Here is a 41,260-nt window from a genome sequence, read left to right on the forward strand (position 1 = left end):
ATCACACTGGTCAAGGAAGAACCGACCACCACCCCCGCACCCTCACCGGCGACCGACCCTCCCCGACTCGGCCCGCGCCGCGTGCGATTGGTCTTCTCCGCCCTCGTGCTCGCACTGCTCCTCGCCGCACTGGAGCAGATGGTCGTGGCCGTCGCGCTGCCGCGGATCGCCGGTGAACTGCAGGGACTCGACCGGATGTCCTGGGCGGTCACCGCGTATCTGCTCACCGCCACCGTCGCACTGCCGGTGTACGGCCGACTCGGCGAACTGTGCGGCCGCAAGGGCGTGTTCCAGTTCGCGCTCGTGGTCTTCGTGGCCGGCTCCGCGCTGGCCGGCTTCTCCCGGACCATGGACCAGCTCATCGCGTTCCGCGCGCTCCAGGGCGTCGGCGCGGGCGGCCTCATGATCGGTGTACAGGCGATCATCGCCGACATCGTGCCGCCCCGGGTGCGCGGCCGTTTCCTGGGCCTGGTCGGCGCCGCGTTCGGGCTCGCCTCGATCACGGGCCCACTCCTCGGGGGCTACCTCACCGACCACCTCTCCTGGCGGTGGTGCTTCCACCTCAACGTGCCCTTCGGCCTCGTCACCCTGGCCGTCGTCGCCTTCGCCCTGAAGCTGCCGAAGCCCACCGCCAAGGGGCGACTCGACGTCCTCGGCACACTGCTGCTGACCGTCGCGTCCACCTGCCTGGTACTGCTGGCCGGCTGGGGCGGCACCGCGTACGCCTGGGACTCGCGTGTCGTCCTCGGGCTCGCCGCCGGCGCGGTCGTGGCGACCGTCCTCTTCCTCGTCGTCGAACGCTTCGCGACCCAACCCCTCGCCCCCCTGCGGCTGTTCAAGGACCCGGTCTTCGTCGTGACCGGGCTCGTCGGCCTCGCCATCGGCGTCGCGCTGTTCGGTGCCGCCACCTATCTGCCGACCTATCCGCAGATGGTGGACGGGGCCACCGCGACCCAGGCCGGGCTGCTGATGCTGCCGCTGACGGGCGGGATCGTCGGCGCGTCCGTCATCTCCGGCCAACTCGTCAGCCGTACCGGGCACTACAAGACGTACCCGATCCTCGGCAGCGCCCTCTGCGTCGTCGGCCTGTGGCTCCTCGCCCACCTGGACACCGACACACCCCGGCTGCACTTCGGCCTCTGGACGGCCCTCCTCGGCGCGGGCATCGGCATGGTGATGCCGGTCCTGATCCTCGCCGTACAGCACTCGGTACACACCGACGACATCGGCAGCGCCACCAACGCGGGCAACTGTCTGCGGCAGCTCGGCGGCGGTGTCGGGGTGGCCCTCCTCGGCGCGCTGCTGACGCGACGGCTCGCCGAGCGCCTTCCCGCCCCCGCGGACGGCGTCCTTCCCGGCATCGACTCCCTCACACCCGGGCTCGTGCACGCCCTGCCCGCCCCGGTGCGCGACCTCTACGCCGAGGCGTACGCCGACGCGATGCCGCGGCTCTTCCTGTACCTCGTGCCGGTGCTCGTCCTCGGGCTCGTCATCGCCTTCTTCCTCAAGGAGCAACCACTGGTGTCCCACGACGAGGTTCCCGCCGAGCCCCCGCCGCCGGTCCAGATCCCGCAGGCGCGCTCGCCGTACACCTCCGGCACCACCGTCAGCCCCGGCGTCCCCGTCTGCGGCACGGTGCAGCATCCCGACGGCACCGTCGTGCCCCGGGCCGCGCTCACCCTCATCGACGCCACCGGGCGGCAGACCGGGCGCGGCGGCAGCCGCGAGGACGGGCGGTACGCGCTGTCCACGCCCGGTCCCGGGGCGTACGTGCTGATCGCCGCCGCGGGCGGACACCAGCCGCAGGCGGTGACCGTGACCGTCGGCGAGTGTCCCGTCGAGGTCGACATCGTGCTCGGCGGTGCCGGGCGCCTGGTCGGCACCGTGCGTACGCCGGACGGCAGGGCGGTGCCCGACGCGACGGTCACGCTCACCGACGTGCACGGCGAGGTCGTCGTCACCACGCGCAGCGGCGAGGAGGGCGGGTACCTCATCACCGAGCTGGTCGCCGGGGAGTACACCCTCGCCGCCGGCGCCCACTCCTACCGCCCGGCCGCGCTGCCCGTCACCGTCCAGGCCGGTCGCGAGACCCGCCAGGACGTCGAACTCGCCGGGGGCGCCGTCCTGAGGGGCACCGTCCGCGCCGGTGGCGGCCGTCCCGTCGAGGACGCCCGCGTCACCCTGCTCGACGCCGCGGGCAACGTTGTCGACACCCTCACCACCGGCATCGACGGAACGTTCCGGTTCGTCGACATCGCCACCGGCGAGTACACGGTGATCGCCATGGGGTATCCGCCGGTCGCGACGGTGCTCCAGATGGCCGGCGGGGGCAGGACGGAACGGGACCTGCAACTGGGGTACGCGGACTGATGCCACGCGGGGGCGGGGCGTGCGGGTCGGTTGTGCGCCGTCTGTATATCGGGGCGTGCGCCGGAGGCTCCCGGTGGTCAATTCGCGCATTGCCACACATCGCAACGCTACGCGGCCGTACGGTAGTGGGGGCGGCGCAGATCTTGCGAGCCGTGGGGAGAAAGGGCCTTGGCCATGGACCGTGGCACCGACACGGGCGCGAACACCGGCCACGGAGCCGGTGACGGCACGGCGGAGCACGCCGTGGCCGGTCGTATCCCCCTGGCCGTGGTCGTCGTCGACCGCGGTGGCCTGGTGTCGCACTGGAGCACCGGCGCCCGGCGGCTCTTCGGCACCGCCAAGGAGGACGCGGTGGGCCGCCCCGCCCTGGATCTGCTGCCGGTGTCCGGAGCGCTCCCGGAGGAGGACGACACCCCGCCGCCGTACGGGGCGTACCACGCGTACGACGGACTCGGCCACGACCTGGAGTCCTCCCTCGACGGACAGCTCTCCTACCCGGCCGCCGGGCGCGCCAGGCTGACCGTGCCCGAGCGAAGCGAGATGGGGGTCCCCCCGCCCGTAGGGCGGGGGAGCGACCGCATCGACATCCTGTGGTGGGCCTATCCACTCGTCGGCCCCGGCCGCGAGCGTCTGCTCGTGCTGGCCGCCGACGCCGAGGCGCTGCGCCGGCCGGACAGCGAGACGGTCGTCGCCGTGGAGCGCATCGCACCCGGCTTCGCCCTGCACACCGACTTCCCCGGCGCCGAGGAACTAGCCCGCAGGCTCCCCGAGATCCTGCCCAGCATGAGCGTCGGCGAGAGTGCCCGCATCGTCGCTCAGGTCCTCGAACTGGGCTATCCGGTGTTGGAGTTCAGCCAGAACGACCGGGTGCCCGTCACCCCAGACTGGGGCGTACCCCGGCGCGCGGAACGGCGTGCCCGCCGCGAACGCGCCGCGCGCGCCGTCGCCGAAGGGCTGCCGGTCCCGGAGGACCTGGAGGAGGAGAGCGAGGACCTCGAACACGCGGCCGTACGCGAACGCCTGGAGTTCCTCAACGAGGTCAGCGGACGCATCGGCACCTCCCTCGACCTGTCCCAGACCATCATCGAGGTCAGCAAGGCGGTCGTACCCCGCTTCACGGATGTCGCCGGCACGTATCTGCGTGAACAGGTCGTCGCCGGTGAGGGCTTTCCCGACGGTGTGCCCGACACCACCACCATGTGGCACCGGGTGGCCGTCGAGCACACGGACGAACCCGGCCGCTGGGACGACGTCGTGCCGGTCGGCGAGGCCATGCCGTTCCCCGCGCACACCCCGTTCTTCCAGTGCATGACCACCGGCGAACCCGTACTCGTGCCGCGCATCAGCGAGCAGATGGGGCACGCGATCGCCGCGCAGTTCGAAAAGCGCGACATCCGGCCGCTGATCACGGGCCGCTCCATGCTGGTCGTGCCGCTCAAGGCCCGCAACGTGGTGCTCGGCTTCATGATCCTGCTGCGCCATCCGGAGCGCGAGGTCTTCAACGACATGGACCGCGTCACCGGCGCCGAACTCGCCGCCCGCGCGGGCCTCGTCCTCGACAACGCGCGCATGTACACCTACCAGGAGAACGTCGCCGAGACGCTCCAGGACAGCATGTTGCCGAACATCGCGGCCCATATGGCGGGCTGCGACATCGCCACCCGCTATCTGCCGGGCACGCTCCTCGGACGCGTCGGCGGCGACTGGTTCGACTCGGTCAAACTGCCCGGCGCCCGCACCGCCCTCGTCGTCGGCGACGTCATGGGCCACGGCCTCAACTCCGCCGCGATGATGGGCCAGTTGCGCACGGCCGTGCAGACCATGGCCGCGCTCGACCTGCCACCCGCGCAACTCCTGCGCAACCTCGACGACCTCGCCCAACGCCTCGGCGAGCACTACCTCGCGACCTGTCTGTACGCCGTCTACGACCCGATCGTGAGCGAGCTGCACATCGCCAACGCGGGCCATATCCCACCCGTGCTGGTCCGTGCCGAGGACGGCCGCAGCGAACTGCTCGACCTGCCCACGGGCGCCCCCATCGGCGTCGGCGGGGTGCCCTTCGAGGCCGTACGCGTGCGTGTGGAGCCCGGCGACCGGCTCGTCATGTGCACCGACGGCCTCGTCGAGGTGCGCGGCGCGGACATCGGCGTGGGCCTCGCGACGCTCTGCGAGTCCGCGGCCCACCCGGCCGCCTCCATGGACGACGCCTGCGACACCGTCATCCGCGCTCTCGCCGCGACCTTCGCCAAGGCGGGCCGGGGCGGACGCAAGGACGACGTGGCCCTGCTGATGGCCCGCCTCAACGGCATCGAACCGGAGGACGTCGCCGAATGGCGGCTCGCCCTCGATCCGATCGAGGTCGGCCGCGCCCGCGCCGTCGTCCGCGAACAGCTGTACGTCTGGGGCCTGGACGCCCTCACCGACACCACCGAACTGCTCGTCGGCGAACTGGTCACCAACGCCGTACGCCACGCACGCGGCCGTCACATCGAGCTCCGGCTCGTACGCGGCGACACCCTGCTCTGCGAGGTCTACGACGAGGACCACACCCTCCCCACCCTCCTCAGCACCGGCCCCACCGACGAGTACGGGCGAGGGCTCCGTGTCCTCAGCACCCTCGCCCGTGAGTGGGGGACCAGCCGCACGGGCGCGGGCAAGACGGTGTGGTTCGAACTGACGCTGCCGCGACGGCGATGACGATCACGTGGTAGGGCGTGAGGTGTGCCGGCGGGCGTGACGAGTACCGGTCGGGCGTGACGAGTACCGGTTGCGTGCGAGGCGTGCCGTGGGGCGCGAAGGGTGTGCGGCGGCGCGCGTGTTCGGGACGAGGGGTGAAGGTACGCGCGCGGTGCTTGAACCCGTATCCGGCGCGCGGTAGACCGATCTGGGCCGTCACGACCGGCGGACCGGCGTCTCTACCTGGGGAGTTGGGCATGAGCGTGACCAGTCGGTACAGGGAGGCCTGGGAGGGCTTCTGGCGCGAGGCCTCCGGGGAACCGGGCGCCGTCTTCTGGGACGCCGACCCCGCACAGACCGCGGCCGTCCATCTCGCCCGTTTCGAACCGTACATGACGGCCGCCGACCTGCCCCTGGTGGACCTGGGCTGCGGCAACGGCACCCAGACCCGCTTCCTCGCCGCCCGCTTCGCCCAGGTGATCGGCGCGGACCTGTCGGCCGCCGCCCTGGACCACGCCCGACGCGCGGACCCCGACGGCCACGCCGCCTACCGCCTCCTCGACGCGGCCGAGAAGACAGAGGCCGAGGCCCTGCGCGAGGACCTCGGCGACGCCAACGTGTACATGCGGGGCGTGCTCCACCAGTGCGAGCCCGACGACCGCGGGCGCGTCGTCGAGAACATCGCCACGCTGCTGGGAGAACGCGGCCGAGCCTGTCTCGTCGAACTCTCCGAGTCCGCGAAGTCCGTCCTCATGGCCCTGGCCCAGAGCCCATCGGGCCCCCCGGCCAAACTCGCCCCGATCTTCCGCCACGGCATCGCCCCCGGCGAGGTCACCGACGCCGCGATCCCGGAGTATCTGCGCGCGGCCGGGCTGACCGTCATCGCCGGCGGCGAACTCCCGCTGCTCACCACCGAGCACACGGCCGAGGGCGTCCGGATCGAGCTGCCGTCCAGGTGGTATGTGGCGGGGCGCACGGTGTAGCCGTCGGCCGTACCGGTGGACGGGCGCACGGTGTAGCCGTCAGCCGTACCGGTGGACGTCGGTGGGCCGGGACGGTGAGGTTGTCCCCAGGCCTGACGGGGATCGGCGCGGGTGCGTACGACGGGCTCGGAGGGGCACGACACAGACACGGAGGGCAACCAGATCTTGTGAAGTGAGGCACGCACGGCACTCCGCCGACTGCCTGGCGCTCTCGCGCCGCCGCCCTCCTCCGTTTCCAGCGACGGCAGGCCGGTTCCGAGACATCCCGCGCTGACCACATCGCTCCGCACGGAGCCCGGTCGACCCATGGGCCGTACGGCGAAAAGGGGGATTGGCGGGCGGTTGGGACTGCTGCCCGGAGACCGAGAGAAAGCCTGCGCCATCGTGAAGCCGTCCGGGCGTGACGCGAGCGCGACACCGGAGCCGACCATCACCCGACGGTGACCGAGGGACCGGATCGGGTCGGCGCCGGGCTGCTGGAGCGCGAGGAGGAGCTGCGGCGTCTCGAAGGGGCGATCGCCGGAGCGAAGGCGGGCACGGGCACGGTTGTAGCGGTGGAGGGCTCGGCAGGGATCGGCAGGACCCGGCTGCTGCGTGCGGCGATGGAGCGTGCGGCGATGAGCGGCATGGCCGTGGTCAGCGCTCGCGGCGGGCAGATGGAGACCGAGTTCGCGTTCGGTATCGCCAGGCAGTTGTTCGGGCCGGTGCTGACCGCTGCGGAGACCGGCGAGCGTGAGGTGCTGCTGGAGGGAGCCACCGCTCCTGCGATGTTGCTGCCGTCGGCGGCACCTCACATCGGGGCGACAGGCTGTTTGTCCTCCTGGACGGGACGCTGTTGCCGATCGACCGGTCACCGCCGACACCCCGTACTACTCAGAGAAGAGGTCCTGCTCGTCGAGGCGGACCCCCACATGTGAAACAGACGCGGGCCAGTAGCCGTGATCGGTGGGTGGTATGGGAGGTACTCGGCGATGTTCGGCGGCCGGGCGACGATCCGCGCGTGCGTCTCCTCGGACAGCGGGAGCATGTCCTCCTCCGGCCAGGCCCTCCATGTGACCAGCCTGAGTCCCGCCCGCCTCTTCACACGTCGCGGTCCCTTGCCGGTGGCTCCGCGCCGAGGCGGAAGAGCACGGCGGTGTCGGGCCGGGGCAGGGAGACGATGAGCTGTCCCTCGGCGGCGGACCGGTCAGCGGTGGCGTCGGAGGTGACGGGGGAGACCAGCGCGGGACGAAGGCGGGCGCCGCGCAGGTGGGGGATCGTGACGGTGCGGGTGCTGTCGCCGACTCCGTGCCGGCGCCGCGGGACTCCCCCCTTGCTCGTCGGCAGCCGACTGCCGTCGCCACAGTGTCAGACCCTTGACATGTAAGGTGTAATATAGTATAATATATTATACTTGTTCGGTCCTGCCCCGGAGTGATTCGATCGGCTCCGGTCCCAGGTGGCCGCGGCCGATCCCGGAGCGCGGCAACCGAACGCCCGGCACGCGGCTGTCCGTGTTCAGGGCTCCCCTCGGAAGTGGGTCGAGCTCCGGGCTGATCAGCGCGACACCGTGCACGAACGGCCGCCGGGTGGGAGCGTCGGTGTCCTCGATGGCCAGGAGCAGCTGAGCGGTCTCCGCCGGGCATCCGGTCCAGGTGGGGGCCGGCCACCGCTGGTGCGGTCGGCGTCAGACGGCCGACCAGCCGTTGTCGATGGGGAGGACGACACCGTTGATGCTGCTCGCGGCGTCCGAGGCCAGGAATACGATGGCGTCGGCGATTTCGTCCGCCGACGCCGTGCGGCCGGTGTTCGCCTCGTACCGGCGGAGGATCGTCGCCCCGTCCGTGTCGACGGTGATGGAGTCCATGACGTTGGTCAGGGTGCCGCCGGGGGCGACGGCGTTGACGCGGACGCCCCGGTCCCGGTACATGACCGCGGTCGATTTCGTCAGTCCGGCCAGTCCGTGTTTGGAGACGGTGTAGGCGGTGCCGGCGGCGCTGCCGCGCAGGGCGGCCTCGGAGGTCGTGTTGACGATGGCGCCCTTGCCGTCGGCCGGCAGGTGGGGGAGGACGGCGCGGGTCAGGAGGAACGGGCGGTGAGGTTGATGCGGATGAGCCGTTCCCATTCCGCGTCGCTCACGTCGGCGGTGGCGTTGACGTCGGTGACGAGGACCTTCGCACCGAGGTGCGCGAACCGCAGCGCGGTGGCGCGGCCGATGCCGGATTCGGCTCCGGTGACGATGAGCCGCGTCCTTCGCGGCCGGTGGTGCTGTTCATACGGTGGCACCTTCAGGTAGGGCTATGGCCTGGCGCCAGGGGGTGCGGGTGGCGATGGCCCGTTGCCAGGGACGGATGGCCTTGGGTGGCATGCCGACGGTCAGGACGCCGGTGAGGTGGTCGCCGGTGCGGTAGACGGCGGTGAACTTCCGTTCCGCCAGGCTTCCTTCGGCGATCTGCACCTCGTCGTGGCCGCGGAGGTGGCCGTATGCGCGGATCTTCATGTCGTACTGGTCGGACCAGAAGTAGGGGACGGGCGCGAACGGCCGCCGCGCGCCGAGGAGGTTGCGGGCGGCGGCCATGCCCTGCTCGGTGGCGTTGGTGCGGTGCTCGATGCGCATCGAGGTGTCGAAGAGCGGGTTGTGCCAGCGCGCCACGTCGCCTGCGCCGTACACCCCGGGCGCGGCGGCGCAGAACTCGTCGCAGACCAGCCCGTCGTCGACGGACAGCCCGCTGCCGGCCAGCCACTCGGTGTTGGGCCGCGAGCCGATGGCCACCAGCACCGTCTCGGCCTCGGCCACGGTGCCGTCGGCCAGCCGTACGCCGCCCGGGACGACCTCGGACACACCAGTGCCGGTGCGCAGGTCCACGCCGTGGTCGAGGTGGGTCTGGGCGAGGACGCGGCCGACGTCCTCGCCGACCGCGTGGGCCAGCGGGACCGGGGCGGGTTCGAGGAGGGTCACGTGGGTGCCCAGGCCGGCCGCGACCGCGGCGGCCTCTGCGCCGAGGAACCCGGCGCCGACGACGGCCAGGGTGCGGCCGGGGCCGAGGCGGTCCTTGAGGGCGAGGGCGTCGTCGAGGGTGCGCAGGGTGTGGGCCGGGGTGCCGGGCAGGTGGCGGGGCCGTACGCCGGTGGCCACGATCAGGCCGTCGTACGGCACCTCCGTGTCGTCGGACAGCAGCACCGTCCGGGCCGCGATGTCCGCTCCGATGGCCTTGTGGCCGTATCGGGTGTCGAGGTCGAGGGCGTCGAGGTCGGACGGGGTGCGCAGGGGGAGCCGTTCGGGGGACCAGGCGCCGGAGAGGATCTCCTTGGACAGGGGCGGCCGGTCGTAGGGGGCGGTGGGTTCGTCGCCGATGAGGGTGAGGGGGCCGGTGTGGCCGCTGCGACGGAGGGTTTCGGCGGCGGCCAGGCCGGCCGCGGAGGCTCCGACGATGACGACGCGGCCCGTCGCGCCGGTCGTGGTCGCGTTCACGACTCCACCAGCCGGATCGCCGCCGCGGGGCACACCGTGGCGGACTCGCGGACGGCGTCGTGGAGTTCGTTCGATGGGGCCTCGTCGAGGAGGACGACCGTGCCGTCCTCCTCTCGCTGGTCGAAGACGTCCGGGGCGAGCATCACGCACTGGCCCGAGGCGACACACTTGGGGACGTCGACTTCTACACGCATGGCGGTTCTTCCCTGCTCTTCGTGGGGGGATCGGTGGGGTCTGGTCACCAGGTGACGGGCAGTTCGCGGACGCCGTAGACGGCGGTGTCCTGCTTGAAGGCGATCTTCTCCGGCGGTACGGCGATCTTCAACCCGGGAAGCTTGCGGAAGAGTTCGGGCAGGACGATCTGGAGTTCGGCGCGGGCCAGGGGCTGGCCGAGGCACTGGTGGATGCCGTAGCCGAAGGCGAGGTGCCGGCGGGCGTTGGCGCGGGCCAGGTCGAGGTCGTCGGGGGCGGTGAAGAAGTCCGGGTCACGGTTGGCGACGTTGATGGAGATGATCACGCCCTCACCCGCGCGGATGGTGACGCCGCCGACGGTGACGTCCTCAAGGGCGGTGCGACGCAGCCCGAAGTGCACGATGGTGAGGTAGCGCAGGAGTTCCTCCACCGCGACCGCCACCTGGTCCGGTCCGCCCAACAGGTACGGGATCTGGTCGGGGTTCTCCAGCAGGGTGATGGTGCTCAGGGCGATCATGTTCGCGGTCGTCTCGTGCCCGGCGAACAGCAGGAAGGCGCTCAGGTCGGCGGCGTCCTGGTCGGTGATGACGCCCTCGTCCGCCTGAGCGGTGAGCCGGGTGATCACGTCGTCGCCGGGCGTGGCGCGCTTGGCCCGCACGAGTCCCAGCAGATACTCGCCGAGTTCGGCGAAGGCCCGGGTGGACTCCTGCGCGGTGGTAGTCCTGTCGACGAGGACCTTCGACTGTTCCTGGAAGAACGCGTGGTCCTCGTAGGGCACGCCCAGCAGTTCGCAGATCACCAGGGACGGCAGCGGCAGCGAGAAGTGCTCCACGAGGTCGACGGGGCCCCGCGACTCGGTGAGGTCACTGAGGAGTTCGCCGGTCAGGCGGGCGATGCCCGGGCGCAGCGCGTCGATCCGTTTGACCATGAACTCCCGGGTCAGGGTGCGCCGCATCGTCGCGTGGATGGGGTCGTCGTACTGCTGGAAGAAGCCGCGCGGGCCCTGCGACTGGCCTTCCCTGTCGTTGGGGGCGCCGGGGTGGGTCGGATCGGTGCTGAAAGCCGGGCTGCCCAGCACGGTCCGGGCGTCCTCCCAGCGGGTCACCAGCCATGGGCTGACCCGCCCTCCCAGAGAGACCCGGGTTACGGGCTGCTCCTCCCGCAGCCGGGCGTACACGGGCGGTGGGTCCAGGGGCGCGTCCTTCGGGCGGGCGAGTACGAACGCGGGGCTGGACGAAGTGGGGGGCATGACTGCTCCTTTCCGCCTTCTGCTAACGGCGTTAGGTGATCTCGCGTCGTTAGATTAACGGCGTTAGGCGAAGAGTGGAGCACGAAATTCCGGCCAGTCGGGCGGGTAATGTGCGGGCGGTGAGGAGGCGACATGGAAGCGCACGCCAAGCGGGTGCCCAACGCTCGGGGTGAAGGGGATCGCTACGCAAGAGATTTTGGACGCGGCCACCCACATCCTGGAGGAGACGGGCCGCGAGAGCGCGCTCTCCCTGCGCGGAGTCGCCCGCGAGGTCGGCATCGCCGCCCCCAGCATCTACCTGCACTTCAAGGACAAGACCGAACTGGTCTCGACGGTGCTCGATGCCGTCTACCGCACACTGGCCGTGGCGATGGGCGAGGCCGGCGAGAAGGCCGTCGCGGCCGGCGCGGACCCGTACGGGCGGATCCGCGCCACTGTCGCCGCCTACCGCCGGTTCGCCCTCGACAAGCCCCGCCGTTACCGGCTGATGTTCAGCCTCGAATACGAGCCCCGGCGCAGGCCCGATCCCGACGAACCCCTCAGCACCGTGCTCGGGGCGTGGACCGAGGCCGTGGAGGTGTACCTGGCGGCGGTGCGTCCCGAACTCCGTGCGGACGCACAGGTTCTGGGCATCCATCTGTGGACCGCTCTGCACGGCCAGTTGGTGCTGTGGCGCACTCTTCCCGCCGCGCACACCCACAGCGAGGACATTCTGGTCGAGCTGGAGGAGTCCCTGCTGAGGCGGCTGCTCCCCGGCCCGGAAGGGCACGGAACGCGGTAGTAACCGGTGTCGCGGGTGGGCCCCGCTCCGGAAGGCGGTCCTGCTGTCCGATCCTTGATGCCGTGGTCACTGCCCGCGGACAGCGGCTGGTCATGGGGCTGTGCGCCGTCGCGGCTTTCAGCCGGGGGAGTCAGCAGATGATGTCGCCCGGGCTGACGCCGGTTCCGGGGTCGAGCAGGTGGATGGTGCCGTCGCCGTCCTGCGCGCCCAGCACAAGGAACTCGCTCTTGAAACCGGCGATGCGCTTGGACCCGAGGTTGACCGTGCCGACGACGAGGCGGTCCTGGAGCTCTTCCCGGCTGTAGTCGGTGACCTGGGCGCTCGTGCGCAGGGTGCCGATCTCGCCGCCGAAGTCGACGGTGAGTTTCCACGCCGGCCGGCGGGCCTCGGGGAACGCCTCGACGTCGGTGACGCGGCCCACGCGGATGTCGACCGCGAAGAACCGGTCCGGGGAGGTGTGGGGCTTGGCGGCGGGCTGAGTGGTCGGTGCGGGGGAGGTGTTCGACATGTGCTGGTCCTTGGTGTGTGAGAGGGGGAGCTGGTCAGCGGCCGTCGAGGAAGTGGCGGTCCGCGTCGGTGAGGGCCTGGCCCAGCAGGTCGACGATGTGGTCGAGTTCCTCCTGGGTGGCGATCAGGGGCGGAGCGATCTGCACGACCGGGTCGCCTCGGTCGTCCGCGCGGGCCAGGAGTCCGAGGTCGCGCATGCGCGCGGGGAGGAACTTCTTGACGAGTTCGTTCTTGCGGTCGGTGTCGAAGCGTCGGCCGTCCGGGCCGTCGACGAGTTCGAGGGCCCGGAAGAAGCCGTCGCCGCGTAGGTCTCCGACGATGCTCAGTTCGGTCAGTTCTGTGAGCCGCTTCTGCAGGTGTCCGGTCAGGGACCGGACGTTGTCCAGGACACCGTCGCGTTCGAAGATGTCGAGGTTGGTCAGGGCGGTGGCGGCGGCGACCGGGTGTCCGGCGAAGGTCAGCCCGTGCAGAAGGGTCACGCCGTCCTCGTAGAAGGGCTCGGCCACCTTGTCGGACACCAGGACCGCGCCGAGCGTGGCGTAGGACGAGGTGAGCCCCTTGGCCGTGGTGATCATGTCGGGGACGGCGCCGTACTTGGACACCGCGAAGTACTCGCCGATCCGGCCGAAGCCGGTGATGACCTCGGCGGCGACCAGGAGGAAGCCGTACCGGTCCGCCATCGCCCGCAGGCCCGCCCAGTAACCCGCCGGGGGAGTGAAGCAGCCGCCGGCGTTCTGTACGGGCTCGGCGATCAGCATGGCCACCCGCTCCGGGCCGGCCTCCAGCACCGCCGCCTCGGTCTCGGCCAGCAGCCGCCGGGTGAAGGCGTCCTCATCGGCGTCGGTGGTGCGGTAGCGGTTGGTGTTGGGTACGTGGGTCACCTCGAAGGCCGGGGCGCCGAAGGGCTCCTTGAGCGCCGGGATACCCGTCAGCGCGAGGGCGCCCATGGTCTGGCCGTGGTACGCGGTGCGGCGGGCGATGGCCTTGGTGCGTTGCGGCCGGCCCTGCGCCACGTGGTACATGCGGGCGAGCTTCCACGCGGACTCCACCGACTCCGAACCGCCGGACGTGAAGAAGACGCGGTTGATGCCGTCGGGGGCCAGGGCGGCGAGTCGTTCGGCCAGCTCGATGGCGGCGGGGTGCGCGGTGTTCCACAGGGTGCTGAACGGCAGGCGGTTCAGTTGCCGTTCGGCCGTTTTGGCGAACTCCGGTCCGTAGGAGTAGCCGAGTTGTGCGCAGAACAGGGCCGAGAGGCCGTCGATGTAGCGCTTGCCGACCGCGTCGTGGACGTAGACGCCTTCAGCCCGGTCGGGCAGGAACACTCCTTGGCCGTTGCGCAGGTTCGCGTGCCGGCCGAAGTGCAGGAGGAGGTGGTCGCGGGCGGCTGACTGGAGCCGGGCAGCCGGGGGCTGGTCGGTCATGAGGGGTCCTTAAGAATGTTGGGCGGTCCGGGAGGACCGGGTGTGGCTGATGAGGTGGTTGCCGTGGATGGCTCCCGGAGAATGGCCGCCCGGTCCTCCGGGACGCTCCGACTGCTGATTGAGAGCTGCGGGCATCGCTGGTTAAGGACCTGTCGGCGGAGTGTTCCTCGGGCCACGGAAGTGCGGGTCATGGCGGAACGGAGCGACGGGCTTGAGTACGGCTCACGGGCGGATATGGGTCGGCATCGACGCCGGCAAGGGGCACCACTGGGCGGTGGCGGTCAACACCGACGGCGAGACGGTGTTCTCGACGAAGGTGGTCAACGACGAGTCGCAGATCCTGACGCTCATAGCGGCAGCCCGGGAGAAGGCCGGCGAGGTGCGGTGGGCGGTGGACATCTCCGGCCGGGCCTCCGCCCTGTTGCTGGCCCTGCTCGTCGCGCACGGTCAGCAGGTCGTCTACGTGCCCGGCCGCACCGTCAACCGGATGACCGGCGCCTACCGGGGCGAGGGCAAGACCGATGCCAAGGACGCGCTCGTCATCGCCGATCAGGCCCGCGTGCGACGGGACTTTGCTCCGATCGAGACCCCGCCGGAGCTGGTCTCCACGCTCCAGCTGCTGACCGGCTACCGGCGCGACCTGATCGCCGACCGGGTCCGGCTCATCAACCGGCTGCGTGACCTGCTGGTGGGCATCTGCCCGGCTCTGGAGCGGGCTTTCGACTACTCCGCCGTCAAAGGCCCAGTGGTCATGCTGACCGAGTACCAGACGCCGGCCGCCCTGCGGCGGATTGGCGTCAAGCGACTGACGACCTGGCTGGAGCGCCGAAAGGTCCGCGGAGCTGACACGATCGCGGCCAAGGCAGTCGAGGCCGCCCAGTCCCAGATGACCGCACTGCCCGGCGAGAGCCGGGCCGCGAAGCTGGTGCGCGACCTGGCCCACCAGCTCCTGGCACTGGACGAGCGGATCAAGGACAACGACCGGGAGATCCACGAGACCTTCCGCACCGACGACCGCGCCGAGATCATCGAGTCGATGCCCGGCATGGGTCCCATCCTGGGCGCCGAGTTCGTCGCCATCGTCGGTGACCTGTCCGGCTACCGCGACGCCGACCGGCTGGCCTCCCACGCCGGCCTGGCCCCAGTGCCCCGCGACTCCGGCCGCCGCACCGGCAACTACCACCGGCCCAAGCACTACAGCCGGCGCCTGCGCTGGCTGTTCTATATGTCCGCGCAGTCCGCGATGATGCGGCCCGGCCCCTCGCGGGACTACTACCTCAAGAAACGCGCGGAGGGGATGGTCCACACCCAGGCGTTCCTCTCGCTCGCCCGACGGCGCGTGAACGTGCTGTGGGCGATGCCGCGTGACAAGAGGCTGTTCACCCCCGTCCCGCCGGTCACGCAGGCGGCTTGACACGATCATTGAGATTCTCCCCCTCCGCGGTCGGCCCGAACACCGCGTCAAGGACCGTGCGGGTGCCGCAGGACACCAGCACCAGCAGCCGCAGTGCGGGATACCCCGAACCGCCGTTGTTGCAGCGGTGCTTGGTGTATTCGGCCAGGTTCGCCGGACTGTCGGGCACCGTCATCGTCGTGCCGTCGATCGCGCAGACCAGCAGCCCCGCCACCAGGCGGATTCAAGGGGTCGTTGCAACATCGCTGATCATGCGGCTGTGGCGAGGAGTTTAGCGAGGCGCTGGGCTGGGGTTTCCCAGTCCAGCGTTTTGCGTGGGCGGCCAATGCCGCGAAGTTAGGCGTTATCAGTGCACGTCAAGAGTGTGGCCGGGATCGTTGATTCCTCCTTCGCAGACGGTTCCCTCGGGTTAGTCAGGGACGGTTCGTGATGGCCTGCCCGAGTCCGAGGTCGTGTTGCGCAGTCGCTCTGTCTCCAGCGTTGTTGTACCCGCTGTCCCTGCCGCTGGCGAGGTGTTCGCCCCGGGACATCTGGGCGAGTTGACACGGTACGTTCCCGTCGAGTTGGTGGATGCGGTGCTGGAGGAGACAGGGACGGTCCAGCAGCGATTACGGTGCCTTCCATCGCGGGTGGGGATTTACTTCGTGCTCGCGCTGGGGCTGTTCCCGCACCTGGGCTATGCCAGGGTCTGGGACAAGCTGGTCGCGGGTCTGGCCGGGCTCCGCGTTCCGGTCCCGTCGGAGAAGGCGCTGCGTGACCTGCGTCGCCGCCTGGGGCCCGCGCCGTTGAAGGCGTTGTTCGAGGTGGTCGCCGGGCCGCTGGCCCAGCCACGGACCCCAGGGGTGTGCTACCGGCGCTGGCGCACCGTCGCGTTCGACGGCTGCAACTCGCTCAAAGTGCCTGACGCAGACCGCAACCGGGGCTGGCTGGGCCGGGCCAAGCTCCATCTGGGCTGGGCCAGCTACCCCACGCTGCGGTTGATGACCTTGGTGGAGACCGGAAGCCGGGGTGTGCTCGGCGCCTGCTTCGGGCCCAAGCGGCACGGGGAGAACCACTACGCCCGCCGCCTGCTGCACCTGCTGGGCCCCGACCAGCTGGTGCTGGCCGACCGCGGCTTCGACGACGGCAGGTTCCTGGCCCAGATCGCCGGGACAGGCGCGCAGTTCTTGGTGCGCCTGACCTCGCTGTGGCGCCTGCCGACTGGAGACCGCCTGCCGGACGGCTCCGGGGGTGCCGATTCCAGCGGCAGGGCCGCGCAGCAGGCCGAACAGCCAGCGCAGGGGCACAGGCCCCCACCCGTCTGCGGGCCTGTGCCAAGGCACCGCCGGTCGGATCCGCGACCGGCAGGCCGTCCAGGCCGGCGGTCAGCCGCTGCCACACCTGCCGCCAGCCCTGCCCGGGGAACAGACACCCGGCCAGCAGCAGATACACCACAACCCGGGACGGCAGGTCCCGCACCCGGGCCTGCACCCTGCCGGTCTGTGCCAGCGCCTCGTCGACCATCTCGAACGGGACAACACGCGTCAACTCGCCGAGATGGCCGGGCGCGAACGCCCCTGCAGCAACAGCAACCTCACGAGAGATGACAGACTGAGCACCCACGGAGCTCCTAGCCGAACAGTGATCTTGGTCGACACGGTTCTAGCAGGAGTTCCGTCCCCTTTCACGCGACTTGACGCAGCCGCCCAAGGCCCTATCTACACGGCGTTGGAGCTAGACCAGCGCAAACTCCTGGCCCACCGGATCGAGGAACTCCTGGAGGCCCACCCTCTTTCCAAGACACCTCATGGTGTTAACTCGTCAAGGTGTCGGCTCTGGTGTTCGAACAGCGATCGCTCGTGGGGCGTCTCACTCCAGGTAGAGAGCAGCCAGACGCGGCAGGCGGCGAGCCATCTCGTCCGAGTCGTCGAGGTCGAAGGCCCAGGCAGGGTCCAGCTCCGGATAGCGGATGGTGGGTGCGCCCGCGGGAAGCTGATCGCCGGTCGCCGTGATGTGCGCGTTCCAGGCGATGCCCAGCATGTCCTCACCCTCCAGGTCGACGCCGTCGGCCGCGGCAGCTTGAACGATGGACAGTTCCGCGAGGGCATCAGGATCAGCGACTGCGCGCTCGAAGACCTCACGCCCCTGAGCGATCAGCCGGCCGCGGGAGTAGTCGAAGCCGTCATCAGAGCATCCACCGTTGGCGATGTAGGCAGCGGCCCACAGAGGGTTGGTGTAGGACTCAACCATCAGGTCCCACAGCACCTGCTCAGCGGCGACGATCTCCTCGACCGGCCGGTCGGCCAGCAGCGAGGTCGCCTCGCGAGCGACCGCTTCGCCGTCGTGCGGGGCGATCACCCGGTCACGGGCCGCCGCGATGAGCTCCCAGAACTGCTCCTTGTTCATGGTGGCAGAGCATGCCACCTGGTACTGACAGAGCAGGTCTCGACGGTGGGAGATCACGCTGCGGCCTTCTCTGCCTCCAGCGCTGGGGCCGGAAAGGCGACCAGTTCATCGAAGAGCGTGTGCTCCTGGAGGCAGCAGTAGAGCTGGCCGAGCATCCGGTTGAAGAGGTTGCGTAGGGCGGCCGCGTGCCAGTCTCCGTGGACGTCGCGTCGGCGCCGGTAGTGGGCCTTGGCTCCGGGTGATCCGTTGGGGGCTGCGAAGGCCCAGAGATACCCGGCGTGGTTGAGCCGGTCGTTCTTCACCCTTCGCCGGGTGATGCTCGATTTCTTCCCGGAGGCTCTGGTGATCGGTGAGGCGCCGGCGTAAGCCTTCAGGCCGCGGGCGTCGGCGAAGCGGCTTCGGTCGTCGCCGATCTCTGCCAGCACCCGGGCGCCGAGCTGGACGCCGAGGCCGGGGAAGCTGAGGATGACTTCAGCGTCCGGGTGCTGAGGGAAAGCCTCCTCCACCGCCTTTGCGAGGTCGTCGGCGGCCGTGCAGGCGGCCTCTAACTGAATCAGGAGGGCGAGCATCTGCTTGCCGAGCGCGTTCTCGACCAGCGGCGGCTGGTGGGCCCACTCGGCGCGGAAGACGTCGCGGATCCGGTCGGCTTCGGCCTCGATGCCACGCTTGCGGCCGGCCCGCTTGAGGGCGGCCTGGATCTGTGTGCGGCTCAGCCGCGCGGCCTGGGAGGGTGTGGGGGCGAGCCTGAGCAGTTCGCGTGCTTCGCGACGGCAGAGGCCGTTCTGCCAGGTAGCGAAGGCGTCCAGGGCGGACGGGTAGTACTCGCGCAGGAGGGAATGGAGCTGGTTGGAGTTCTGCTGCCGGTTCCAGGTGGCGTCCTGCTGAGCTCGGGCCAGGACGGCGATGGCGCGGGCCAGGTCGCTGTCCTGCGGCAGAGGCCGGTGAGCATGCATGTCGGTGCGCAGGATGTTCGCCAGGACCAGGGCGTCGCCGGGGTCGGACTTCTTGCGGGAGACGGAGTGGCGGTCGCGGTAGCGGGCGGCGGCCATCGGGTTGATCGCGAAGACCTGGCGCTTGCCGGTCCGCAGAACGGCGACCAGCAGACCGCGAGAGGTCTCGATCGCGATCGGGATCGGGGCGTCTTCCGTGTCGCCGTACTCGGCAAGCAGGTCCATCAGCAGCTGATAGCCGGCAGCGTCGTCGGTGATGCGGCGCTTGGCGAGCAGTTCGCCGGTGTTGTTGACGAGAGCGACGTCATGGTGGCGTTCGGCCCAGTCGATTCCGCAGTAGATCAAGTTGTTCCCTCCCCATGGCGCGGGTGATTGCGCTGGTCACGAGCGCATGCGGGCCACGCAGCGACCTAATTCCAGGACTCAGCCGGGGGGCTGGTCCGACACCTCATCAACCGTGTTCGTGGCACCAGCTCACCTCACGGGCCTCGGTCTACTCGGGAGCTCGAACTGGCTCGGGAGCTTCAAGAGGTCACCGTGTGGAGGGCTCGCACCACCCACTCCAACGAGTGATCAAGCCGACGGTGTTGACGAGCCTGTGGCCGTAGGTGCTGCCGATCTTGGAAGAGGCATTCTGCTGCCCGGTCCTGACGAGGCATCCAGCAACAGTCCACGGGCCCGCCAACGTTTGATGCGGTGGCGGTCGTGAAGACGCCGAGCGCCGCCGCTCTCTGGGGAGGTCTCGTACCGACCAAGTCGCGTGAAGACATCCGCTCGACGCCCACACCACCGCCACCACTACAAACACCAGGGCCGTGCACTGGTCTATCCGGAGGCTTCCATCAGCCGGAGTGGCAACAGATGTCACGGCCCCAGTGTTCGAACGGGCCCAGCAAGACCACATGCGTGGTGGGTGGTGCTGGATCCGTCAGCAACGAATTAGGTCCTGACGTCGCTGCCCGGCATCGGCATCAGGACCGGAGCCCGCATCCTCATCGACGTCGGCGACGCCGCCGCCTTCCCGTCCGCCGCCCACCTGGCCGCCTACGCCGGCCTCGCCCCGGCAACCCGAAGCTCCGGGTCCTCCATCCGCGGCGAACAGCCCTCACGGAGAGGAAACAAGCAGCTCAAACGGGCCTTCTTCCTCTCCGCGTTCGCCGCACTGGCCGACCCCGCCTCCCGCACCTACTACGACAAGAAGATCGCCCAGGGCAAGCACCACACCCAAGCCCTCCTCTGCCTCGCCCGACGCCGAGCAGACGTGCCCTTCGCGATGCTCCGCGACGGCACCTTCTACCAACCACCAACCCCGATCACCCCTTGACCAAAGTCATAGGGGCCCCCGCGGGCAGGTCGAGGGCGTCGGCGACCGCGCGCAGGCAGTCGTCCAGCGTCTTGTTCCGGCAGGACAGCGCGAGATCGACCGAACCCAGCGGCGGCAGCTCGGAGTTGGGCGTGTCGTTCAACGCGCCCTCCGCCTCGGCCACCGTCCGCAGATCCGGTACCGAGAGCGTGGCGATCCGGCCGAGCAGGGCCGACTTCCCCGTGCCGGGTGACCCGGTGACCACGAACAGGCCCCGATCCGCCTCGGCCAGCCACGTGATGAGGCGGCGCATCAGCCGCCGTCGGCCGCAGAAGTACCAGCCGGTCTCGCCGACCTCGATCCCGCGGGCGGACAGCACGAGATGCCGGTCCACCTCCACCGCCCGCAGCCGCTTGGTCTCCACGTCCTCGTCCGGCACGGTGGCCGAGGGATGCAGGGGGCTGCGCAGTGCGGGAACGGGTGCGCCGAGCGCGACGTAGGCGGTTCCGGCGTCGCTGTCCGCCAAGATCTGGCCGATCACATCGGCGAGTTCGTCGGAGCGGATCGTCTCGTCGTGCTCCGTCCACCGACGGTCCTCGGGGCCGTGCTGCACCACCCGCTCCAGGTTCTCGGCGAACACCCTGTCCTCGGCGCTTTCGTAGCCGCGGGTCGAGGCGATCACCGCGTACCGCCGCTCCGGTCCCGAGGCGCTGGTGTGGTCCAGCACTTCGCAGATCTGGCCGGCGACCCGCGAGGCCGCGACGCCGCTCGCGCAGCAGTCGAGGAGGATCAGGACCTCGCGGAACTTCTGGTGGGCGAGGAAGCGGGCGAGGTTTCTGGTGGTGATCGCCTGCAGACCGTGCAGGCGGGTGGCGGGGGAGTCGGACGTGATCAGAAAGTGCTCGCCCGCGTCGACACAGCGGTGGCCGGTCCAGTACAGCACCAGCCGGGAACCGGCGCTCCGCCAGGCCCTGAGCCGGTCGGTGATCGTCGCCCAGTCGCCGCCCGTGGTCAGCTCCGGGAGGTCATGACCATAGCCCAGCGCACGGAACAGCCTGAAGAGCCGGTTCACGCTGGCCGGAACATGACGCAGCCGCGGCCAGCTCGCGTCCCGGTAGTCGCCGACCCCGACCAGGACGAACCGACCGTCGTCCGTCATGCACGCCACCGCATCGTGGTGCCCCCGCTTCCCTACCCCGTCGACTTCGGCGCCGTACCATGTGGCGACCGTCAACCAGGCGCATAATATGGCGAATTGAACACCAGGGGGCACGGTGCGCAGCACTGCGGTGAAGGATCTGGTCGTGGTGCTGCCGGGCATCATGGGCAGCGTCCTGGCGCGGGACGGGCGCGAGGTGTGGAACCACACCCTCGCGGTCGCCGGACGGCACGCGCTGGGCGGTCTGGACGAGATACGGCGGCTCGCTCTTCCCGCCGACCTCGGGGACTCGGATCCGGGCGACGGCATCGAGGCTGTGGACCTGATCAAGGGCCTGCACATCCTGCCAGGGGTCTCGGCGATCGACGGCTACGCGACCCTGCTCACTTTCCTGGAACGGCGGTTGGGCCTGTCCGAGCGGTCCAGCAACCTCCTGCCCTTTCCGTACGACTGGCGGCTCTCGGTGCGGCTGACGGCCCGTCGGCTCGCGGCCCGGGTGGAACCCGCGCTGGACGCCTGGCGCAGGCGGAGCGGAAATCCCGAGGCCAGGGCCGTGTTCGTGGCCCATTCGATGGGCGGGCTCGTCGCCCGGTATTACCTGGACGTCCTTGGCGGAAGCGCGTATGCGCGCGGGCTGATCACGATCGGGACGCCCTATCGGGGATCGGTCAACGCCCTTGTCTGGCTGCACGAGGGAGTGGCGCCGAGCCTGGGGCGGATGTCGGAGCCGTTCACCCGGCTGGCGCGCTCGATGCCCTCGCTCTACCAGCTCCTGCCGACCTGGCGCTGTGTCGTCGACGGCGACGGTGCCCGGTCGGATCTGGGCGGTGCCCGGGTGCCGGGGGTGGACGGGGGACCGGCGGCCGAAGCCCTGTGCTTCCACGACGAGTTGGACCGGGCCGACGGTGACGGGTACGCCCTGCATGTGTTCGGCGGATGCAGGCAGCCCACCCGCCAGTCCGCGCTGCTCGCGTCCGACGGGCTGGACGGCCGACGGGATCTCGACGGCATCGATCACCTCGGCGACGGCACGGTGCCCCGGTTCTCCTGTTTCCCGGCGCAGTTGACGGACGACTCGACGGTCCGCTTCTTAGCCCAGAAGCACGGAGCGCTCCAGAACGAGAGGGCCCTACTGAACCAGCTCGAAGCCGTACTGACCGCCCGCGATCCACGGCAGTTCCTCGACGGTGGGCAGGAGTTGGGCGTGGACCTGCCCGAGGTCTTGGGCGGCGGTGACTGTCCCGTGGAGGTCGTGGCCGACGATGACCGCCTGGGTCCTGTCCGCCACGGCCGTGGACGTCGAGACGGGTCAGGTGTGCGCGCCGCACCCTGCGCAAGCACGGCGAGAGCGCCTACACCACCCGCCTCCGCCTGCCCGCCCCCGGCGCCTGGCGCGTCACCGTGGGCGACCCCGTGAACCCGGGCCGCGTGCACGAAGTGAGCGGCATCGTGCTGGTGGCGGCGTAGTGAAATCCGGGATCGTTCTCACGCCTTGACGTGAGTCGACAAGGTCTCGGCGATCTCCGTCATGATCGTGTGGGCTGAAGCGTGGACGAAGAAGTGGCCGCCGGGCAGCGTCCGCAGCCGGGAGCCGGCCGAGGACTGGCGGCGCCGGCCGTGGAGGCGGGCCGGACCGACCAGGGCGTCGGCTGTGCCGCCGAACACCGTCAGGGGGACCGGCAGCGGAGATTCGTCCTGGTGGTCGTAGCTCTCCAGCGCCGTGAAGTCGGCGCGCAGCGTGGGCAGCATCAGCTCCATCAACTCGGGGTTTTCCAGGACCTCCTGGGGATGCCGCCGAGCTCGCGCAGCCGCTGAAGGACGTGGTCGTCCGGGGCGTCGTGGGCCCGGGGTCACCCACCGGATCAGCGGACTGCCGGTGGTCGATGAGGACGACAAGGTCATCGGCGTCATCTCCCAAACGGACCTGATCGCACGCCAGGCCGCCACCCCCGGACCATACGAACCGCGCCGCCGCTTCACGTTCTCCAGTCTGACGCGCGGTGCCCGACGGCAGGCGGCGAAGGCGAACGCCCGCACCGCCGGCCGACTCATGACCGAGCCGCCCGTCACCGCCCACGCCGACGACACCATCGTCGAGGCCGCCCGCACCATGGCCCAGCACCAGGTGGAACGGCTGCCGGTGCTCGACGAGGAGGACCAGCCCCTTCGGCATCGTCACCCGCCGGGACCTGCTCCAGATTCCTGCGCCCCGACAAGGAGATCCGCGAGGAGGTGATCGAGGACGTGCTGGTGGGCGCCCTGTGGCTGGCGCCCCGCGGCATCGACGTGTCCGTGGTGGAGGGCGTTGTCACGCTCACCGGTCACATGGAACGCAAGAGCGAGACGGAGATCGCCCTGTCGATGACCCGCCGGATCGACGGCGTGGTCGGCGTGGTCGACCAGCTCACCTACCGGCTGGACGACGCGCGCCTGCCCACCCCGGAACAGGCGCTGCACGGCGTGGCCGACGACTGGCTGCGCCGATTGTGAGAGGAGGCGTATTCCCATGACCGGCACCGTGTTGGTCACCTACGGAACCACGAACGGATCGACGGCACAGATCGCCGAAACCATCGCTGACGTCCTGCGCAAGGAAGGGCTGACGGTGGAGGCCCTTCCAGCCCGGTCCGTCGCGAGTGTGGCGTCGTACGACGCAGTGATGGCCGGCGGTGGACTGTACGCCTGACGCTGGCACAAGCACGCCCGTCGGTTCCTCCGCCGGCACCGCCGCGACCTGGCCGAATGCCCGTTGTGGCTGTTCAGCAGCGGCCCGCTCGACGCCTCGGCCTCGGAGCGGGACATCCCCCTCCGGGGGTGACCGAGGATCGCAACTCGTCATGCTCGAACACCGTCCAGCCGGTGTGGGCGATGGCGGTCGCCCTCCAGAGTGACCGAGGATCGCAACATCGACACCGACAAGGGCTTCAAGCCCGACACCGTGTGGCGGTCGTCCTCTGGGGCGATCGAGGATCGCAACACCAGTCCGTGCTCCATCTCCAGCTCGCGGATGTGCTTGTCCTTCTTCCCGCTCGGGGTGAGCCCGGCGGTGACCGCGTCGAAGTCCTGCCGCAGGCCGCAGGCCGCGGGCCAAGCCGAGCCGATGATGCGTCAACTCGCTCGTCGGAGTGGTTGAGGTGGGCGGCGAGCCCTGACCGACGCGTGGTCCACCGGAACCCGTCTGGTCAAGGGCACAGGAGGAGTTTGCCGCGCGAGTGGCCGGACTCGCTCAGCTCTTGGGCCCCGGCGGCGTCGGCGAGTGGGAAGCTCTGGGCGATGCGGACGCTCAGACGTCCGTCGGCGGCGAGGCGGGCGTAGGCGGCGAGCCCGATCCCGAACGGGCCGTCGGCGTTGACGACGATGGCGCCCAGTTCGGGGGCCCGGAAGCCGGCGATGGTGAGACGTCAGCGCAGTTGCCTTGTCGCCCGCAACGCGCGCGGGCATGTCGCCTTCGGCATCGGCGTTCACCAGTGCCTCGGACGGAAGCTCGCCCGTGCCGAACGACAGGTCGCGCTCCTCACCCTGCTGCGTCGCCTACCCCGTCCCTACAGGTCGGACAGGGTCGCCTTGAGGATGGGGAGTTCGTGGGCGCGGGCCATGATCTCGTCCATGCCGCCGACCAGACCGGTGATGTTGGCGAGCACCATGTGCTCCATGCCGGCCTTGGCGTACTCCCCGAACTGGCGGCCCAGTTCATCGGCGTTGCCGATGCACAGCACCCGCTGGACCATCTCGAACGGGATGGTGGGTGCCAGATCGCGCAGGTCGTCGGCGTCGAGGTCGTGGATGACAACGTCGATGAAGCCCTTCGACGTCTCACCGAGGGGATGGACGAGGCCCTCGGCCTCCCACATCGGCCCCGTCGCGAACAACCCGAACAGCTTCGCGAGCGGCGCGGCCTCGAACATCTCGGCCGCCCGCTCGACGCTCTCGGCGAACAGCGTAAACCGCAGCATCGAGGCGACCGGCTTCGGGCGCCCCGCGGCCTCGGCATGGGCGGCGACCACGCCCAGCTTCTCGCCGTACTCCTCGGGTGACATCGACCACGCGGGGATCCAGCCGTCGCCGTACTGACCGGTCAGGCGCAGCATGCGCGGCCCATGCCCGGCGACCCACACCGCCGGCCTGCCGCGTCCCTCCGCCTCCAGCGGCAATCCCATCCGTCCGGTGCCCGACGGCATGCGGCCGGTGTCGAAGAGGTGACGCAGATCTCCGAGGACGTCCTCAAGCATGGACACCGGCTTGTCGAACGCGTAGCCGAAGGGCAGCAGGCTCTCCGCCTCGCCCGAGCCGATGCCGAGGATGAACCCGCCGGGCAGTAGGTCGTTGAGTGTGAGCGCCGACCGGGCGAGGTCGGCGGCGCCGCGTCGCGTGGCGTCAGTGACGGAGATGCCGTACGGCAGGTTCGTCACCGTCGACAGCCTGGCGCCGTAGCAGAACGGATCGTAGAAGGCGTCCGGGTCGGGACCCAGTGCCGACAGTGCGATGTCGGGCCACAGCCGGGGATGGAACACGCCGAGGAGGTGGTCGGGGGCCCAGTAGGAGTCGAAGCCGCTCTGCTCGTAGAGGGCGAGCAGTTGCTCGGTGCCGGCGAACGGGGCCATGGCGGGAAGGGTCATGCCTACGCGCATGGTGCCTCTCTCAGAGTCGTCGGGTCGAGGGTCGACCGAGGAGCGGAGGACGGGGTACGGGGTACGGGGGAATCGGCGCGCGATCCCCTCCGCCGCGTCGTCGTGCCGTCATTCGGCGGGGACGAGGGTCATGGGCAGGCTGGTGAATCCGCGCAGCATGTTGTGGAGGAGGCGCACCGGTTCGCCGGCCGGTTCCAGGCGCTCGACGCGCCGGGCGAGAGCGGTGAGGAGCGAGGTCATCTCGATGCGTGCGAAGCGCGCTCCGGGACAGACGTGGATGCCGTGGCTGAAGGTCATGTGGTCGTTGGCGCGGTGGCGGAAGACGTCGAAGCGGTCCGGGTCGGGATAGTGGCGCGGGTCGCGGTTGGCGGAGGCCAGGAGGACGAGCACCCGGTCGCCCTCGGCGAACGGGACGCCGTGGAAGTCGATGTCCCGGGTGGCGGTGCGGCCCGTGAACCAGTTCACCGGCTCCAGCCGCAGGGTCTCCTCCACCACCGGGCGGGCCAGGGTGGGATCGGCGCGCAGGGCCTGCCAGGCGTCGGGGTGCGTGGAGAGGAACCACAGGGCGCTGGTGGTGGTGTTGATGGTGGTCTCGAAGCTGCCGAACACGAAGCTGATGAGCGTGGTCATCACCTCCGCCACCTCCATGCGGTCGGCGTCCACGGCCTCGTAGTAGGCGGCGCCCCAGCTGTCGGGAAGGATGTTCTCCCTGGTCAACAGGGTGCCGAGGTTCTGGGACGTCTCCTTGAGCAGGGGGATGCCATCCCGGGTGCGCTGGTTGGCCGGGCCGAAGGTGTTGAACGCGGCCGTGGTCAGGGCGAGCAGTTCCTCGCGGCCTTCCCGGGGCAGGCCGATGAGGTCGCCTGCGATCTCCAGGGGAAAGGGACGGGCGAGGTCGGCGACCAGGTCGACGGTTCCGCGGCCGAGGAGGTCCACGACGTACTCCTCCGCCCGTGCCTCGATGCGCTCCCGCAGACCGCGCAACGCGCGTGGGGACAGCTGCTCGGCGGCGAGGGCGCGCATCCGCGCGTGTTCGGGCCCGTCGGCTCCCGATGCGCCGGTCTGGGCCATGTCCTCCCGGTAGGGTTCCACGCCGGCGTTGGGCGCGGAGGAGAACGTCTTGTGGTCGGACAGGATCTCCCTGACGTGGTCGTATCCGGCCACCGCCCACGCCCCACCGTGGGCGGTGAGGCGGACCGCGGGGCCGGCGGCCCGCAGCCGGGCGTAGACGGGGTAGGGGTCGAGCAACTGCTCGTCGAGGAACATGTCCACGTCCATGGACGGGGCTTGGTGGGTGATCATGCGGTGCCTCCGGTCGGGGGTTGGGTGGGCGTACGACGGTTCACGGCCGTGGTCCGACGGGGGCGGCCCGGTCCGGACGGGACACGCCGTCCGCGGGCAGTGGCTCGGCGGTCGTCCGTGCGACGTGCTCGATCACGGCGGCGGCGTCAGAGTCGGCGAGGCCCGCGAGGGCGGCGTCGCCGAACAGCGACCGGGTGGCCTCCAGGACCCGGTACGTGCCCGCGTCCGCCTCCCCGGTTTCCAGCGCCAGCCGCAGGTCCTTCTCCATCAACCGGGTTCGGAAGAAGGCGGGCACGTATCGGCGTTCTCGCATCAGCTCCGCGCGGAAGCGCATCACCGGTGAGCTGAACCCGCTCTGCGCTATCGCGGTCAGCAGCAGCTCGCGGTCGAGCCCGGCGGACTCGCCCACGCACACCGCCTCCGCCAGACCCGCGACCTGGGCGGCCAGGACCAGGTTGAAGACGAGCTTCGCCGCCGCCGCCGTCCCCGGCTCGCCCAGGTGCACCCTCGACGCCCCGAGCACGGACAGCACGGAGTCCACCCGGTCCGCGTCCGCCGGGTCCCCGGCCGTGAACACACGCAGGTCGCCAGTCCTGGCCTGCAGGGGGTTGCCGATGACCGCCGACTCGACCCTGCGGACGCCGTGTGCCGAGCAGCGCTCATGGATGCGGCGAGCGAAGTCCCGGCCCACGGCCGAGGTGTCCAGGAGCGTCGTGCCCTTGTCCATGGCGGCCAGTACGCCCTGCTCGACGAGTACGTCCTCGACGGCTTCCTCGTCGCTCAGACTGAGCAGGACGACGTTCCGACCCGCCGCCGCACGGGCCGCCGTGGGAGCCCGCTCCGCTCCCGCTGCCACGAGTTCGTCGGTCCTGGTCCGTGTCCGGTTGAACACGACCGTGTGGAAGCCCGAGCTCAGCAGGCGATGGGCCATCCCCCGGCCCATGGCCCCCAGCCCGATCACGGCTACCTCTTCCCGCACCGCCATGCCTGACCGCCTCCCGTCGTACGCGGAACACCCGCGCTGTCGGCACACCAATCTCGCCGCCGGTCCTCGACGCCTGGTGGAGCACGGCTGGAACCAGGTGCCGGGCCAGGGACGCCAGCCGTCGTCGAGCCGGGCCCGAGCGCCGCTGCCTACTGTGGGCCGCTCCTGGACAAGGAGGCGACGCATGACGACCGAACAGATCGACCTCGGCACCGCCGACACCGCCCAGCCGTGGCGGGTGATCGACATCGTCGGCGGCTACCGCCGGGCCCTGGCCGTGCTCGGAGCCTGGCGACTGGACGTCTTCACCGAGCTGGGCCACGGCCCGCGCAGCGCCCGGCAACTCGCCGAGAAACTGGGGCTGCACCGGGAGGCGTTGCGCGATCTGCTGCACGCCCTCGCCGGGCTCGACCTGGTGACGCTCGACGAGCACGGCGACTACACGCTGACCCCGCACGCCCACTGCCTCGTCCCGGACCGGCCGGGGTACATCGGAGGCTTCCTGGACAACCAGGAGAACGAGGTGCACCCGGCCTGGCGGGGCCTGGCCGACACCTTGCGCACGGGGCTGCCGACGCCCCGGGACGACGACAGCCCCTACACCCCGATGTACGCCTCGCAGGAGCAGCGCGACGGGTTCCTCGACGCCATGGACTTCATCGTCGCCCCGCTCGCGCGCCAGCTGGCCGCGCGCGACTGGAGCCGTTTCCGTACCGTCCTGGATGTCGGCGGCGCCCGGGGGAGCCTGGCGACGACGCTGGTCGAGGCCCATCCGCATCTGCGGGCCACCGTCTTCGACCTGCCCGAACTCGCCCCGGCCTTCGCCCGGTTCACCGCCGGCCGCGAGAGCGCCGACCGGCTCGGCTTCGAGGGCGGCGACTTCTTCCGCGACCCCCTTCCCCGGGCCGACGCCGTCATCCTGGGCCATGTGCTGCACAACTGGCCGCCGGACGTCCGGCGGTCGCTGATCCGCTCCGCCGCGGACGCCGTCAACCCCGGCGGAGCGCTCCTGATCTACGACGCCATGCTCGACGAGGACACGCCCCGTCTCATCAACGCGCTGCTCAGCCTGGACATGCGTATGTGGTCGGGCGGGTCACAGTATCTGGCCGACGACTGCGTCGCGTGGCTCACCGAAGCCGGGTTCCAGAACGTGGAGCGGCACCCGCACGGAGCGTCGAGCAGCCTGGTCGTCGGCCACAAGCCGTAACACCCCGACGGACCCGGGAAACAACCACGGCCCCGCCGCCAGGGGCGGGGCCGTGGCCGGTGTGGCCGTGAGACGGCCGCGCACAACGCCACCAGGACAGCCGCATACAACGCCACCGGGACGGCCGCGCATGTATGCCGCTGGACCACGGCCGTGCGCGAACATCACGGGCCACGGCCGCGCGCGAACGCGCCAGAGCCTCTGCCTTCGGGGGGATGGACCGAAGTCTCCCCGAGGGCAGAGGCTCCGCGTGTTCCGGAACGTCAGGCGACGGTGCCCGGGGTTTACGTCAAGGGAAGGTCACGGGTGCTTCCCCGTCGGCCCAGGGCGCCGTGCCGGGCAGGTCAGGGCCGGGAATCCGGCAGGAACGCGTGCCGGTGGTGGCGGACCCAGTCCTGGAAGGGCAGGGCGGGGCGGCCCAGCGTCCGCTGGGTCTCCGTCGACAGCTGGATCTGGTCGGCGGTCAGCGTCGACTGCTGGTGCAGCAGCGCGTCCAGCACCTCCACCGGGACGTGGTCCTGGAGTTCCCGGCGCCAGGTCCGCGGCGGGATCCGCTCCCAGCGGGCCGGTGCCCCGGTCCCCTCGGCGATGATCCGGAGCTGGTCGGCCTGGGTCAGGATCCGCGGCCCGGTCAGGACCCGGCAGGCGGATCCGCCGTGGTCGGCGAGGAGTTCGACGGCGGCCACCTCGGCGACGTCCCGCTCGTGGACGGGGGCGGTGACGGCCTCGGGGTAGGCCAGCCGCACCGGCCGCCCGGTCCGCAGCGCCGCCGACCACCACAGCGCGTTGCGGGCCAGCCAGCGCGGGCGCAGGACGACCCATTCCAGGCCGCTCACCGTCACCGCCCGCTCGGCGCGCGCGTGGCGCTCCGCCAGCAGGTCGCGCTGACGGTCGACATGGTCGCGCACGGCTCCGGAAGAGATCAGCACCACCCGGCGCACCCCGCGCTTACGGGCCTCGGCGGTCACGGCGGCGACGTCCTCGCCCGCCACGACCATCAGCAGCATCGCGCTCACCCCCTCCAGCGCGGGAACCAGCCCGTCCGGACGGGTCAGGTCGCCGGCCACCACGGACGCCACACCGTCCGGCAGTTCCGCGGCGCCGGGGCCGCGCACCAACGCCCGCACCCTCGCCCCTCGTTCCACCAGCGCCTCCAGCGCGGCACGTCCGACGGCGCCGCGCGCACCTGTCACCAGAATCTCCTCTGCCATGCGGCCCAGCGTCCCGGCCCGGCCTAGAGAACGGCTCGACGACGGCGCGAACGGCGGAAGGCCCGGATCCGCACCGGCACGCGCTCCAGGGATCCTGGACGGCCCCTCCAGCAGCCCCGCACACCCTGGCCGAGGCATACCCCACTGTTCGCGTCAGGAGGACTCACATGACCCGCGTACTGATCGTCGGGGGCGGTATCGCCGGCGCCGTCAGCGCCATGGCGCTCGCCAAGGCGGGATTCGATCCGGTGCTGTTCGAGGCGTACGAGACCTCACCGGAGCATCGCGGCAGCTACCTCACCGTCGCGGTCAACGGGCTCAGCGCCCTGTACGCCGTCGACGCCGTCGACGTGGTCAACGGGGTGGGATTCCCGGCGCCGGCCATCGCCTTCTACCTCGGCAACGGACGCAAGCTCAACGAGGTGCGGGTGGGCGGGCTGCTCCGGGACGCACGACCACGCGCAGCGTGCGGCGCGGCGACTGCACGCGCGGCTGCTCGACGAGGTCCGGCGCCGGGACATCCCCGTGCTCACGGGCAAGCGGCTGAAGGCGTTGGACGAGAGCGCCGGCGGTGTCACGGCGTACTTCTCGGACGGGTCGTCGGCGTCCGGGGACCTGCTGGTCGGGTGCGACGGCGTCCACTCCACCGTGCGTCGGCTGATCCTGCCGGAGTTCGCCACGGCCCCGTACACGGGCCTGATCAACATCGGCGGGTTCACCCCGGCGGCGGGGCTGGGCCTGGCGCCGGGCGAGCACCGGATGATGTTCGGCCGCCGGGCCTTCTTCGGGTGCGCGGTCGAACCCGGCGGCGACGTCTGGTGGTTCGCCAACGTGGGGCGCAAACAGGCGGTGAACAGGGACGAGTTGGAGCAGATCAGTGACGCGCAGTGGCGGGCGCGGCTGGCCGGCGTCTTCGCCCGGGACCGGGGTCCGGCACGGGACGTCATCCGGAACAGCGGGCCGGTCACCGTGTCGAACTCGTACGAGGTGGACGACCTCCCGGTCTGGCACACCGCCCGGGTGGTGCTGGCGGGGGACGCCGCGCACGCCGCATCGCCCGCCGCCGGGCAAGGGGCGTCGATGGCGATGGAGGACGCCGTCGTGCTGGCCCAGTGCCTGCGTGACCTGCCCTCTCCCGAGGAGGCCTTCCGCACGTTCCAGGAGCTGCGCCGTCCCAGGGCGCGCCGGGTGACCGCGCAGGGCGCCCGCGCCAGCAAGTTCAAGGCGGTGGGGCCGGTGAAGCGCCGGATACGCGACCGCAAGCTGCCGGCCCTGCTGGCGGGCCATGCCGCCAGCGGCGAGCACTCGCTGGCCTGGATCTACGAGCATCGCGTCAGCTGGGACACACGCGTCGAGGCGTACTCCGCGTGACCGAGAAGCCAGGCCCACGCCGTCCGTCGGCGTGGACAGGGACGGCCCGTCATCGACCGGGTGTGAGGAGAGCAGTCGTATGAATCGTCGTATCGAGGGCTGGCCGGATGTGGCCCGAGCCGGTGTGGGCACCGTGGTGATCACCATCCGCCATGTCGGCGACCCGGAACGCGGGCGGGAGTTGGCGGCTGTCGCCGACGCCGAGCGGCAGAAGGAAGGGTGGCCCGGCGGGCTGTTGAGCTGGTCACTGTTCGTCGGTACCGACGGGCGGGCGTTGATGGCGTACGAGCAGTGGACCGACGACGGCGCCCTCGACGCCGCTCTCGCGGGCCCGGTGCCGTATGTGCCGGGGATCCCCGGTACGGAGCCGTCGGCGCCGGTGCGCTATCGCGTGGACCGGGTGTATCCCGGCGGGGCGGACGGGGAGCGCGCGGGCTGTCTGGTCACGCCGGTGTTCGACACCGACGGGCCGGAGCGGCAGCGGTACTTCATCGACGAGCTCTTCGCCATGACCCGTGACGACACGACCAAGGACGTGGGGCAGATGCCCGGGGCGCTCTCCGCGTACTTCCACGTCAGCGCGGACGGCACCCGGGTCTTCAACTACGCGGAGTGGACCGACGAGGAGGCCCATCTCGCCGCGGTCGGCGCCCCGGACACCGCCGACTCCCGGCAGCGCGTCACCGGGGAGATCCCCGGCGTCCGGCCGAGCGCCTACCACCGATGGCACCTGTACACCGCCCTGGTGCCGTCCTGACGGGCGCCGGGGCCGCTGTCACCCATCTCGTCGAAAGGAGCTGTTGTCGTGATTCTCGTAACGGGCGCCACCGGCAAGGTCGGCCGCAACGTGGTGGAACTGCTGGTCGCCGGGGGTGTGAAGGCGCGGGCGCTGACCCGGGACCCGGCGGCCGGCAAGGTACCGGAGGGAGCCGAGGTGGTCGCCGGTGACCTCATGGCCGATCCGGACGGGCTCGGCGACGCGCTCCAGGGCGTGGACGCGGTCTTCCTCAACGCGGCCGCCTTCCTCGATCTGGCCGGGGTGGGGCCCCAGGCGGCCACGTTCCTGGCGCTCGCGAAGCGGCGGGGTGTGGGCCGCGTGGTGTTGCTGACCTCCGGCACCGTGCACGACGGGGTCGCCGCGGACCAACAGCCGAGCGTGATCTCCCGCATGCACCGCACGATCGAGGACGCGGTCGAGGCCTCGGGCATGGAGTGGACGCTGCTGCGGCCTGGCGAGTTCATGGCCAACTCCCTCGACTGGGCCCCGCAGATCCGCGCGAGCGACATCGTGCGGGCGCCGTACGGCGATGCCATGTGGGCTCCGATCCACGAGCGGGACATCGCCGAGGTCGCGGTCCGGGCCCTCACCGAGGACGGCCACTCCGGCGCGACGTACAGGCTGAGCGGGCCGGAGCCGATCAGCTACCACGAGCGGGCCCGCCTCATCGGCGAGGCCCTGGGCCGGCCGGTGCGGCTGGAAGAGATCCCGCCGGACGCCGCGAGGTCGGCCATGGTGGTCCGTGGCGTGCCGACCGAGGTGGCCGACGCCCTCCTCGCCCTCAGCGCCACCGGTGTCGAACACCCGGAGACGGTCTCCCCCACCGTGCGAGAACTGACCGGGCAGCCGGGCCGGACGTTCGCGCAGTGGGCCCGGGAGAACGCGGCGGCGTTCCGCGGCCGGTGACCCGGTGGTCGAAAGGAGTCCGAGCAGAGGAAAGCGACATGACCTCCCCCACCGCCGCGCCCGAGGCCCCCTTCTTCCCCGCGCCGCGCGAATGCCCTTACGACACACCGCCCTCGTACACCGCGTTCCGTGAGGCCGGCGGGCCGCACAAGGTGACGATCTGGGACGGCTCGCGCCACTGGCTGGTCACCCGGTACGAGGACATACGCGCCGTGCTGGCCAGCCCGTCCTTCAGCGTCGATGTGCGCCGCCCGGGCTTTCCGCTCGCCCGCCCCGGCCAGCGTGAGCAGGAGGCCGGGCTGTTCGTCCGCCTGGACGGCACCGAGCACACGCGGATGCGGCAGATGCTGAGCCGGGAGTTCGGCGTGCGCCACACCCGGGCGATGCACGACGACATCCTGCGCGTCGCTGACGAGTTGATCGACGACATGCTCGCCAAGGGCGGCCCCGCCGATCTGATCCGCGACTTCGCGCTGCCCCTTCCCTCACGTGTCATCTGCCTCATCCTGGGCGTGCCGTACGAGGACCACGCGGTGTTCTACAAGCACGCGGACACTGTCGTGAACCTCGACGTCAGCCACGAGGAGCGCGAGAAGGCCATCGAGGAGGCTTCCGCGTACTACGCGGAGCTGATCGAGCGCAAACGCGCGGAACCCGGCGACGACATGATCAGCCGTCTGCTGGCCGACCACACCGGCCCCGACGGGTTCGCCCCCGACCATCTGCCCGTCCTGGTCGGCGTCATGGTCGGCTCGGGGTTCGAGACCACCTCGAGCCAACTGGGCCTGGGCGCCCTCACGATGCTGCTCCACCCCGACCAGCGCCAGAAGCTGTGTGAGCAGCCGGAGCTGGCGGCGAGCACCGTGGAGGAGATGCTGCGCTACTGGAGCATCACGGCCACCGACCCGCGCCGTGTCGCCGTCGAGGACATCGAGATCGGCGGACAGCTGATACGCGCCGGCGAAGGCGTCCTTCTCTCGCTGATCTCCGGCAACCGCGACCCGCGCGCCTTCGGCACCGCCGACGGGGAGTGCCCGGCCGACCGGCTCGACATCACCCGGGGCTCCCGCCGCCACCTCGCGTTCGGCTTCGGGGCGCACCAGTGCCTGGGCCAGAACCTCGCCCGCGCGGAGCTGCGGATCGCCTGGCCCCGCCTGTTCGAACGCATACCGGACCTCAGGTTGGCCGTCCCCGAGGGCGAACTGGTGTTCAAGAACAACTCCACCGTCTACGGGCTGAAGTCCCTCCCGGTCACCTGGTGAACCTCCGCGCGGCCATCCCCGACGAGTGCGCCTAGGACGCCCATGCTGAATCGACAAGTCCAACTCGCCCCCCCGCCCGACGTACCCGGTCGGCTCGGATCGGACGGCTTCCGCCCCGAAATCCAGGCGATACGCGCCGTGAGCATAACGCTGGTCGTCGCCGGTCATCTGTGGCCGACCCGGTTCCCCGGCGCCGTCACCGCCCTCGACGCCTTCTTCGTCGTCTCCGGTTATCTCATCGGCGCGCAGCTGATCCGGGAGATCGAGCGAACCGGGAGCGTCCGGATCACACGGTTCTACGCGCGACGGGTGCGCCGTCTGCTTCCCGCCGCGTCCCTGGTGCTGGTCTGCGTCGTCGTCGCCGCGTTCTTCCTCGTTCCGCGCACACGGTGGACCGACTACGCCCACGAGGTGATGGCCAGCGCCCTGTACGGGGAGAACTGGCTGCTCGTCCCCGACTTCTCGGGGGTCATCGACCCCGCCGACTTCACCGCGGTGACGCACTACTGGTCGCTGTCGCTGGAGGAGCAGTTCTATCTGTGCTGGCCGTGGGTTCTGCTGTTGCTGTTCATGCTGCGGGCGCCCTGGGCCCGGTTCACGGGCCTCGCGGTCCTGGGCCTCGCCTCGCTGGCGCTGAGCGTGTACGTCACCGCGGTCGCCAAGGGCCCGGCGTACCTCGTCACACCGGTCAGGGTGTACGAGTTCGTGATCGGTACCATGCTCGCGCTGGGCGGGACGAGGTTCGTCCTGCCGAAGGCCACGGCCGCGGCGGCCTCACTGCTCGGCTGGGCCGCGATCCTGCTTCCGGTGCCGTTCATCGACCACTACAGCCCGTACCCCGGTGCCATCGCCTTGATCCCGGCGGTCGGCGCCGCCCTGGTCATCGTCGCCGACGCCTCGGGACGGCACTGGCGGCTGACCTCCTCGGCGCCCATGCAACTGCTGGGCGACCTCAGCTACTCGGTCTACCTCTGGCACTACCCGCTGATCATCCTGACGCCTTACGCCGTGCCGGGCGGGGTGCTCACCGAGTGGATGCGGTGGGGCGTCATCGTGGCGTCGGTGGTGCTGGCGTATTCGACCAAACGGCTGGTGGAGGACCCGGTCCGCACCTGGCCCCTCCTCGTCGACAGCACCCGCCTGACGTTCGTCGCCATGGTGGCCTGCATGGCCACGGTCTGCCTGGCGGCCGGGGCCCTGCTCTGGGCCTGACCCCGCAGCGGCCCCGCCGCTCCCACCCGATCAGAAGGAGTACCCACGATGGCGGAAACAGGAATCACCGAGAGCGATGTACGGCAACTGCTGGTCGCCGTGGGCGTGAGCCCGGCGACCGCCGGAAGAGACCTGGACCGCTCCTTCGAGGAGCTGGGCATGGACTCGCTGGCCCGGATCGAGATCGCGAGCCGCGTCATGGAGCGGTTCGGGGTCGAGGTCGAAGAGGACCTGACGGCCCAGGAGACCCCTGCCGGAATGCGGCAGCTGGTCAACCAGCGGCTGACCGAAGCGACGGCATAGGAAGGCGGAACCGTGATCGGACACACCGACAACCAGATCGAGATCGACGCGCCGATCGGATTCGTGTGGGCGCAGACCAACGACGTCCGCGACTGGCCGAACCTGTTCACCGAGTACGCCTCGGTGGAGGTGCTGGAGGAGACCGGGAACTCGGTCGTCTTCCGGCTGACCATGCACCCCGATGAGCAGGGCCGCGTCTGGTCGTGGGTCTCCGAGCGCGGCTGGGACCAGGACACCCGGACGGTCCGGGCCCGGCGTGTGGAGACCGGCCCGTTCGAGTTCATGAACATCACCTGGACCTACGAGGAACTCGCTCCCGACCGCACCCGGATGCGGTGGGTGCAGGACTTCCGGATGAAGCCGGACGCACCGGTCGACACGGCCGGGATGACCGACCGGATCAACACCAACACCCCCGTCCAGATGGAACACATCAAGGCGTGCGTGGAACGCCGCCGCCGCCGACCGGTGGGCTTCCACGACGTGCCGCCCAACACCCGCCGGGGCGGTGACCTGCGCACCCTGGTGGCGCCCGGCACGGTCGGCTCGTCGGCGGGGTTCTGCGGTGCGGTGCGGTTGCGCCCCGGCGAGAAGGTCGCCGAGCACTACCACCCGTACTCGGAGGAGTTCCTGTTCGTGACCGACGGGGAGCTACGGGTCGACCTCGACGACGAGCCCGTTCCCCTGACCGCCGAGCAGGGCCTGCTCATCCCGCGCAATGTCCGGCACCGGTTGGTGAACGTGGGGAGGACCGACGCGCTCGCGGTGTTCCACCTCAGCCCGCTGGCCCCCCGGCCGGAGCTCGGACACGTGGACACCGAGGCGGCGCCGGCGGCCGAGGCGGCGCCCGCACCGGTCGCCTCCTGACGACCTTGAGGAGAAGGACGATGAGGCGTGCTGTGATCACCGGTGTGGGCGTCATGGCCCCGGGCGGTGCCGGCCGTGAACGGTTCTGGGAGCGGATCGTCGACGGCAAGTCGGCGATCCGCCGGATCAGCAGGTTCGACCCATCCCCGTTCCGCTCCCAGATAGCCGCCGAGTGCGACTTCGACGCGGTGGACCGCGGGCTGACCCCACAGGTGGTACGGCGGACGGACCGGTTCGTCCAGATGGCGATGATCGCGGCGGACGAGGCAGTCGCCGACGCCGGCCTCGATGTGGCGGACGGCGACCGGGTCGGTGTCACGCTCGGCACCGCCGTGGGCTCCACCAGCCGGCTGGAGGACGAGTATGTGGTGGCGAGCGACCGGGGCCGGGACTGGGTGGTCGACCACCGGCACGTCGCGCCCTTCCTGTACCAGTCCCTGGTGCCGGCGAGCGGCGCGGCGGAACTGGCCGCCCGCTACGGCGCCCACGGGCCGGCGGCCGTCGTCTCCACCGGCTGCACGTCGGGGATCGACGCGATCGGCCACGCCCTGGCGCTCGTCCAGGACGACGAGGCGGACGTGGTGATCGCCGGTGCCTCGGACGCGCCGATCTCGCCGATCACGGTGGCGTGCTTCGACGCCATCCGGGCCACCACCCCGCGCAACGACGAGCCCGAGGCCGCCTCGCGCCCGTTCGACGACAACCGGCAGGGCTTCGTGCTCGGCGAGGGCTCGGCGTTTGTCGTCGTCGAGGAACTGGAGCACGCCCGCGCCCGCGGCTCCCACGTCTACTGCGAGGTCACCGGCTACGCGGCGCGGGCCAACGGCTTCCACATGACCGGGCTGCGTCCGGACGGCCTCGAACTGGGCGAGGCGATCAGCGACGCCATGGACCAGGCCAGGCTCGATCCGCAGGACCTCGGGTACATCTCCGCGCATGGTTCGGGCACCCGGCAGAACGACCGCCATGAGACGGCCGCCTACAAGCGGGCGCTCGGCGAGGCGGCCCGGCGGGTGCCGATCAGCTCGATCAAGTCGGTGGTGGGCCACTCCCTGGGCGCGATCGGTGCCATCGAGATGGCCGCCTGCGCGCTGGCGCTCCAGCGCGGGGTAATCCCCCCGACGGCGAACCTCACCACACCCGATCCCGAGTGCGACCTGGACTACACCCCGCTGACGGCCCGTGAGGCGACGGTGCGTCACGCCCTGTCGGTGGGCAGCGGCTTCGGAGGCTTCCAGTCCGCGATGATCTTCAGCCGGACCGGGGAGGCGGCATGACACCGGCCGCGGTGATCACCGGGATCGGGGTCGTCGCCCCGACCGGGACCGGGGTGGAGGAGCACTGGAACAACACCCTCGTCGGCCGGTCCGGTATCGCCCCGATCACCTCGTTCGACGCTTCCGGGCTGCCGATCACGGTGGCGGGGCAGGTGGCCGGCTTCGACGAGACCGAGTGGGTCGAGCACCGGTTGATCGTGCAGACCGATCGCTGGACCTGGCTGGCGTTCGCCGCCACCCGGCTGGCCCTCGACGACGCACGTCTCGACCCCGCGCGGCAGAAGCCGACGGAGCTGTCCGTGGTGACCGCGAGCGGTTCGGGCGGCAACCTGTTCGGGCAGCGGGAGATCCAGGCCCTGTGGCAGTCCGGGCCGCGAGCGGTCAGCGCATACCAGTCGATCGGCTGGTTCTACGCCGCCAGCAGCGGGCAACTGTCCATCCTGCACCAGCTCAAGGGCGCGTGCGGAGTGCTCGTGGCCGACGGCGCCGGTGGCATCGACGCGGCCTGGCAGGCCCGTCGGCTGCTCGCCCGGGGCAGCGCCGGCGTGCTGGTCGGCGGCACCGAGGCCCCGCTGTCGCCGTACGCGCTCGTCTGTCAGAGCGGTCAACGGGCGCTGAGCCGCGACACCGACCCGGCCACCGCCTACCGTCCGTTCGCCGCCGACGCCACCGGGCATGTCCCCGGCGAGGGCGGGGCCATGATGGTGGTCGAGCCATGGCAGCGGGCCCTGGACCGGGGGGCGCGGATCTACGCCGAGATCGCGGGCGCGGCGTCCACACACGACGCCTGGCACCCCGAGGATCCCGCGCCCGACTGCCGTCAGCTCGCCCGGGCGATGCGCGAGGCGATCTCCCGGGCCGGCTGCTCCGCCGACGACATCGACGTCGTCTTCGCCGACGGGGCCGGTGACCCCCGGCTGGACCGATTGGAGGCCGACGCGCTGCTGGCCGTGTTCGGTGACCGGAAGGTGCCGGTCACGGTGCCCAAGACGATGACCGGCAGGCTCTGCTCCGGTGGGGCCGCGCTGGACCTGGCCTGGGCCGCGTTGTCGATCCACCAGGGCGTGCTGCCGCCGACGGTGAACGTACCCGCCGACACGGTCGGACACGGCCTCGACCTGGTCACTGAGGCCCGCCCCGCCGACGTCCGGCACGCGCTGGTCGTCGCGCGGGGGGTCGGCGGGTTCAACTCCGCGGCCGTACTGCGCCGACCGGACCCGGAGACGGACCGGTGACCGCCGGTCGGCGGCCCGCGTGGCGACGGGGGCGTGAGGCGGTTCGTCACTGGCGGACGCACACCGAGGTGGCGCCGCGACACCCCTGGGCGGCTGATCTCCAGTGCATCGAGTGCTTCGGAGGACATCGTGTTCAATGCGGTCGTGCTGGCGTCGGTCCTGCTGTGCAACGGGTTGGCCGCCGGTGTGCTCACGGCCAGTGAGCTGGGCTCGTTCCCGCTGATGGCCCGGCTCCCGGCGGACCAGTATGTGCGGACCCATGCGTTCTACTCCACCCGGTACGACCCATTCATGCCGGTATGTTTGATCCTCGCCGTCCTCGGTGACCTGACCCTCGCCGTCACGGCCGACGGCCCGCTCATCCGGGGGCTGTACGGGGCGGCGGCGCTGTGCGCGGCCGGCGCCATCGTCATCGCGCTCACCCGCAACGTGCCCCTCAACATCTGGGTCCGCTCGGTCGACCCGCATCACCCCCCACGAGACTGGCAGTCCCGCCGAGCCGCCTGGGGCCGCTGGAATCTGCGCCGCTGCGTCCTGGTCGCGACGGCACTGGTGGCCAACTGCGCGACAGTCGCGATCGGTTGAGCCTTCCTCCCGTCCTCTGTCCACCCGACATCACATCGACATCACCTACGGAGACAGCATGGATCTCGACCTGACCGGCCGCAAAGCCCTGGTGACCGGCGGAAGCCGGGGCGTGGGCCGCGGCATCGTGCTCGAACTCGCCCGAGCGGGCGCCGACGTGACCACGTGTTACCGACAGCCGTCGGAGGCCGTGGACTCTCTGATCGCCGAGCTGAAGGAGACCGGCGGGGATCACCAGGTGGTGCGGGCCGATCTGACCGACCCGTCCCGCGTCGCCGAACTCGTGCGGCAGGCGGGCGACCGATACGGGCGGATCGATCTGCTGGTCCACAACGCCGGCACGGTCAGCCATATCCCCTTCGGTGAGTTATCGCCCGCCGAGTGGCAGCGGGTGCTGGACACCAACCTGACGGCGGCCTATCTGCTCATTCAGGAGAGCCTGGAGCTGATGGGTGAGGGGTCGTCCGTGGTGTGCGTCGGGTCGAAGTCGGCGGACGTGGGCATCCCGTTGCGCGCCCACTACACGGCTTCCAAGTCGGCCCTGCAGGGACTGTCCCGATCCCTGGCCAAGGAGTACGGCGCGAAGGGCATCCGGTTCAACGTCGTGGCCCTCGGGGTGATCGAGACCGAGGAGTTGCTGAGCCGGCCGGCCGAGCAGCGGGACGCGCTCGTCGAGCGGTACCGGGCCAAGACCGCCCTGGGCCGGCTCGGCACCCCGGAGGAAGTGGCCGGCGCGGTGCTCTTCCTCGCCGGCGACCTCTCCCGGTACGTCACGGGCACGACGTTATACGTGGACGGGGGGATCTCATGAGCTCGGGCCGCCCAACAACTGACGGAGACCTCATGAGCGCGACCGCCGACGGCACGCACCCGTTCCGCATCATGCTCCGCATGCTGATCAAGCCCGGAATGGAGGAGGACTTCGAGCGGGTCTGGTCCGAGGTGGGCGACTCCGTGACCTCCCATCCGGCCAACCTCGGCCAGTGGCTGTGCCGCGGGGAGGAGGAGGCCGGGGTGTACTACATCATCAGCGACTGGGTCGACGAGCTGCGTTTCCGGGAGTTCGAGACGAGCGCCGGGCACCTGGAGCACCGACAGAAGCTGCATCCGTTCCGGTCAGGCGGTTCCATGGTGACGATGCGGGTGGTCGCCGTCCTCCCCGGAGGGACGGGCAGCGCGAGCGGGCCGGTCCCCACCGCTGACGGGAGCCGGGGCCGATGAGCGGCGAGGTCCGGGTTCTCGTCCACCACCACGCCGAGGAGCCCGAGGAGATCCGCCGGGCCTATC

At 70.8% G+C, this 41,260-nt stretch carries 35 protein-coding genes and 9 pseudogenes; 26 read left to right on the forward strand and 18 right to left on the reverse strand.

Going from position 1 to position 41,260, the window contains the following annotated elements:
* The 4 genes from STRIP9103_RS12275 to STRIP9103_RS12290 all read left to right on the forward strand — a co-directional run.
* Positions 1 to 2,370 (forward strand): MFS transporter (locus STRIP9103_RS12275; RefSeq protein WP_009309192.1); only part of this gene is annotated, 2,370 nt, incomplete at its 5' end.
* A gap of 174 nt (positions 2,371 to 2,544) precedes the next feature.
* Positions 2,545 to 5,067, forward strand: a complete 2,523-nt coding sequence (locus tag STRIP9103_RS12280; protein ID WP_009309217.1) for a SpoIIE family protein phosphatase — start codon at positions 2,545 to 2,547, stop codon at positions 5,065 to 5,067.
* A 236-nt stretch (positions 5,068 to 5,303) separates the two neighbouring features.
* Positions 5,304 to 6,029 carry a class I SAM-dependent methyltransferase gene (locus STRIP9103_RS12285; protein ID WP_009309222.1) on the forward strand — a complete coding sequence of 242 codons (726 nt, stop codon included), beginning with the start codon at positions 5,304 to 5,306 and terminating at the stop codon, positions 6,027 to 6,029.
* A 440-nt stretch (positions 6,030 to 6,469) separates the two neighbouring features.
* Complete coding sequence (locus tag STRIP9103_RS12290) at positions 6,470 to 6,946, forward strand: ATP-binding protein (protein ID WP_048820157.1); 477 nt, start codon at positions 6,470 to 6,472, stop codon at positions 6,944 to 6,946.
* 470 nt (positions 6,947 to 7,416) lie between these two features.
* Here STRIP9103_RS12290 and STRIP9103_RS53435 read toward each other — a convergent pair.
* From STRIP9103_RS53435 to STRIP9103_RS12310, 5 genes and pseudogenes are all read right to left on the reverse strand, one after another.
* Positions 7,417 to 7,662: pseudogene (locus STRIP9103_RS53435) on the reverse strand (YbhB/YbcL family Raf kinase inhibitor-like protein); the annotation flags it as partial.
* 33 nt (positions 7,663 to 7,695) lie between these two features.
* Positions 7,696 to 8,284, reverse strand: a pseudogene (locus STRIP9103_RS12295) (SDR family NAD(P)-dependent oxidoreductase).
* Entirely contained in the window at positions 8,281 to 9,480 is a 1,200-nt protein-coding gene (locus STRIP9103_RS12300; RefSeq protein WP_009309212.1) for an NAD(P)/FAD-dependent oxidoreductase, read from the reverse strand. The pseudogene STRIP9103_RS12295 and the gene STRIP9103_RS12300 overlap by 4 nt, the downstream one beginning before the upstream one ends.
* On the reverse strand, positions 9,477 to 9,674 hold the full coding sequence (locus STRIP9103_RS12305; protein ID WP_009309190.1) for a ferredoxin: 198 nt from the start codon (positions 9,672 to 9,674) through the stop codon (positions 9,477 to 9,479). Before STRIP9103_RS12305 ends, STRIP9103_RS12300 begins: the two co-directional genes overlap by 4 nt.
* A gap of 44 nt (positions 9,675 to 9,718) precedes the next feature.
* The gene (locus STRIP9103_RS12310; RefSeq protein WP_009309210.1) at positions 9,719 to 10,921 is read right to left on the reverse strand and encodes a cytochrome P450; all 1,203 of its coding nucleotides are present in this window, start codon (positions 10,919 to 10,921) and stop codon (positions 9,719 to 9,721) included.
* Positions 10,922 to 11,117: 196 nt separating this feature from the next.
* Between STRIP9103_RS12310 and STRIP9103_RS12315 the strand changes: the two genes are divergently transcribed.
* Positions 11,118 to 11,702, forward strand: a complete 585-nt coding sequence (locus STRIP9103_RS12315) for a TetR/AcrR family transcriptional regulator (RefSeq protein ID WP_009309198.1) — start codon at positions 11,118 to 11,120, stop codon at positions 11,700 to 11,702.
* Positions 11,703 to 11,832: 130 nt separating this feature from the next.
* On the opposite strand, the gene STRIP9103_RS12320 is transcribed toward STRIP9103_RS12315, so the two are convergent.
* Positions 11,833 to 12,210, reverse strand: a complete 378-nt coding sequence (locus STRIP9103_RS12320) for a tRNA-binding protein (RefSeq protein WP_009309244.1) — start codon at positions 12,208 to 12,210, stop codon at positions 11,833 to 11,835.
* A gap of 34 nt (positions 12,211 to 12,244) precedes the next feature.
* Positions 12,245 to 13,630 carry an aspartate aminotransferase family protein gene (locus STRIP9103_RS12325; protein ID WP_009309228.1) on the reverse strand — a complete coding sequence of 462 codons (1,386 nt, stop codon included), beginning with the start codon at positions 13,628 to 13,630 and terminating at the stop codon, positions 12,245 to 12,247.
* Positions 13,631 to 13,841: 211 nt separating this feature from the next.
* On the opposite strand from STRIP9103_RS12325, the gene STRIP9103_RS12330 reads away from it, so the two are divergent.
* Positions 13,842 to 15,044 carry an IS110 family RNA-guided transposase gene (locus STRIP9103_RS12330; protein ID WP_009309233.1) on the forward strand — a complete coding sequence of 401 codons (1,203 nt, stop codon included), beginning with the start codon at positions 13,842 to 13,844 and terminating at the stop codon, positions 15,042 to 15,044.
* Here STRIP9103_RS12330 and STRIP9103_RS12335 read toward each other — a convergent pair.
* Positions 15,028 to 15,258 carry a hypothetical protein gene (locus STRIP9103_RS12335; RefSeq protein ID WP_009309241.1) on the reverse strand — a complete coding sequence of 77 codons (231 nt, stop codon included), beginning with the start codon at positions 15,256 to 15,258 and terminating at the stop codon, positions 15,028 to 15,030. The genes STRIP9103_RS12330 and STRIP9103_RS12335 overlap by 17 nt on opposite strands.
* A gap of 241 nt (positions 15,259 to 15,499) precedes the next feature.
* Here STRIP9103_RS12335 and STRIP9103_RS46295 point away from each other — a divergent pair.
* Positions 15,500 to 16,270, forward strand: a pseudogene (locus STRIP9103_RS46295) (transposase domain-containing protein); the annotation flags it as partial.
* 121 nt (positions 16,271 to 16,391) lie between these two features.
* Here STRIP9103_RS46295 and STRIP9103_RS51430 read toward each other — a convergent pair.
* The 3 genes and pseudogenes from STRIP9103_RS51430 to STRIP9103_RS12345 form a co-directional block, all read right to left on the reverse strand.
* Positions 16,392 to 16,547 (reverse strand): annotated as a pseudogene (locus tag STRIP9103_RS51430) (transposase domain-containing protein); the annotation flags it as partial.
* A gap of 345 nt (positions 16,548 to 16,892) precedes the next feature.
* Positions 16,893 to 17,429 carry a DUF4240 domain-containing protein gene (locus STRIP9103_RS12340; protein ID WP_009309209.1) on the reverse strand — a complete coding sequence of 179 codons (537 nt, stop codon included), beginning with the start codon at positions 17,427 to 17,429 and terminating at the stop codon, positions 16,893 to 16,895.
* Positions 17,430 to 17,482: 53 nt separating this feature from the next.
* A complete protein-coding gene (locus tag STRIP9103_RS12345) occupies positions 17,483 to 18,724 on the reverse strand; it encodes an IS110 family RNA-guided transposase (protein ID WP_009309229.1) in 1,242 nt (413 codons plus the stop codon).
* A gap of 598 nt (positions 18,725 to 19,322) precedes the next feature.
* On the opposite strand from STRIP9103_RS12345, the pseudogene STRIP9103_RS46305 reads away from it, so the two are divergent.
* Positions 19,323 to 19,703: pseudogene (locus STRIP9103_RS46305) on the forward strand (transposase); the annotation flags it as partial.
* Here STRIP9103_RS46305 and STRIP9103_RS12350 read toward each other — a convergent pair.
* Entirely contained in the window at positions 19,693 to 20,841 is a 1,149-nt protein-coding gene (locus tag STRIP9103_RS12350) for an ATP-binding protein (protein WP_009309226.1), read from the reverse strand. The pseudogene STRIP9103_RS46305 and the gene STRIP9103_RS12350 overlap by 11 nt on opposite strands.
* Positions 20,842 to 20,956: 115 nt before the next feature.
* On the opposite strand from STRIP9103_RS12350, the gene STRIP9103_RS12355 reads away from it, so the two are divergent.
* The gene (locus STRIP9103_RS12355; protein ID WP_158696868.1) at positions 20,957 to 22,258 is read left to right on the forward strand and encodes an alpha/beta hydrolase; all 1,302 of its coding nucleotides are present in this window, start codon (positions 20,957 to 20,959) and stop codon (positions 22,256 to 22,258) included.
* A 68-nt stretch (positions 22,259 to 22,326) separates the two neighbouring features.
* Here the strand turns inward: STRIP9103_RS12355 and STRIP9103_RS49850 are convergent, their stop codons facing one another.
* Entirely contained in the window at positions 22,327 to 22,599 is a 273-nt protein-coding gene (locus STRIP9103_RS49850) for a thioesterase II family protein (RefSeq protein ID WP_181800451.1), read from the reverse strand.
* 97 nt (positions 22,600 to 22,696) lie between these two features.
* Between STRIP9103_RS49850 and STRIP9103_RS12365 the strand changes: the two are divergent.
* Both STRIP9103_RS12365 and STRIP9103_RS12370 read left to right on the forward strand, forming a co-directional pair.
* Positions 22,697 to 23,331: pseudogene (locus STRIP9103_RS12365) on the forward strand (CBS domain-containing protein); the annotation flags it as partial.
* A gap of 16 nt (positions 23,332 to 23,347) precedes the next feature.
* A pseudogene (locus tag STRIP9103_RS12370) lies at positions 23,348 to 23,647 on the forward strand (flavodoxin domain-containing protein); the annotation flags it as partial.
* Between the two features lie 376 nt (positions 23,648 to 24,023).
* On the opposite strand, the gene STRIP9103_RS46315 reads toward STRIP9103_RS12370, so the two are convergent.
* On the reverse strand, positions 24,024 to 24,233 hold the full coding sequence (locus STRIP9103_RS46315) for a zinc-binding dehydrogenase (RefSeq protein WP_078613882.1): 210 nt from the start codon (positions 24,231 to 24,233) through the stop codon (positions 24,024 to 24,026).
* Positions 24,234 to 24,258: 25 nt separating this feature from the next.
* Between STRIP9103_RS46315 and STRIP9103_RS48875 the strand changes: the two are divergent.
* A pseudogene (locus tag STRIP9103_RS48875) lies at positions 24,259 to 24,378 on the forward strand (cytochrome P450); the annotation flags it as partial.
* A gap of 5 nt (positions 24,379 to 24,383) precedes the next feature.
* Here STRIP9103_RS48875 and STRIP9103_RS12380 read toward each other — a convergent pair.
* The 3 genes from STRIP9103_RS12380 to STRIP9103_RS12390 form a co-directional block, all read right to left on the reverse strand.
* Entirely contained in the window at positions 24,384 to 25,457 is a 1,074-nt protein-coding gene (locus STRIP9103_RS12380; RefSeq protein WP_199790534.1) for an LLM class flavin-dependent oxidoreductase, read from the reverse strand.
* A gap of 120 nt (positions 25,458 to 25,577) precedes the next feature.
* Positions 25,578 to 26,771 carry a cytochrome P450 gene (locus tag STRIP9103_RS12385; protein WP_009309235.1) on the reverse strand — a complete coding sequence of 398 codons (1,194 nt, stop codon included), beginning with the start codon at positions 26,769 to 26,771 and terminating at the stop codon, positions 25,578 to 25,580.
* 40 nt (positions 26,772 to 26,811) lie between these two features.
* Entirely contained in the window at positions 26,812 to 27,756 is a 945-nt protein-coding gene (locus tag STRIP9103_RS12390; protein WP_009309234.1) for an NAD(P)-dependent oxidoreductase, read from the reverse strand.
* Between the two features lie 184 nt (positions 27,757 to 27,940).
* On the opposite strand from STRIP9103_RS12390, the gene STRIP9103_RS12395 reads away from it, so the two are divergent.
* The gene (locus STRIP9103_RS12395; protein WP_009309188.1) at positions 27,941 to 28,966 is read left to right on the forward strand and encodes a methyltransferase; all 1,026 of its coding nucleotides are present in this window, start codon (positions 27,941 to 27,943) and stop codon (positions 28,964 to 28,966) included.
* Between the two features lie 344 nt (positions 28,967 to 29,310).
* Here STRIP9103_RS12395 and STRIP9103_RS12400 read toward each other — a convergent pair whose 3' ends face one another.
* On the reverse strand, positions 29,311 to 30,177 hold the full coding sequence (locus STRIP9103_RS12400; protein WP_009309202.1) for an SDR family oxidoreductase: 867 nt from the start codon (positions 30,175 to 30,177) through the stop codon (positions 29,311 to 29,313).
* A gap of 167 nt (positions 30,178 to 30,344) precedes the next feature.
* Here STRIP9103_RS12400 and STRIP9103_RS53440 point away from each other — a divergent pair.
* The 13 genes and pseudogenes from STRIP9103_RS53440 to STRIP9103_RS12460 all read left to right on the forward strand — a co-directional run.
* Positions 30,345 to 30,464 (forward strand): annotated as a pseudogene (locus STRIP9103_RS53440) (FAD-dependent oxidoreductase); the annotation flags it as partial.
* Positions 30,465 to 30,669: 205 nt separating this feature from the next.
* The gene (locus tag STRIP9103_RS51435) at positions 30,670 to 31,548 is read left to right on the forward strand and encodes an FAD-dependent monooxygenase (protein ID WP_324605664.1); all 879 of its coding nucleotides are present in this window, start codon (positions 30,670 to 30,672) and stop codon (positions 31,546 to 31,548) included.
* Positions 31,549 to 31,627: 79 nt separating this feature from the next.
* The gene (locus STRIP9103_RS12410; RefSeq protein WP_009309200.1) at positions 31,628 to 32,305 is read left to right on the forward strand and encodes an antibiotic biosynthesis monooxygenase; all 678 of its coding nucleotides are present in this window, start codon (positions 31,628 to 31,630) and stop codon (positions 32,303 to 32,305) included.
* 48 nt (positions 32,306 to 32,353) lie between these two features.
* Positions 32,354 to 33,232: an SDR family oxidoreductase gene (locus STRIP9103_RS12415; RefSeq protein ID WP_009309203.1), complete on the forward strand. Its 879-nt coding sequence runs from the start codon at positions 32,354 to 32,356 to the stop codon at positions 33,230 to 33,232.
* A 38-nt stretch (positions 33,233 to 33,270) separates the two neighbouring features.
* Positions 33,271 to 34,494: a cytochrome P450 gene (locus STRIP9103_RS12420; protein WP_009309223.1), complete on the forward strand. Its 1,224-nt coding sequence runs from the start codon at positions 33,271 to 33,273 to the stop codon at positions 34,492 to 34,494.
* A gap of 42 nt (positions 34,495 to 34,536) precedes the next feature.
* A complete protein-coding gene (locus STRIP9103_RS12425) occupies positions 34,537 to 35,706 on the forward strand; it encodes an acyltransferase family protein (protein ID WP_009309207.1) in 1,170 nt (389 codons plus the stop codon).
* Positions 35,707 to 35,754: 48 nt separating this feature from the next.
* Positions 35,755 to 36,009, forward strand: coding sequence for an acyl carrier protein (locus STRIP9103_RS12430; RefSeq protein WP_009309240.1), 255 nt, complete (start codon positions 35,755 to 35,757; stop codon positions 36,007 to 36,009).
* 12 nt (positions 36,010 to 36,021) lie between these two features.
* Complete coding sequence (locus tag STRIP9103_RS12435) at positions 36,022 to 36,876, forward strand: cupin domain-containing protein (protein WP_009309224.1); 855 nt, start codon at positions 36,022 to 36,024, stop codon at positions 36,874 to 36,876.
* 20 nt (positions 36,877 to 36,896) lie between these two features.
* Positions 36,897 to 38,153, forward strand: coding sequence for a beta-ketoacyl-[acyl-carrier-protein] synthase family protein (locus STRIP9103_RS12440; RefSeq protein ID WP_048820159.1), 1,257 nt, complete (start codon positions 36,897 to 36,899; stop codon positions 38,151 to 38,153).
* Positions 38,150 to 39,388, forward strand: a complete 1,239-nt coding sequence (locus tag STRIP9103_RS12445) for a beta-ketoacyl synthase N-terminal-like domain-containing protein (protein WP_009309194.1) — start codon at positions 38,150 to 38,152, stop codon at positions 39,386 to 39,388. Before STRIP9103_RS12440 ends, STRIP9103_RS12445 begins: the two co-directional genes overlap by 4 nt.
* A 129-nt stretch (positions 39,389 to 39,517) precedes the next feature.
* Positions 39,518 to 39,973, forward strand: a complete 456-nt coding sequence (locus tag STRIP9103_RS12450) for an anthrone oxygenase family protein (protein ID WP_009309227.1) — start codon at positions 39,518 to 39,520, stop codon at positions 39,971 to 39,973.
* A 58-nt stretch (positions 39,974 to 40,031) separates the two neighbouring features.
* Positions 40,032 to 40,784 carry an SDR family NAD(P)-dependent oxidoreductase gene (locus STRIP9103_RS12455; RefSeq protein ID WP_009309239.1) on the forward strand — a complete coding sequence of 251 codons (753 nt, stop codon included), beginning with the start codon at positions 40,032 to 40,034 and terminating at the stop codon, positions 40,782 to 40,784.
* A 32-nt stretch (positions 40,785 to 40,816) separates the two neighbouring features.
* Entirely contained in the window at positions 40,817 to 41,194 is a 378-nt protein-coding gene (locus tag STRIP9103_RS12460) for an antibiotic biosynthesis monooxygenase family protein (protein WP_009309184.1), read from the forward strand.
* Positions 41,195 to 41,260: the final 66 nt, after the last annotated feature.

It is taken from the genome of Streptomyces ipomoeae 91-03, from assembly GCF_000317595.1.
Lineage (GTDB): Bacteria > Actinomycetota > Actinomycetes > Streptomycetales > Streptomycetaceae > Streptomyces > Streptomyces ipomoeae.

Coding starts and splice junctions, on each gene's coding strand:
- STRIP9103_RS12280 (WP_009309217.1), top strand. CDS start 2,545: ATGGACCGTGGCACCGACACGGGCGCGAACACCGGCCACGGAGCCGGT.
- STRIP9103_RS12285 (WP_009309222.1), top strand. CDS start 5,304: ATGAGCGTGACCAGTCGGTACAGGGAGGCCTGGGAGGGCTTCTGGCGC.
- STRIP9103_RS12305 (WP_009309190.1), bottom strand. CDS start 9,674: ATGCGTGTAGAAGTCGACGTCCCCAAGTGTGTCGCCTCGGGCCAGTGC.
- STRIP9103_RS12310 (WP_009309210.1), bottom strand. CDS start 10,921: ATGCCCCCCACTTCGTCCAGCCCCGCGTTCGTACTCGCCCGCCCGAAG.
- STRIP9103_RS12320 (WP_009309244.1), bottom strand. CDS start 12,210: ATGTCGAACACCTCCCCCGCACCGACCACTCAGCCCGCCGCCAAGCCC.
- STRIP9103_RS12325 (WP_009309228.1), bottom strand. CDS start 13,630: ATGACCGACCAGCCCCCGGCTGCCCGGCTCCAGTCAGCCGCCCGCGAC.
- STRIP9103_RS12340 (WP_009309209.1), bottom strand. CDS start 17,429: ATGAACAAGGAGCAGTTCTGGGAGCTCATCGCGGCGGCCCGTGACCGG.
- STRIP9103_RS12350 (WP_009309226.1), bottom strand. CDS start 20,841: ATGACGGACGACGGTCGGTTCGTCCTGGTCGGGGTCGGCGACTACCGG.
- STRIP9103_RS49850 (WP_181800451.1), bottom strand. CDS start 22,599: ATGGAGCTGATGCTGCCCACGCTGCGCGCCGACTTCACGGCGCTGGAG.
- STRIP9103_RS12380 (WP_199790534.1), bottom strand. CDS start 25,457: ATGACCCTTCCCGCCATGGCCCCGTTCGCCGGCACCGAGCAACTGCTC.
- STRIP9103_RS12385 (WP_009309235.1), bottom strand. CDS start 26,771: ATGATCACCCACCAAGCCCCGTCCATGGACGTGGACATGTTCCTCGAC.
- STRIP9103_RS12390 (WP_009309234.1), bottom strand. CDS start 27,756: ATGGCGGTGCGGGAAGAGGTAGCCGTGATCGGGCTGGGGGCCATGGGC.
- STRIP9103_RS12395 (WP_009309188.1), top strand. CDS start 27,941: ATGACGACCGAACAGATCGACCTCGGCACCGCCGACACCGCCCAGCCG.
- STRIP9103_RS12400 (WP_009309202.1), bottom strand. CDS start 30,177: ATGGCAGAGGAGATTCTGGTGACAGGTGCGCGCGGCGCCGTCGGACGT.
- STRIP9103_RS12410 (WP_009309200.1), top strand. CDS start 31,628: ATGAATCGTCGTATCGAGGGCTGGCCGGATGTGGCCCGAGCCGGTGTG.
- STRIP9103_RS12420 (WP_009309223.1), top strand. CDS start 33,271: ATGACCTCCCCCACCGCCGCGCCCGAGGCCCCCTTCTTCCCCGCGCCG.
- STRIP9103_RS12425 (WP_009309207.1), top strand. CDS start 34,537: ATGCTGAATCGACAAGTCCAACTCGCCCCCCCGCCCGACGTACCCGGT.
- STRIP9103_RS12430 (WP_009309240.1), top strand. CDS start 35,755: ATGGCGGAAACAGGAATCACCGAGAGCGATGTACGGCAACTGCTGGTC.
- STRIP9103_RS12440 (WP_048820159.1), top strand. CDS start 36,897: ATGAGGCGTGCTGTGATCACCGGTGTGGGCGTCATGGCCCCGGGCGGT.
- STRIP9103_RS12445 (WP_009309194.1), top strand. CDS start 38,150: ATGACACCGGCCGCGGTGATCACCGGGATCGGGGTCGTCGCCCCGACC.
- STRIP9103_RS12455 (WP_009309239.1), top strand. CDS start 40,032: ATGGATCTCGACCTGACCGGCCGCAAAGCCCTGGTGACCGGCGGAAGC.
- STRIP9103_RS12460 (WP_009309184.1), top strand. CDS start 40,817: ATGAGCGCGACCGCCGACGGCACGCACCCGTTCCGCATCATGCTCCGC.